59 protein-coding genes and 1 riboswitch (1 of these 60 cut by a window edge) are annotated in these 55,353 nt (G+C 66.0%); of the genes, 24 read left to right on the plus strand and 35 right to left on the minus strand.

Features of this window, described 5'->3' with window-relative positions; translation table 11 throughout:
- The first annotated feature begins 2 nt into the window (after positions 1–2).
- Complete coding sequence (locus KIT53_RS12740) at positions 3–1,577, plus strand: benzoate-CoA ligase family protein (protein ID WP_297752953.1); 1,575 nt, start codon at positions 3–5, stop codon at positions 1,575–1,577.
- Positions 1,578–1,630: 53 nt separating this feature from the next.
- Here the strand turns inward: KIT53_RS12740 and apbC are convergent, their stop codons facing one another.
- A complete protein-coding gene (gene apbC / locus KIT53_RS12745; RefSeq protein ID WP_297752955.1) occupies positions 1,631–2,722 on the minus strand; it encodes an iron-sulfur cluster carrier protein ApbC in 1,092 nt (363 codons plus the stop codon).
- 138 nt (positions 2,723–2,860) lie between these two features.
- Between apbC and metG the strand changes: the two genes are divergently transcribed.
- Together metG and KIT53_RS12755 are read left to right on the plus strand one after the other, a co-directional pair.
- Complete coding sequence (metG, locus tag KIT53_RS12750) at positions 2,861–4,915, plus strand: methionine--tRNA ligase (RefSeq protein WP_297752957.1); 2,055 nt, start codon at positions 2,861–2,863, stop codon at positions 4,913–4,915.
- 3 nt (positions 4,916–4,918) lie between these two features.
- Entirely contained in the window at positions 4,919–5,659 is a 741-nt protein-coding gene (locus tag KIT53_RS12755; RefSeq protein ID WP_297752959.1) for a YoaK family protein, read from the plus strand.
- 3 nt (positions 5,660–5,662) lie between these two features.
- Here KIT53_RS12755 and bamE read toward each other — a convergent pair whose 3' ends face one another.
- Positions 5,663–6,166 (minus strand): outer membrane protein assembly factor BamE, encoded by a 504-nt coding sequence (gene bamE, locus KIT53_RS12760; RefSeq protein ID WP_297752961.1) that lies wholly within the window; start codon positions 6,164–6,166, stop codon positions 5,663–5,665.
- A 100-nt stretch (positions 6,167–6,266) separates the two neighbouring features.
- On the opposite strand from bamE, the gene KIT53_RS12765 reads away from it, so the two are divergent.
- The 4 genes from KIT53_RS12765 to nadB all read left to right on the plus strand — a co-directional run bounded on the left by KIT53_RS12765 (position 6,267) and on the right by nadB (position 10,721).
- Positions 6,267–7,910: a SulP family inorganic anion transporter gene (locus KIT53_RS12765; RefSeq protein WP_297752963.1), complete on the plus strand. Its 1,644-nt coding sequence runs from the start codon at positions 6,267–6,269 to the stop codon at positions 7,908–7,910.
- A 69-nt stretch (positions 7,911–7,979) separates the two neighbouring features.
- Positions 7,980–8,192 carry a DUF3460 family protein gene (locus KIT53_RS12770; protein WP_297752965.1) on the plus strand — a complete coding sequence of 71 codons (213 nt, stop codon included), beginning with the start codon at positions 7,980–7,982 and terminating at the stop codon, positions 8,190–8,192.
- 29 nt (positions 8,193–8,221) lie between these two features.
- The gene (locus KIT53_RS12775) at positions 8,222–9,058 is read left to right on the plus strand and encodes a ScpA family protein (RefSeq protein ID WP_297753091.1); all 837 of its coding nucleotides are present in this window, start codon (positions 8,222–8,224) and stop codon (positions 9,056–9,058) included.
- Between the two features lie 55 nt (positions 9,059–9,113).
- A complete protein-coding gene (gene nadB / locus KIT53_RS12780; RefSeq protein ID WP_297752967.1) occupies positions 9,114–10,721 on the plus strand; it encodes an L-aspartate oxidase in 1,608 nt (535 codons plus the stop codon).
- Positions 10,722–10,767: 46 nt separating this feature from the next.
- Here nadB and nadA read toward each other — a convergent pair whose 3' ends face one another.
- Both nadA and nadC read right to left on the minus strand, forming a co-directional pair.
- Positions 10,768–11,880, minus strand: coding sequence for a quinolinate synthase NadA (nadA, locus tag KIT53_RS12785; RefSeq protein ID WP_297752969.1), 1,113 nt, complete (start codon positions 11,878–11,880; stop codon positions 10,768–10,770).
- Between the two features lie 34 nt (positions 11,881–11,914).
- The gene (gene nadC, locus KIT53_RS12790; protein WP_297752971.1) at positions 11,915–12,778 is read right to left on the minus strand and encodes a carboxylating nicotinate-nucleotide diphosphorylase; all 864 of its coding nucleotides are present in this window, start codon (positions 12,776–12,778) and stop codon (positions 11,915–11,917) included.
- Between the two features lie 76 nt (positions 12,779–12,854).
- Here nadC and panB point away from each other — a divergent pair, with 76 nt between their 5' ends.
- Complete coding sequence (gene panB, locus KIT53_RS12795) at positions 12,855–13,742, plus strand: 3-methyl-2-oxobutanoate hydroxymethyltransferase (protein ID WP_297752973.1); 888 nt, start codon at positions 12,855–12,857, stop codon at positions 13,740–13,742.
- Between the two features lie 70 nt (positions 13,743–13,812).
- Positions 13,813–14,664, plus strand: a complete 852-nt coding sequence (panC, locus tag KIT53_RS12800) for a pantoate--beta-alanine ligase (RefSeq protein ID WP_297752975.1) — start codon at positions 13,813–13,815, stop codon at positions 14,662–14,664.
- 125 nt (positions 14,665–14,789) lie between these two features.
- Here panC and KIT53_RS12805 read toward each other — a convergent pair whose 3' ends face one another.
- The 4 genes from KIT53_RS12805 to KIT53_RS12820 all read right to left on the minus strand — a co-directional run bounded on the left by KIT53_RS12805 (position 14,790) and on the right by KIT53_RS12820 (position 17,113).
- The gene (locus KIT53_RS12805; RefSeq protein WP_297752977.1) at positions 14,790–15,812 is read right to left on the minus strand and encodes an NAD(P)H-dependent glycerol-3-phosphate dehydrogenase; all 1,023 of its coding nucleotides are present in this window, start codon (positions 15,810–15,812) and stop codon (positions 14,790–14,792) included.
- Between the two features lie 25 nt (positions 15,813–15,837).
- Positions 15,838–16,296: a protein-export chaperone SecB gene (secB, locus tag KIT53_RS12810; RefSeq protein ID WP_297752979.1), complete on the minus strand. Its 459-nt coding sequence runs from the start codon at positions 16,294–16,296 to the stop codon at positions 15,838–15,840.
- A gap of 114 nt (positions 16,297–16,410) precedes the next feature.
- The gene (gene grxC / locus KIT53_RS12815; protein WP_297752981.1) at positions 16,411–16,668 is read right to left on the minus strand and encodes a glutaredoxin 3; all 258 of its coding nucleotides are present in this window, start codon (positions 16,666–16,668) and stop codon (positions 16,411–16,413) included.
- Positions 16,669–16,702: 34 nt separating this feature from the next.
- Complete coding sequence (locus KIT53_RS12820) at positions 16,703–17,113, minus strand: rhodanese-like domain-containing protein (protein ID WP_297752983.1); 411 nt, start codon at positions 17,111–17,113, stop codon at positions 16,703–16,705.
- 152 nt (positions 17,114–17,265) lie between these two features.
- On the opposite strand from KIT53_RS12820, the gene gpmA reads away from it, so the two are divergent.
- From gpmA to KIT53_RS12835, 3 genes are all read left to right on the plus strand, one after another.
- On the plus strand, positions 17,266–18,009 hold the full coding sequence (gpmA, locus tag KIT53_RS12825) for a 2,3-diphosphoglycerate-dependent phosphoglycerate mutase (protein ID WP_297752986.1): 744 nt from the start codon (positions 17,266–17,268) through the stop codon (positions 18,007–18,009).
- Positions 18,010–18,157: 148 nt separating this feature from the next.
- A complete protein-coding gene (locus KIT53_RS12830) occupies positions 18,158–19,633 on the plus strand; it encodes a S41 family peptidase (protein WP_297752988.1) in 1,476 nt (491 codons plus the stop codon).
- Positions 19,634–19,682: 49 nt separating this feature from the next.
- On the plus strand, positions 19,683–20,435 hold the full coding sequence (locus KIT53_RS12835) for a HesA/MoeB/ThiF family protein (RefSeq protein WP_297752990.1): 753 nt from the start codon (positions 19,683–19,685) through the stop codon (positions 20,433–20,435).
- A 7-nt stretch (positions 20,436–20,442) separates the two neighbouring features.
- Here the strand turns inward: KIT53_RS12835 and KIT53_RS12840 are convergent, their stop codons facing one another.
- The 22 genes from KIT53_RS12840 to KIT53_RS12945 all read right to left on the minus strand — a co-directional run bounded on the left by KIT53_RS12840 (position 20,443) and on the right by KIT53_RS12945 (position 39,773).
- The gene (locus KIT53_RS12840) at positions 20,443–20,901 is read right to left on the minus strand and encodes a thermonuclease family protein (RefSeq protein ID WP_297752992.1); all 459 of its coding nucleotides are present in this window, start codon (positions 20,899–20,901) and stop codon (positions 20,443–20,445) included.
- A 62-nt stretch (positions 20,902–20,963) separates the two neighbouring features.
- Positions 20,964–21,185 (minus strand): hypothetical protein, encoded by a 222-nt coding sequence (locus KIT53_RS12845; protein ID WP_297752994.1) that lies wholly within the window; start codon positions 21,183–21,185, stop codon positions 20,964–20,966.
- Positions 21,186–21,252: 67 nt separating this feature from the next.
- Positions 21,253–21,657 (minus strand): hypothetical protein, encoded by a 405-nt coding sequence (locus tag KIT53_RS12850; protein WP_297752996.1) that lies wholly within the window; start codon positions 21,655–21,657, stop codon positions 21,253–21,255.
- A gap of 82 nt (positions 21,658–21,739) precedes the next feature.
- A complete protein-coding gene (locus tag KIT53_RS12855) occupies positions 21,740–22,243 on the minus strand; it encodes a 6,7-dimethyl-8-ribityllumazine synthase (RefSeq protein WP_297752998.1) in 504 nt (167 codons plus the stop codon).
- Between the two features lie 85 nt (positions 22,244–22,328).
- A riboswitch (FMN riboswitch) is annotated at positions 22,329–22,517 on the minus strand.
- Between the two features lie 76 nt (positions 22,518–22,593).
- Complete coding sequence (locus tag KIT53_RS12860) at positions 22,594–23,427, minus strand: DUF429 domain-containing protein (RefSeq protein ID WP_297753000.1); 834 nt, start codon at positions 23,425–23,427, stop codon at positions 22,594–22,596.
- A 6-nt stretch (positions 23,428–23,433) separates the two neighbouring features.
- The gene (locus KIT53_RS12865) at positions 23,434–23,856 is read right to left on the minus strand and encodes a BLUF domain-containing protein (RefSeq protein ID WP_297753002.1); all 423 of its coding nucleotides are present in this window, start codon (positions 23,854–23,856) and stop codon (positions 23,434–23,436) included.
- 35 nt (positions 23,857–23,891) lie between these two features.
- Positions 23,892–24,596, minus strand: a complete 705-nt coding sequence (gene folE, locus KIT53_RS12870; RefSeq protein WP_297753004.1) for a GTP cyclohydrolase I — start codon at positions 24,594–24,596, stop codon at positions 23,892–23,894.
- 89 nt (positions 24,597–24,685) lie between these two features.
- Positions 24,686–26,002, minus strand: coding sequence for a cardiolipin synthase ClsB (gene clsB, locus KIT53_RS12875; RefSeq protein WP_297753006.1), 1,317 nt, complete (start codon positions 26,000–26,002; stop codon positions 24,686–24,688).
- Entirely contained in the window at positions 25,999–26,727 is a 729-nt protein-coding gene (locus KIT53_RS12880; RefSeq protein WP_297753031.1) for an endonuclease/exonuclease/phosphatase family protein, read from the minus strand. Before KIT53_RS12880 ends, clsB begins: the two co-directional genes overlap by 4 nt.
- A 17-nt stretch (positions 26,728–26,744) precedes the next feature.
- Positions 26,745–27,212, minus strand: a complete 468-nt coding sequence (gene nudB, locus KIT53_RS12885; RefSeq protein WP_297753033.1) for a dihydroneopterin triphosphate diphosphatase — start codon at positions 27,210–27,212, stop codon at positions 26,745–26,747.
- Positions 27,213–27,219: 7 nt separating this feature from the next.
- Positions 27,220–27,522 carry a YqjK family protein gene (locus tag KIT53_RS12890; protein ID WP_297753035.1) on the minus strand — a complete coding sequence of 101 codons (303 nt, stop codon included), beginning with the start codon at positions 27,520–27,522 and terminating at the stop codon, positions 27,220–27,222.
- Positions 27,519–27,905, minus strand: coding sequence for a phage holin family protein (locus KIT53_RS12895; RefSeq protein WP_297753038.1), 387 nt, complete (start codon positions 27,903–27,905; stop codon positions 27,519–27,521). Before KIT53_RS12895 ends, KIT53_RS12890 begins: the two co-directional genes overlap by 4 nt.
- A gap of 15 nt (positions 27,906–27,920) precedes the next feature.
- Positions 27,921–28,241: a DUF883 family protein gene (locus KIT53_RS12900; protein ID WP_297753040.1), complete on the minus strand. Its 321-nt coding sequence runs from the start codon at positions 28,239–28,241 to the stop codon at positions 27,921–27,923.
- Positions 28,242–28,371: 130 nt separating this feature from the next.
- Positions 28,372–30,177 carry an aspartate--tRNA ligase gene (aspS, locus tag KIT53_RS12905; RefSeq protein WP_297753042.1) on the minus strand — a complete coding sequence of 602 codons (1,806 nt, stop codon included), beginning with the start codon at positions 30,175–30,177 and terminating at the stop codon, positions 28,372–28,374.
- A gap of 49 nt (positions 30,178–30,226) precedes the next feature.
- Positions 30,227–30,910 (minus strand): DUF502 domain-containing protein, encoded by a 684-nt coding sequence (locus tag KIT53_RS12910; RefSeq protein WP_297753044.1) that lies wholly within the window; start codon positions 30,908–30,910, stop codon positions 30,227–30,229.
- An 18-nt stretch (positions 30,911–30,928) separates the two neighbouring features.
- The gene (locus tag KIT53_RS12915) at positions 30,929–31,267 is read right to left on the minus strand and encodes an FmdB family zinc ribbon protein (RefSeq protein WP_297753093.1); all 339 of its coding nucleotides are present in this window, start codon (positions 31,265–31,267) and stop codon (positions 30,929–30,931) included.
- Between the two features lie 138 nt (positions 31,268–31,405).
- On the minus strand, positions 31,406–32,971 hold the full coding sequence (gene ubiB, locus KIT53_RS12920; protein ID WP_297753046.1) for a ubiquinone biosynthesis regulatory protein kinase UbiB: 1,566 nt from the start codon (positions 32,969–32,971) through the stop codon (positions 31,406–31,408).
- Positions 32,968–33,585, minus strand: coding sequence for a hypothetical protein (locus KIT53_RS12925; RefSeq protein ID WP_297753048.1), 618 nt, complete (start codon positions 33,583–33,585; stop codon positions 32,968–32,970). The genes ubiB and KIT53_RS12925 overlap by 4 nt, the downstream gene beginning before the upstream one ends.
- 22 nt (positions 33,586–33,607) lie before the next feature.
- Positions 33,608–34,606 carry a TIM44-like domain-containing protein gene (locus KIT53_RS12930; protein ID WP_297753050.1) on the minus strand — a complete coding sequence of 333 codons (999 nt, stop codon included), beginning with the start codon at positions 34,604–34,606 and terminating at the stop codon, positions 33,608–33,610.
- A gap of 50 nt (positions 34,607–34,656) precedes the next feature.
- Positions 34,657–35,388 carry a bifunctional demethylmenaquinone methyltransferase/2-methoxy-6-polyprenyl-1,4-benzoquinol methylase UbiE gene (gene ubiE, locus KIT53_RS12935; protein ID WP_297753052.1) on the minus strand — a complete coding sequence of 244 codons (732 nt, stop codon included), beginning with the start codon at positions 35,386–35,388 and terminating at the stop codon, positions 34,657–34,659.
- Positions 35,389–35,408: 20 nt separating this feature from the next.
- The gene (locus tag KIT53_RS12940; protein WP_297753054.1) at positions 35,409–35,822 is read right to left on the minus strand and encodes a DUF971 domain-containing protein; all 414 of its coding nucleotides are present in this window, start codon (positions 35,820–35,822) and stop codon (positions 35,409–35,411) included.
- Positions 35,823–35,894: 72 nt separating this feature from the next.
- A complete protein-coding gene (locus tag KIT53_RS12945) occupies positions 35,895–39,773 on the minus strand; it encodes an FAD/FMN-binding oxidoreductase (RefSeq protein ID WP_297753056.1) in 3,879 nt (1,292 codons plus the stop codon).
- Between the two features lie 176 nt (positions 39,774–39,949).
- Here KIT53_RS12945 and ugpB point away from each other — a divergent pair, with 176 nt between their 5' ends.
- The 5 genes from ugpB (at position 39,950) to ugpQ (ending at position 44,875) form a co-directional block, all read left to right on the plus strand.
- Complete coding sequence (ugpB, locus tag KIT53_RS12950) at positions 39,950–41,269, plus strand: sn-glycerol-3-phosphate ABC transporter substrate-binding protein UgpB (protein ID WP_297753058.1); 1,320 nt, start codon at positions 39,950–39,952, stop codon at positions 41,267–41,269.
- 111 nt (positions 41,270–41,380) lie between these two features.
- Entirely contained in the window at positions 41,381–42,262 is an 882-nt protein-coding gene (gene ugpA / locus KIT53_RS12955) for a sn-glycerol-3-phosphate ABC transporter permease UgpA (RefSeq protein WP_297753060.1), read from the plus strand.
- A 1-nt stretch (position 42,263) separates the two neighbouring features.
- A complete protein-coding gene (ugpE, locus tag KIT53_RS12960) occupies positions 42,264–43,118 on the plus strand; it encodes a sn-glycerol-3-phosphate ABC transporter permease UgpE (protein WP_297753062.1) in 855 nt (284 codons plus the stop codon).
- A gap of 9 nt (positions 43,119–43,127) precedes the next feature.
- Entirely contained in the window at positions 43,128–44,132 is a 1,005-nt protein-coding gene (locus tag KIT53_RS12965) for a sn-glycerol-3-phosphate import ATP-binding protein UgpC (protein ID WP_297753064.1), read from the plus strand.
- Positions 44,129–44,875, plus strand: a complete 747-nt coding sequence (gene ugpQ / locus KIT53_RS12970; protein WP_297753066.1) for a glycerophosphodiester phosphodiesterase — start codon at positions 44,129–44,131, stop codon at positions 44,873–44,875. The genes KIT53_RS12965 and ugpQ overlap by 4 nt, the downstream gene beginning before the upstream one ends.
- Before the next feature lie 12 nt (positions 44,876–44,887).
- On the opposite strand, the gene KIT53_RS12975 is transcribed toward ugpQ, so the two are convergent.
- A complete protein-coding gene (locus KIT53_RS12975) occupies positions 44,888–45,154 on the minus strand; it encodes a hypothetical protein (protein WP_297753068.1) in 267 nt (88 codons plus the stop codon).
- Between the two features lie 48 nt (positions 45,155–45,202).
- Here KIT53_RS12975 and hemA point away from each other — a divergent pair, with 48 nt between their 5' ends.
- From hemA to KIT53_RS13000, 5 genes are all read left to right on the plus strand, one after another.
- Complete coding sequence (hemA, locus tag KIT53_RS12980; protein ID WP_297753070.1) at positions 45,203–46,501, plus strand: glutamyl-tRNA reductase; 1,299 nt, start codon at positions 45,203–45,205, stop codon at positions 46,499–46,501.
- Between the two features lie 68 nt (positions 46,502–46,569).
- A complete protein-coding gene (gene prfA, locus KIT53_RS12985) occupies positions 46,570–47,658 on the plus strand; it encodes a peptide chain release factor 1 (RefSeq protein WP_297753072.1) in 1,089 nt (362 codons plus the stop codon).
- Entirely contained in the window at positions 47,655–48,494 is an 840-nt protein-coding gene (prmC, locus tag KIT53_RS12990) for a peptide chain release factor N(5)-glutamine methyltransferase (protein WP_297753074.1), read from the plus strand. The genes prfA and prmC overlap by 4 nt, the downstream gene beginning before the upstream one ends.
- Before the next feature lie 51 nt (positions 48,495–48,545).
- Positions 48,546–48,869 carry a Grx4 family monothiol glutaredoxin gene (gene grxD, locus KIT53_RS12995; RefSeq protein ID WP_297753076.1) on the plus strand — a complete coding sequence of 108 codons (324 nt, stop codon included), beginning with the start codon at positions 48,546–48,548 and terminating at the stop codon, positions 48,867–48,869.
- 168 nt (positions 48,870–49,037) lie between these two features.
- Positions 49,038–50,042 carry an AAA family ATPase gene (locus tag KIT53_RS13000; RefSeq protein ID WP_297753078.1) on the plus strand — a complete coding sequence of 335 codons (1,005 nt, stop codon included), beginning with the start codon at positions 49,038–49,040 and terminating at the stop codon, positions 50,040–50,042.
- An 8-nt stretch (positions 50,043–50,050) separates the two neighbouring features.
- Here the strand turns inward: KIT53_RS13000 and KIT53_RS13005 are convergent, their stop codons facing one another.
- Together KIT53_RS13005 and KIT53_RS13010 are read right to left on the minus strand one after the other, a co-directional pair.
- Positions 50,051–50,653: a lytic transglycosylase domain-containing protein gene (locus tag KIT53_RS13005; RefSeq protein ID WP_297753095.1), complete on the minus strand. Its 603-nt coding sequence runs from the start codon at positions 50,651–50,653 to the stop codon at positions 50,051–50,053.
- Between the two features lie 29 nt (positions 50,654–50,682).
- The gene (locus KIT53_RS13010) at positions 50,683–52,428 is read right to left on the minus strand and encodes a proline--tRNA ligase (protein ID WP_297753080.1); all 1,746 of its coding nucleotides are present in this window, start codon (positions 52,426–52,428) and stop codon (positions 50,683–50,685) included.
- A gap of 167 nt (positions 52,429–52,595) precedes the next feature.
- Here KIT53_RS13010 and KIT53_RS13015 point away from each other — a divergent pair, with 167 nt between their 5' ends.
- Both KIT53_RS13015 and KIT53_RS13020 read left to right on the plus strand, forming a co-directional pair.
- Positions 52,596–53,240, plus strand: coding sequence for an RNA pyrophosphohydrolase (locus tag KIT53_RS13015; protein ID WP_297753096.1), 645 nt, complete (start codon positions 52,596–52,598; stop codon positions 53,238–53,240).
- Positions 53,237–53,740, plus strand: a complete 504-nt coding sequence (locus KIT53_RS13020; protein WP_297753081.1) for a CNP1-like family protein — start codon at positions 53,237–53,239, stop codon at positions 53,738–53,740. Before KIT53_RS13015 ends, KIT53_RS13020 begins: the two co-directional genes overlap by 4 nt.
- A gap of 8 nt (positions 53,741–53,748) precedes the next feature.
- Here the strand turns inward: KIT53_RS13020 and proB are convergent, their stop codons facing one another.
- Together proB and cgtA are read right to left on the minus strand one after the other, a co-directional pair.
- Complete coding sequence (gene proB, locus KIT53_RS13025) at positions 53,749–54,897, minus strand: glutamate 5-kinase (RefSeq protein WP_297753098.1); 1,149 nt, start codon at positions 54,895–54,897, stop codon at positions 53,749–53,751.
- Between the two features lie 30 nt (positions 54,898–54,927).
- Positions 54,928–55,353, minus strand: the end of a protein-coding gene (gene cgtA, locus KIT53_RS13030) for an Obg family GTPase CgtA (RefSeq protein ID WP_297753083.1). Its footprint extends 648 nt past the window's final position; only the last 426 of its 1,074 coding nucleotides appear in the window; its start codon lies off the right edge, out of view; its stop codon occupies positions 54,928–54,930.

Below are 55,353 nucleotides of genomic sequence, written 5' to 3' on the forward strand. Positions count from 1 at the left end.
TCATGACCACCCCCGTCACCGCGCCGCCCGAACGCTTCAACTTCGCGCGCCACCTGCTCGAACTCAACGCCGGCCGCGCGCAGAAGGTCGCCTTGATCGACGATGCCGGCACCCTCACCTACGGCCAACTGGCCGACCAGGTGCAGCGCTTCGCGGGCGCGCTGGCCGCGCTGGGCCTGCGGCGCGAAGAACGCGTGCTGCTGCTGATGCACGACAGCAGCGACTGGGTGGTGGCCTTCCTGGGCGCACTGCACGCCGGGGTGGTGCCGGTGGCGGTGAACACCCTGCTCACGGCGCAGGACTACGCCTACATGCTGGCCAACAGCCGGGCCCAGGCCGCGCTGGTGTCCGGCGCGCTGCTGCCCACGCTACAGACCGCGCTCGACAGCTTGCAAGGCCAGGGCGGCCACGAGGTCAGGCATCTGGTGGTGTCGCGTGCGAGCGGCGCCCTCCCCGAGGGTGCGCACGACTTCGCCGCCCTGCTGGCGCGCAGCCAGCCCGCGACCGCGGCCGACACCCATGGCGAGGAGCCGGCGTTCTGGCTCTATTCCAGCGGGTCCACCGGCGCCCCCAAAGGCACGGTGCACACCCAGGCCAACCTGTACTGGACGGCCGAGCTGTACGGCAAGGCGGTGCTGGGCCTGCGCGAGAGCGACGTGGTGTTCTCCGCCGCCAAGCTGTTCTTCGCCTACGGCCTGGGCAATGCGCTGAGCTTCCCGCTCAGCGTCGGCGCCAGCGTGGTGCTGATGGCCGAGCGGCCGACCCCGCAGGCCTGCTTCAAGCGCTTCGTGGAGCAGCGCCCCACCATCTTCTACGGGGCGCCCACCGGCTACGGCGGCATGCTGGCCAGCCCCGACCTGCCCGCGCGCAGCCAGGTGGCGCTGCGCCTGTGCTCCTCGGCCGGAGAGGCCCTGCCCCAGGACATCGGCGAGCGCTGGACCCGGCATTTCGGCGTCGACATCATCGACGGCATCGGCTCCACCGAGATGCTGCACATCTTCCTCTCCAACCGCCCGGGCGACGTCCGCTACGGCACCACCGGCAAGCCGGTGCCGGGCTACGAGATCGAGCTGCGTGGCGAGGACGGCCGGGCCGTGGCCGACGGCGAGATCGGAGACCTGTACATCCGAGGTCCCAGCGCCGCGCTGATGTACTGGAACAACCGGGGCAAGAGCCGCGACACCTTCCAGGGCGGCTGGACCAAGGCCGGCGACAAGTACACGCGCGACGCCGACGGCTACTGCACCTACGCCGGGCGCAACGACGACATGCTCAAGGTCAGCGGCATCTACGTCAGCCCCTTCGAGGTGGAGGCCACCCTGGTGCAGCACCCCGCGGTGCTGGAGGCGGCCGTGATCGGCAAGACCGACGCCGATGGCCTGACCAAGACCAAGGCCTTCGTGGTGCTCAAGGCAGGCGCGCAAGCGAGCGAGGCCGAGCTGCAGGCCTTCGTGAAGGAGCGGCTCGCTCCCTACAAGTACCCGCGCTTCATCGAGTTCCTGTCCGAACTGCCGAAAACGGCCACGGGCAAGATCCAGCGCTTCCGGCTGAGGGAGAGGGAGACCGGACCGGCCTGAAGAAGACGGCGCGGCGATCCGGCGCGGACAGGCCCGGGCTCGCTGGCGCTGCCTCAGGTGTCCTTCGATATCTTGATCGAGGGAAACTTGCTGGAAAAGTCCTTCGCCTTGGTGGCCACCTTGACCGCCACCTGCCGCGCCACGCTTTTGTAGATCTGCGCGATCTCGCCATCCGGCTCGGCCACCACCGTGGGACGGCCACCGTCGGCCTGCACGCGGATGCCCATGTTCAACGGCAGGGCGCCGAGGTAGTCCATGCCGTACTCGGCAGCCATCTTCTTGCCGCCGTCGGCGCCGAAGATGTGCTCCACATGGCCGCACTTCTCGCACACATGCACCGCCATGTTCTCCACGATGCCCAGGATGGGCACGCCCACCTTCTCGAACATCTTGATGCCCTTGCGCGCATCCAGCAGGGCGATGTCCTGCGGCGTGGTGACGATCACCGCGCCGGTCAGCGGCACGCGCTGCGACAGCGTAAGCTGGATGTCGCCGGTGCCAGGCGGCATGTCGACGATGAGGTAGTCCAGGTCCTTCCAGTTGGTCTGGCGCAGCAGTTGCTCCAGCGCCTGCGTGGCCATGGGGCCGCGCCAGATCATGGCCTGGTCGGCATCGACCAGGAACCCGATGGAGATGCACTGGATGCCGTGGTTCTCCAGCGGATCCATGGTCTTGCCGTCGCTGCTCTCGGGACGGCCCTGGATGCCCAGCATCATGGGCTGGCTGGGGCCGTAGATGTCGGCGTCGAGCACACCCACGCGCGCACCTTCGGCCGCCAGGGCCAGCGCGAGATTGGCCGCCGTGGTGCTCTTGCCCACCCCTCCCTTGCCCGAAGCCACGGCGATGATGTTCTTGACGCCGGGCAGCAACTGCACGCCGCGCTGGACCGCGTGCGGGATGATGTTCATCGTCACGTTGACCGAGACGTTCTCCACACCGGGCACGGAGCGCGCCGCGGCGATGAGCGCGCGCCGCAGCGCCGGCACCTGGCTCTTGGCCGGGTAGCCCATCTCGATGTCGAAGGCGACCTCGCCTTCGCTCACCTGCAGATTCTTCAGCGCCTTGGTGGACACGTAGTCCTTGCCCGTACCGGGATCGGTCACGGCTTGCAGCGCACTCAGCAGCGCCTGGGTATCAACGGCCATGTGGGGCTATCTCCTGTGGTTGGCTCTCTTCAAGGTGGCCCGCAGTCTACCGTTCCACTCCGGCTGCGGCCATACACACAGGCGGCATGAGGGCATAGGCCCGTAAAATCGCGGGTTCCCCGACCGAAAGCCCTTCCCATGAGCCAGCGACGCCTGTTCGTCACCACCGCCCTGCCTTACGCCAATGGCCACTTCCACATCGGCCACATCATGGAATACATCCAGGCCGATATCTGGGTGCGGTTCCAGCGCATGCAGGGCCACGAGGTGCACTTCGTCTGTGCGGACGACGCGCACGGCGCGCCGATCATGATCGCGGCGGACAAGGCGGGCAAGACACCGCAGCAGTTCGTGGCCGACATCGCCGCCGGCCGCAAGCCCTACCTGGACGGCTTCCACATCGGCTTCGACAACTGGCACAGCACCGACGCGCCCGAGAACCACGAGCTCGCCCGCCAGATCTACCGCGACCTCAAGGCCGCGGGCCTGATCGAGACACGCACCATCGAACAGTTCTTCGACCCCGAGAAGAACATGTTCCTGCCCGACCGATTCATCAAGGGCGAGTGCCCCAACTGCCACGCCAAGGACCAGTATGGCGACAACTGCGAGGTCTGCGGCAAGGTCTACAGCCCCACCGACCTGATCAGCCCGTATTCGGCCCTCTCGGGCGCCAAGCCGGTGCTGAAGAACTCGGAACATTTCTTCTTCAAGCTCTCCGACCCGCGCTGCCTGGCCTTTCTCAAGCAATGGACACAGAGCGGCGCGGTGCAGTCCGAGGTGCTCAACAAGATCAGCGAGTGGATCGCGCCCGACGAAGACGGCCGGACCAAGCTGGGCGACTGGGACATCAGCCGCGACGCGCCCTACTTCGGCATCGAGATTCCCGACGCGCCGGGCAAGTATTTCTACGTGTGGCTCGACGCACCGGTGGGCTACCTGGCCTCGCTCAAGAACTGGCTCGGCAAACAAGGCATCGACTACGACGCCTTCATGGCCGACCCGACGACGGAGCAGTACCACTTCATCGGCAAGGACATCATCACCTTCCACACGCTGTTCTGGCCTGCCATGCTGCACTTCAGCGGCCGCAAGACGCCGAATGCGGTGTTCGTGCACGGCTTCCTGACCGTGAACAACGGGGAGAAGATGAGCAAGAGCCGCGGCACCGGGCTCGACCCGCTCAAGTACCTGAGCCTGGGCATGAACCCCGAGTGGCTGCGCTACTACCTGGCCGCCAAACTCTCTCCCCGCAACGAAGACATCGACTTCAACCGCGACGACTTCATGCTGCGGGTGAACAGCGACCTGATCGGCAAGTTCGTCAACATCGCCAGCCGCGCCGCAGGCTTCATCGCCAAGCGCTTCCAGGGCCGGCTTGCCGCGGCCGCGACCGATGGCCAGGCCCTGCTCGCACCGCTGCAGGCCGCCGCACCGGCCATCGCCGAGCTGTACGCCACACGAGAGTACGGCAAGGCGCTGCGCGAGATCATGCTGCTGGCCGACCGCGTGAATGCCTACGTCGACCAGAACAAGCCCTGGGAGCTGGCCAAGCAGGACGGGCAGGATGAGCGCCTGCACGATGTGTGCAGCACCTGCATCGAAGCCTTCCGCCTGCTCACGCTCTACCTCAAGCCCGTCCTGCCGGCATTGGCCGCACAGGTCGAGTCCTTCCTGCAGGTGCAGCCACTGCAATGGGCAGACGCGGCGCGCCAGCTCGGCCAGGGCCACGCCATCCAGGCCTACCAGCACCTGATGCAACGCGTGGATCCCAAGCAGCTCGATGCGCTGTTCGAACCACCACCAGCGCCGGTGGAGGCCGCGCCGCTCCCTGGCGGTGAAGCCATCGCCGACACCATCACCATCGACGACTTCGCCAAGATCGACCTGCGCATCGCGCAGATCGTGGCCTGCGAGCCGGTGGAGGGATCCACCAAGCTGCTGCGGCTCACGCTGGACGTCGGCGAGGGACGCACGCGCAACGTGTTCAGCGGCATCGCCAGCGCCTACCAGCCGCAGGACCTGGTCGGCAAGCTGACCGTGGTCGTGGCCAACCTGGCGCCGCGCAAGATGAAGTTCGGCGTCAGCGAAGGCATGGTGCTCGCCGCCAGCCATGCGGACGAAAAGGCGCATCCGGGCATTCACGTGCTCGAACCCTGGCCGGGTGCGACGCCAGGCATGCGGGTGCGCTGAGCCGTGTTTGCACCGATCCGCGGCTTCACCGGTCTGCAGCGCACGCCGCAGACCGACCTCAAGCTGGGCTCGGTGCTGGCCTTCGTGGCCGGCGCGGCCAATGCCGGTGGCTTTCTCGCGGTGGGGCAGTACACCTCCCACATGACGGGCATCCTGTCCTCGGTGACCGACCATCTGGTGCTTGGGCATTTCACCCTGGCCATGGCCGCTGCCGGTTCGGTGCTGGCCTTCCTGCTGGGCGCCATGACGACCGCCTGGCTGGTCAACTGGGGCATGCGCCAGGAACTGCGCAGCGCCTACGGCCTGCCCTTGATCCTGGAAGCCGCCGCGCTGCTGGTGTTCGGCCTGTTCGGCGCCGCCATCGGCTTCATGACCCCGGTGTTCCTGCCGCTCACCGTGGTGCTGCTCTGCTTCATCATGGGCCTGCAGAACGCCGTGATCACCAAGATCTCGCGCGCCACCATCCGCACCACCCATGTGACCGGACTGGTCACGGACCTGGGCATTGAACTGGGCAAGTTGCTCTACGTGAACCGGCATCCTGGCGCCGAACCGGTCCTGGCCGATCGGCAGCGCCTGCGCGTACACGGTCAGCTCATCGCCTGCTTCTTCGTTGGCGGCCTGGCCGGCGCCCTGGGTTTCAAACACGTGGGCTTCGTCAGCACCGTCCCGCTGGCGGCGCTGCTGCTGCTGCTCGTGCTGCGCCCGGCACTGGACGACTGGCAGCGCCTGCGTGCGCCCTGATGCTTACTTGGGGTCCAGCTCAGGGTCGCGCACCGACCCGGTGGACACCACCCGCAGGTCGCTGTCGAACACCACGGTGAAGATCTTCGAGTCGCTCGCGTTGGGACCGTCGAGGTAACGCCAGTCGTAGTGCGTCTGCCGCTTCGCTTCGTAGGGGGTCACTTTCATGGGTTTGCCCAGCATGCGGCGCACCGCCTCCATCGGCATGCCCGGCGTCACCCGCGCGAAGTTCTGCGGTGTCAGCACCTGGCGCAGTGCGGCCATCTTGCCGTCGGGCCCGATGGTGATCATGTAATTGCGGTGGCCCGCGGGCTGGCGGTTGTACTCGTAGATCTGGGCCCCGTCCTCGCCCTCCCAGACCGCCTCGGGAGCGCCAAAGCGCTCGCGCACATCGGCTTCGGTGGACACGCCCTCCTCGAGTTCACCGATGTTCTGCTGGTCGCAGGCCGCCAGCAGCGCCAGACACCCCGCCAGCACCAGCCCCCGCCACACCGCCGTTCCTCGCATGCAGACCCCTTGTCGCCACACAAAAATTCAGTGTATACCCCGCCCCGGTACCCCTCGAACCGTCAGGCCCAGCAAGGGTTGCGAAAGGTAACATGCCACGATGCTGAAAGGACTGCCGCCCCTGGCCCCATTCCGGCCCCGGCTGTTGCGGGATCTGCGGGGCTACGACCGGGACAAGCTGGCGCGCGACCTGGGCGCGGGCACCACGGTGGGCATCGTGGCCCTTCCACTGGCCATGGCCTTTGCCATCGCCAGCGGCCTCAAGCCCGAAGCGGGCCTGTGGACCGCCATCATTGCGGGCTTCCTGATCGCCGCGCTGGGCGGCACCTCGGTGCAGATTGGGGGCCCGGCAGGCGCCTTCATCGTCATCGTCTACGGCATCGTGGAGCGCTACGGCGTCGCCAACCTGCTCATCGCCACCGCCAGCGCGGGCGTGCTGCTCTTCCTCATGGGCCTGTTCCGGCTGGGCTCGCTGGTGCGCTACGTGCCGGTGAGCGTGGTGCTGGGCTTCACCAACGGTATCGCCGTGCTGATCGCGCTGTCGCAGGTGCGCGACCTGCTCGGGCTGGCCATCCCCCACATGCCGGCCAGCTTCTTCGGCCAGATCGGCGCCATGGCCGAGCACATCGGCAGCTTCAACCCCTATGCCCTCGGGCTGGGCGCGCTGTGCGTGCTGGGGCTCTTCCTCTGGCCGCGGCTGTGGGCGGTGGATTCGCAGTTCCGCCGCCAGCTGCAAGCCCTGGACACCGTCAGCGCGCTGCGCGCCACCTCGCGCATCCCCGGTCCGGTGGTGGCGCTGGTCACGCTCACCCTGCTGGCCTGGGCATTGCACCTGCCGGTGGAGACCATCGGCTCACGTTTCGGCGGCATACCGCAAGGCGCCCCTGCGTTCCAACTGCCGGAGTTCTCCTGGGAGACCGCGCGCCTGCTCGTAACGCCCACGTTGACCATTGCCCTGCTCGGAGCGATCGAGTCCCTGCTGTGCGCACGCGTGGCCGACCAGTTGGGCGACCGCCCCAAGCACGACCCCAACCAGGAGCTGATGGCCCAGGGGATCGCCAACACCGTGGTGCCGTTCTTTGGCGGCATGCCGGCCACCGGCACCATCGCGCGCACCGTCACCAATATCCGCTCGGGTGCCGTCTCGCCCGTGGCGGGCATGGTGCATGCGCTCACCCTGGCGGCCGTGGTGCTGCTGGCCGCACCCCTGGCTTTCCACATCCCGCTGGCGGTGCTGGCCGGCGTGCTGCTGTTCGTGGCCTGGAACATGGGCGAGTGGCGCGAGTTCGCACGCCTGCGGCACTTCAGCAACCACTACCGGCTGATGCTGCTGTCCACCTTCTTCGTGACCATCGTCTTCGATCTCACCGTGGCGGTGGAACTGGGGCTGGTGCTGGCGGTGGTGCTGTTCGTGCGGCGCCAGAGCGCCATCTTCCGCGCCGAGGCCGTGGCCCGCACCCCGCAGCAGCTCACCTACCGCCTCTACGGCTCGCTGTTCTTCGGCGCGGTGGCCAAGATCGACCCGATCGTGGCCGAGGTGGAGCAACACCCCGGCCCCGTCAACGTCATGCTCGACGCCAGCCAGCTCATTTCCCTGGACACCACCGGGCTGGATGCGCTGGAGCAGTTGCACAAGGCGGTGCACAAACGGGGTGGCCAACTCGGCATGGTCGGCCTGCATGAGCAGCCGCGCTCCCTGATCGAGCGTTCCGGGTTCGCCACGCGCCTGACCACCTGCCAATGACCCCGGAGCCCGCCCGGTGGGCCGGCCCGGTAAAATCCCTCTTCCTTTCGCCCTGCCCGCCAGACCACCATGTCCTTCTTCCGCCGCCCCGACTACACGTCCGACACGACGCAGTTCATCGAACAGCTCAAGGCCACGCGACCCGGGCTGGAGGCATCGCAGCGCGAAGGCCGGGCGCGTCTGTGGGACAAGCAGATCGACCGGGAATTCCAGGCCAGGGCCGAGGCCGCGCGGGTGCCTCAGAAGCCCTACGTCTACCAGACCAGCGCCGACCAGGCCTGAACCCCCACGCCATGAGCGGCGAGCCCCATATGCTCGACGAGGCCCCGCAAGGCCTGGACGAGGTGCTGCCCACCGTGGTGGACCACGTGGCGCTCGCCCGCCTCTACGGCGAACCGCTGTTCGCGCTGCCGCGCGACCTGTACATCCCGCCCGACGCGCTGCAGATCTTCCTGGAGGCCTTCGAAGGACCGCTGGACCTGCTGCTCTACCTGATCCGCAAGCAGAACTTCAACATCCTCGACATTCCCATGGCGGCGGTGACACGCCAGTACCTGAGCTACGTCGACGAGATCCGCGCCAGCAACCTGGAACTGGCGGCAGAGTACCTGCTGATGGCCGCCATGCTGATCGAGATCAAGTCGCGCATGCTGCTGCCGCCGAAAAAGACGGCCGAGGGCGAGGAGCCGGAAGACCCGCGCGCCGAACTGGTGCGCCGCCTGCTGGAATACGAGCAGATGAAGCTGGCCGCGCAGCGCCTGGCCGACTGCCCGCAATACGGCCGCGACTTCCTGCGTGCCCAGGTCTATGTGGAGCAGGCGCTGGCGCCCCGTTTCCCTGACGTGAGCGCGCTGGACCTGCAGAGCGCCTGGCGCGACATCCTGCGCCGTGCCCGGCTGGTGCAGCACCACAAGATCAGCCGCGAGGAGCTTTCCGTCCGCGAGCACATGAGCATCGTGCTGCGGCGGCTCCAGGGCCAGAAGTTCGTCGAATTCGGCGACCTGTTCGACCCTGCCATGGGCGCGCCCGTGCTGGTCGTGACCTTCATCGCCATGCTGGAATTGGCCAAGGAAACCCTGATCGAGCTGACCCAGGCCGAAGCCTTCGCCCCCATCTACGTGCGGCTGGCCTACACCCCCAGCGCATGACCGCCACCGCGCCCCGCCGCCCCATGGGGCGGCTCCCGTACCACCTCCGCGCAGCATGACCGACTTGCACCGCTTTGACGTTCTCATCATTGGCAGCGGGCTGGCCGGCCTCACCGCCGCCCTGCACCTCGCCCCCACGCACCGGGTAGCCGTGGTGACCAAGCGCGCCCTCACCGATGGTTCGAGCAATTGGGCCCAGGGCGGCCTGGCCGCCGTGCTGGCCGAGGGCGACAGCTACGCCTCCCACGTCGATGACACGCTGGTCGCGGGCGCCGGCCTGTGCGATCTGGAAGCCACCCGCTTCACGGTGGAGAACGCGCCCGCGGCCATTGCCTGGCTGCGCGAGCTGGGCGTCCCCTTCTCGACCGAGGACGGCGAACTGCACCTCACGCGCGAGGGCGGCCACAGCCACCGGCGCATCGTGCACGCGGCCGACGCCACCGGTGCGGCCGTGCAGGCCACGCTGCTGGAGCGCGTGCTGGCCACGCCGCAGATCAAGATCTTCGAGCACCACATGCTGGTGGACCTGATCACCGACCGCAAGCTGCCCGACCACGACCCGGCTCCGCGCCAGGCCGAGCGCTGCTACGGCGCCTACGTGCTCGACACCGTGCGCGACGAGGTCGTCACCTTCAGCGCCACCCACACCGTGCTGGCCACCGGCGGCGCGGGCAAGGTCTATCTCTACACCACCAATCCCGACACCGCCACCGGCGACGGCATCGCCGCCGCCTGGCGCGCCGGCTGCCAAGTGGGCAACATGGAGTTCATCCAGTTCCACCCCACCTGTCTCTACCACCCTCACGCCAAGAGCTTCCTGATCTCCGAAGCGGTGCGTGGCGAAGGCGGGTTGCTCAAGCTGCCTCCTGCGCTGGGAGGTCACCGCTTCATGCCCGACCATGACCCGCGCGCCGAACTCGCGCCGCGCGACGTGGTGGCCCGCGCCATCGACTTCGAGATGAAGAAGCACGGTCTGGACTGCGTCCACCTGGACATCTCCCACCAGCCGGCCGAGTTCCTGCGTGAGCACTTCCCCAACATCCTGGCGCGCTGCGCGGAACTGGGCATCGACATCACCAAGGAGCCCATTCCCGTGGTGCCGGCGGCGCACTACACCTGCGGCGGCGTGGTGACCGACCTCACCGGCAGCACCGGCATCGCCGGCCTGTATGCGGTGGGCGAAACCACCTGCACCGGCCTGCACGGTGCCAACCGGCTGGCCAGCAACTCGCTGGTCGAATGCATGGTGTTCGCCCAAGGCGCCGTCGGCGCGATCCTCAACGCCGGCAGCGTGCCCATGCCCGCCATGCCCCTGTGGGACGACAGCCAGGTGACGGACGCCGACGAGCAGGTGGTGATCTCGCACAACTGGGACGAGCTGCGCCGCTTCATGTGGGACTACGTCGGCATTGTGCGCACCAACAAGCGGCTGGAGCGCGCCGCGCACCGCATCTCGCTGCTGCAGCGGGAAATCCACGAGTTCTACTCGCAATTCCACGTCACGCGCGACCTGCTGGAGTTGCGCAACCTCGTGCAGGTGGCCGACCTGATCGTGATGTCGGCCATGATGCGGCACGAAAGCCGCGGCCTGCACTTCAGCCGCGACTACCCTGACCTGCTGCCCGAAGCCAAGCCGACGATACTGGTGCCGCCGGCGAGGTAAGGGACGCCCTCGAGTAGTCCGCGCCAGCGCGGCGACAGCAGCGTTCTTACGCAGCGCCGATGTGGGGCACCAGGGCGCCGGGGTTCTGCCCTCCGCGCTGAGCCGCCGTGAACGCCAGCATGCGGTCGATCGGCAGACGGGCCCGCTCGATCAGCGCCGGATCCACGTGGATCTGGTTCAGGCCTTTCTCCAGCACCTGCGCCACACCGGCCAGGCCGTTCATGGCCATCCAGGGGCAGTGCGCGCAGCTCTTGCAGGTGGCGCTGTTGCCGGCGGTAGGCGCCTCGAAGAACACCTTGCCGGGGTTCTGCTGACGCAGCATGTGCATCATGCCGTTGTCGGTGGCGACGATGAACTCGGTGGCGTCCATCTCGCGCGCGGCCTTGAGGATGGCCGAGGTCGAGCCGACCGCGTCGGCCAACGCCACGACGTCGGCGGGACTCTCCGGATGAACCAGCACCTTGGCCTTGGGGTGCTCCTTGATGAGCGCTTCGAGTTCGAAGGCCTTGAACTCGTCGTGCACGATGCACGAGCCAGACCACATGACCATGTCGGCACCGGTTTCGCGCTGGATGTAGGCGCCCAGGTGCTTGTCCGGCGCCCAGAGGATCTTGTGCCCTTTGTCCTTGAGCGCGCGCACGATGTCCAGCGCGCAACTGGAGGTGACCAGCCAGTCGGAACGCGCCTTCACCGCCGCGCTGGTGTTCGCATACACCACCACCGTGCGGTCGGGGTGGGCGTCGCAGAAGGCACTGAATTCGTCGATCGGGCAGCCCAGGTCCAGCGAGCAGTTGGCGTCCAGGTCGGGCATGAGCACCGTCTTTTCCGGGCTCAGGATCTTGGCCGTCTCACCCATGAAGCGCACGCCGGAAACCACCAGGGTGGTGGCGGGATGGTCACGTCCGAAGCGCGCCATTTCGAGCGAATCGCTGACGATGCCGCCGGTCTCCACCGCGAGGTCCTGCAGGTCAGGGTGCACGTAGTAGTGCGACACCATCACCGCATTGCGTTGCTTGAGCAGTGCGCGGATGCGCTCCTTGAGTTCGGCCCGTTGCTTCGGACCGGGTTCCACCGGTACGCGCGCCCAGGCGTGCTGCGTCGGGCATGCAGGTTGTTCGTACTCGACGTCGATCACGTCGCTGGCTGCCGTGGGGTTCATCTTGTTTTGCCTCCGAAGAAAACGCACCTCGGGCTCAAATGGCCTCGAAGCGCATGGAGAAGTCGGTGGCCTTGACGTCCTTGGTCAGGCTCCCGATGGAAATGCGGTCGACCCCGGTTTCCGCAAGGGCCCGGACCGTCTGCAGGTTCACGCCGCCGGAGATCTCCAGCACCGCACGCCCGGCGTTGCGGTGCACCGCCTCGCGCAGGTCCGCTGGCGCCATGTTGTCCAGCAGCACCATGGTCGCCCCATGCGCGAGCGCTTCCTCCAGCTGGGCCAGCGTCTCCACCTCGATTTCCACGAAGCGGGCCGCAGGCGCGGTGTCGCGCACACGCTGCAGCACCTGGGCCACGCCACCCGCGGCGGCAATGTGGTTTTCCTTGATGAGCACGGCGTCGTACAGACCGATGCGGTGGTTGACACCGCCACCGGTCTTCACGGCGTACTTCTGGGCCAGCCGCAGGCCCGGCAGGGTCTTGCGCGTGTCCACGATCTGAGCGCGGGTGCCGGCCACGGCATCGACAAAGCTCGCGGTGCGCGTGGCCACGGCAGAGAGCAACTGCAGGAAATTGAGCGCGGTACGTTCGGCCGTGAGCAGCGGCTGGGCCAGGCCCTCGATGCTGAGCACCACCTGGTCGGCAGCACAGCGGGTACCTTCGGCCACATGCCATTGCAGGCGCGCCCGCGGGTCCAGGGCCAGCACCGCCGCCTCCACCCACGGCGATCCGCAGATGACCGCGGATTCGCGCGCCAGGATGCGCGCGCGCGCTGGCCGCGCCGCATTCACCAGCGCCGCCGTCAGATCGCCACCGCCGACGTCTTCGGCGAGCGCCCGGGCCACATCGGCCCGGGCCAGTTCGCGGATGTCTTCGGAGCTGAATTCAGAGAAATGTTTCATGGGCCGCAAGCATACCGGGATGGTCTATAGTCCCCCCCATTCTGACCGACCCCCCGCCATTGCGCGGACCACGCACATGAGCACCCCCACTTCCCCCACGCCCATGGCCACGCCCTACGGCACGCTGCCTGCGGCATCCCCCCTGCCGCAACGCAAGCCGGTGAGCCTGCCGCGCCTGGCGGAACTGCGCGAACGCGGCGAGAAAATCACCATGCTCACAGCCTACGACGCCACCTTCGCCGCGGTGGCCGATGCGGCCGGCGTGGAGTGCATCCTGGTTGGCGATTCGCTGGGCATGGTCTGCCAGGGTCTGGCCAGCACCGCAGGCGTGACACTGGAAACCATGGCCTACCACGTGGAAAGCGTGGCACGCGGCCTGCGCCGCGTGCAAGGCACCGCCTGGCTGCTGGGGGATCTGCCCTTTGGCAGCTACCACGAGTCCAAAGAGCAGGCGATGCGCAACGCGGCCAAGCTGGTGCACGCGGGCGCGCACATGATCAAGCTCGAGGGCGGCGGCTGGACCGCCGAGACCGTGCGCTTCCTGGTCGAACGCGGCATACCCGTCTGTGCCCACCTGGGCCTCACGCCCCAGACCGTGCATGCGCTGGGCGGCTACCGGGTGCAGGGCCGCGACGAAACCGCCGCGCTCACGCTCAAGCGCCAAGCCCTCGAGCTGCAGGACGCGGGCGCCACGATGCTGGTGCTGGAGATGGTGCCAGCGGCGCTCGCCACGGAGATCACCCAGCAACTCAGGCACTGCCACACCATCGGCATTGGCGCGGGCAAGGGCACCGCCGGGCAGGTCCTCGTGATGCACGACATGCTGGGCATCAACCTCGGCAAGAACCCCAAGTTCGTGCGCAACTTCATGGAAGGTGCCAACAGCGTGCGCGATGCCATGGCCGCCTACGTGGCTGCCGTCAAGAACGGCAGTTTCCCGGACGACGCCCTGCACGCCTGGTAAACCGGAGGTTCCGCGCCAGGCGGTTGTCGTTCGGTGCGGCGTCCTCGCTCCATGCCCATCACCCCACATCATGAAACTCGTTCACACCATCGAGGCGTTGCGCGCCGCGCTGCGGGCCTACGACGCACCCACCCTCGTGCCCACCATGGGCAACCTGCATGAAGGCCACCTGAACCTGATCCGCGCCGCCCGGCCGCTGGGCGACGTCACCGTGGCCAGCATCTTCGTCAACCGGTTGCAGTTCGCACCGCACGAGGATTTCGACACCTACCCACGCACCTTGCAGGCCGACTGCGACAAGCTCGCGGCAGAAGGCTGCGACGTGGTGTTCGCGCCGTCGGAAAAAGAGATGTATCCCGAACCCCAGGGATTCAAGGTCCAGCCTCCGCCGGAGATCGCCGACATCCTGGAGGGACATTTCCGCCCCGGCTTCTTCACTGGCGTGTGTACCGTGGTGATGAAGCTCTTCCAGTGTGTGCTCAGCGAAGCCAAGGGGCCGCGCCACGCGGTCTTCGGACAGAAGGACTACCAGCAACAGATGGTGATCCGGCGCATGGTGCAGCAGTTCGCGTTGCCCATCAACGTCGTGAGCGTGCCCACGCAGCGCGCCGAGGACGGTCTCGCGCTGAGCTCACGCAATGGCTACCTGAGCGAAGCCGAGCGCACCGAAGCGGTCCAGCTTTCGCTGGCGCTGCGCGCGCTGGGACGCGATGCCCTGGCGGCCGCGGATGGCCTGTCTCGCCACCTCCCCGGACTGGAGGCGCGCGCCTTGCAAGCGCTGGCCGCACGCGGGTGGCAGCCCGACTACCTCACCGTGCGCCGCCGCACCGACCTCCAGCCGCCTCAGGCAGGTGACGCACTGGTCGTGCTCGGCGCGGCCCGCCTCGGCAAGACGCGCCTCATCGACAACTTCGAAATCTAGCTGCGCAAACCTCCGCGCCGCATTTCGCACGCCTTCCCGGACATTGTCTCCAGAGCCAATGCCGGACCTGCGGCGTTCTCTCTGGCTGGAACGGGTGGTTCGCAGACTCCAGAGGGCTTCCCGGCCTACTGCGCTTCCTGCTTGGGATCCCGCCCCATCAGAGCGGCCACGGCCTGTGCGGGCTTCAACCTGCCCTCCAGAAGTGCCACAACGGCCTCGCTGATGGGCATGTCCACGCCCAGCAAGCGCGCCCGCTGCACCACGGTCTGCGCGCTGTAGACCCCTTCCGCCACGTGGCCCAGCGACGCCAGCGCCTCCTGCAAACCCAGGCCTTGCGCCAGCAGCTGGCCGACCTTGCGGTTGCGAGACAGGTCGCCGGTCGCCGTCAGCACCAGATCCCCCAGACCGGAGAGCCCCATGAAGGTCTCGGTGCGGGCACCCAGCGCCACACCCAGGCGGGTCATCTCGGCCAGGCCGCGCGTGATGAGCGCGGCGCGCGCATTCAGGCCCAGCGCCAGGCCATCGCACAGGCCGGTGGCGATGGCCAGCACGTTTTTCACCGCTCCGCCCACCTCCACGCCCACGATGTCCTCGTTGGCGTAGACGCGCAGGCTGGAACTGTGAAACGCCGCCACCAGCACATCGCGCACACAGGCGAACTCGCTCGCCGCCACCAGGGCCGTCGGCTGGCCGCGGGCCACTTCCTGCGCGAAGCTCGGCCCGCTGAGCACCCCGGCCTTGAGCCGAGGCGCCACCTGCTGCTGGATCTCGTGTCCCATCAGGCCAGACCCCCAGGCGGGGTCCTGCGGGGCCTCCAGGCCCTTGCACAGCCAGGCCACTGGGGACGTATGTTCCGCCAGTTGCGTCAGCAGGCCGCGCAAGCCGGCCATCGGCGTCCCCAATACGACGAGGTCGGCGGACCACAAGGTCGCCCCCAACCCATCCAGTGGACCATCCAGGACGTCAAGCGCGGGCGTCAGCACCACGCCCGGCAGGTAGCGCTGGTTCTCGCGCCGCTCACGCATGTCGCGCGCCTGCTGCGGGTCGCGCGCCCACAGGCTGACCTGGCGAAATGCCCCGTCCTGCGCGGCGGCGCTGACCGCCAGGGCTGTGCCCCAGGCGCCCGCGCCAAGCACGATGATGTTCATCGGGCCTGCGGTCCGTCCGCTGTGCTTACTGCGTAACGATGCGCGGTGCGTCCTGCTCCGCCTGGGCCTGTTGCTGTTCGTACATGGCCTGGAAATTGATCTCGGCCAGATGCACGGGCGGGAAGCCGGCGCGCTGCACGATGTCGGCCACGTTGCCGCGAAGGTAGGGGTAGACGATCTGCGGGCAGGCGATGCCCATGATCGGACCCATCTGCTCCTGCGGCAGGTTGCGGATCTCGAAAATGCCGGCCTGCTTGGCCTCGACCAGGAACACCGTCTTGTCCTTGATCTTGGTGGTCACGGTGGCGGTCACACTGACCTCGAACACACCATCGGCCACGGGGCTGGCTTCCACACCCAGCTGAATGTCCACCGAGGGCTGCTCCTGCTCCAGCAGGATGGCCGGCGAATTGGGCTGCTCCAGCGAAGCCTCCTTGAGGTAGACGCGCTGGATCTGAAAGGTCGGTTCCTGGTTTTCTGCCATGGTGTGTCTCGGAAAAAGGGCAAACGCAAACCCGCCGGGGATGGCTTCTCCCACAGCGGGCGAAAAGCGGATTATGTCAGCCCGGCCCAGGCCGGGCCTTCACTGGCGGGAGGGTCAGGCCTGCAGCAGCGGCATCAAGCCGCCCTGGCCATCGAGCGCATGCAGATCGTCGCAGCCCCCCACGTGGGTGTCGCCGATGAAGATCTGGGGCACGCTGGTCCGGCCGGTCAGCCGCGTCATCTGCGAACGCAGCTCGGGCTGTCCATCGACATAGATCTCCTCCATGTCCACCACGCCCCTGCGTTCGAGCAAGGACTTGGCCCGGCTGCAATACGGGCAATAGGCGCTGGTGAACATCTTGACTTTGGCCATGGAAGGATCCTGCAAACCGGGAAGCGGCAGATGATCAGTCTTTTTCGACCGGCAGGTTGGCCGCCCGCCAGGCACCCATGCCACCCGAGAGGGATTGCGCGTCCGCATAGCCGAGTTTGCGGGCGATGGCCACGGCACGGTTGGCCCGTGCGCCGCTGGCGCACACCATGACGATGGGCATCGCCTTGTTCTTGACGACACCCGGGAGCTTGGCTTCCAGTTCGCCCAGCGGCAGGTTCTTCGCGCCTTTGACGTGCCCGGCGGCGAACTCGCCCGGCTCGCAGACGTCCACCACCACCGCCTTGTCGTGGTTCATGCGTTGCACCGCCTGCGCAGCATTGAGCGTGCCGGCGCGACCACCAGCAGCCACCGCCGGCCACACCAGCATGGCGCCGGCGGTGAATGCCACGGCGATAAGAATCCAGTTTTCGATGAAGAAACTCACTGAGACACCTTTCGAGTAAGCGAGGGATTTTAGAATGCTTGCCTGCGCCTTGCCCTGCCAGTCCCCGCGCAAACTTTCCGGACACCGTCCGGCCGCCCCCGGGCGTCGTCCGCCCGTCCTTGACCACCCTCCTTCAATTCCGCACCCGTCCCATGTACAAACTCGTGCTGATCCGCCACGGTGAATCCACCTGGAACCTTGAAAACCGCTTCACTGGCTGGACGGACGTCGATCTCACGCCGGTCGGTCTGAACCAAGCCGTCGCCGCCGGTCGCCTGCTCAAGGCCGAGGGATATGACTTCGACCTCGCCTACACCAGCGTCCTCAAGCGCGCCACCCGCACCCTCTGGCACGTGCTGGACGAGATGGACCGCACCTGGCTGCCGGTCGTGCACAGCTGGCGCCTCAACGAGCGCCATTACGGTGCGCTCCAGGGGTTGAACAAAGCCGACATGGCCCGCCAGTACGGCGATGAACAGGTGCTGGTCTGGCGCCGCAGCTACGACACACCGCCACCCGCTCTCGAGCCGGGCGACCCCCGTTGCGAACGAGGCGATCGCCGCTACGACCGTCTCAAGCCGGAGGAGGTGCCGCTGACCGAGTGCCTCAAGGACACCGTGGCACGCGTCCTCCCGTTCTGGAACGAGGCCATGGCGCCCGCCATCCTCGGAGGCAAGCGCGTGGTGGTGGCGGCCCATGGCAACAGCATTCGGGCCTTGGTCAAGTACCTGGACGGCATTTCCGACTCGGACATCGTCGGTCTGAACATCCCCAACGGCATTCCGCTGGTCTACGAGCTCGGCCCCGACCTCAAGCCTTTGAAACGCTACTACCTGGGCGACGCCGAGGCGGCTGCGCGGGCGGCGGCCTCTGTGGCAGCCCAGGGCAAGGCCTGAGCGGGTGATCTGTCACGCCGGGGCCGGCGGCGCGATGCGTGGCCGGGGAACCGAAGCACGCCCGTCTCCTCCAAGGTGTATATTGGCCCGGCAGGGCCATGCCGGGCCCGCATGGGCGTCTTTCTGAGGTATTTCGATGGGAAAACAGGTGAGTCACAAGCTGAAGATTGCTGGCTGGGTGGCCATTGGCGCGGTGGCCGGCGCGTTGACCACGGTCCAGTTGCAGGCGGTCGCGCGCGGCACGCTCGCACCCCTGCCCCTGGAGGAACTGCAGCAACTCGCGGCGGTGTTCGGCATGGTCAAGACCGACTATGTCGAGCCAGTTGACGAGAAGAAGCTGATTTCCGACGCGATTTCGGGCATGGTCGCCAGCCTGGACCCGCACTCGCAATACTTCGACAAGAAGTCATTCAAGGAATTCCGCGAGGGCACCAGTGGGCGCTTCGTCGGCGTGGGCATCGAGATCACCATGGAGGATGGCTTGGTCAAGGTGGTCTCCCCGATCGAGGACTCACCCGCCTTCCGGGCCGGGCTCAAGACCGGCGACCTGATCACCAAGATCGACGACACCCTGGTCAAGGGCCTGACGATCAACGAGGCCGTCAAGCTCATGCGCGGCGAGCCCCGCACCAAGGTTCTGCTGACCATCTTCCGCAAGGACGAGGACCGCACCTTCCCCGTAACCATCACGCGCGAGGAGATCAAGACCCAGAGCGTGAAGTCCCGAGTGATCGAGCCAGGGTACGCCTGGGTGCGCGTCTCCCAGTTCCAGGAACGCACCATTGAGGATTTCGCCCGCAAGGTGGAAGACCTCTACAAGGCCGAACCGCAACTCAAGGGCCTGGTGCTGGATCTGCGCAACGACCCGGGCGGTCTGCTGGATGCAGCGGTGGCACTCTCCGCAGCCTTCCTGCCCGAGAACGTGACCGTGGTGTCCACCAACGGCCAGCTCGAGGACAGCAAGTTCGTCTACAAGGCCATTCCGCAGCACTACCTGCGCCGCGGCGGCACCGACCCCGTCAAGCGGTTGACCGAAAACACCAAGGGCGCGCTCAAACGCGTGCCGCTCGTGGTTCTGGTCAACGAGGGCTCCGCCTCGGCCAGCGAAATCGTGGCGGGCGCGCTGCAGGACCACAAGCGCGCCACCATCCTGGGCAGCCAGACGTTTGGCAAAGGCTCCGTTCAGACCGTGCGCCCGCTGGGCCCTGATACCGGCCTGAAGCTGACCACTGCGCGCTACTACACGCCTTCGGGCAACTCCATCCAGGCCAAAGGCATCGTGCCCGACGTGATGGTCGACGAAACGCCCGATGGCAACGTCTTCTCAGCCTTGCGCACCCGCGAAGCGGACCTGCAGAAACACCTGATGAACGGCAAGGAGAACGAAAACGCCCCCATGACGGACGCACGCCGCGCCGAAGAACAGCAGCGCGAGGAAGCACGCGAGGCGGCCCGCAAGCGCGTGGAGGAAGAAGCGCGCAAGAACCCCGGACAGCGCCTCGTCCCCGAGTTCGGTTCCGACAAGGATTTCCAGTTGCAGCAGGCACTCAACCAGCTCAAGGGCCAGCCCGTGCTGGTCAGCAAGTCGCTCGTTGTCCGCCCCGAAGAGAAGAAGGAAAACTGATCCTTCCGCTGCGGCCCGGCCCCCGGGCCCTGCTTTGAGCACGCCCGCCTTGGACGACGCCCAGCTCCTGCGCTATTCGCGCCACATCCTGCTCGACGAACTGGGTGTCGAAGGGCAGGAGAAGCTGCTGGCCTCGCATGCGCTGGTGATTGGCGCCGGTGGCCTGGGGTCACCCGTTGCGCTGTATCTGGGCAGCGCCGGCGTTGGCCGCATCACCGTGGTGGACCACGATGTGGTGGATGAGACGAACCTTCAGCGGCAGATCGCCCACAACCTCGCCCGAGTGGGCCAGCCCAAGGCTGAATCGGTGCGCGAGGCGATCACCGCCCTCAACCCCGATGTGCAGGTCACGCCGCTGGTACGGCGCGCCGACGATGCGTTGCTCGATGCGCTGGTACCGACCGCCGACGTGGTCCTGGACTGCACCGACCATTTCGCCATTCGGCACGCCATCAACCGCGCCTGCGTGAGGCACGGCCGGCCGCTGGTATCGGGCGCTGCCATCCGCATGGATGGGCAGCTCAGCGTCTACGACACGCGCGACCCTGCGCGGCCTTGCTACGCCTGCGTATTTCCGGAGGACGCCGGTCTGGAAGAGGCCCTGTGCGCCACCATGGGCGTTTTCGCGCCGCTGGTGGGCATCCTCGGCAGCATGCAGGCTGCCGAAGCCCTCAAGCTGCTTACCGGCCTGGGCTCACGCCTGAGTGGCCAGTTGCTGATGCTCGACGGGCGTGACATGGCCTTCCAGCAGATCGAGCTGCCGCGCAATCCCCATTGCGCGGTGTGCGCCTCCCGTCCCTGACCTGCGATCAGGGCCACGCGCAGGGCCCGTGGCGTCGGCGGAAATCGCGCGGCTGCTCGGCGGAGGTGTCGGCCACCACGCCCAGGCGGGCCCGGCGCGCGGCCTCTTCTTCGCGTCCATACGGCCCCGGACTGCGTCCCCAGCGGTACGACCAAGCCACCCCTTGCGACACCAGCCAGCCACCGATGTCATCCCCCTGGTGCCTCAGGCGCGCCAGGCCGCGTCCGTAGTCGTCATGGCGCCGCACGCGCACCTCGACCACCTGGTGCAGTACGCGGGCCGCCAGGACATCGCGAGCGGCCAGGCCACCCTCCTGGCAGATCTCCGGCGCGTCGATGCCGTCGATGCGCAGCTTGCGGTAGCGACCGCCCTCCAGGGGCTGGACCCAGAGGGTGTCGCCATCGAACACCCGGCTCACGCGCGCGGCGTACACGGCCTCGTCAGGCGCCTGGGCCACAGCCGGCACGAGCCAGCCGCATCCCAGCAACGCGAGCCCAGCGGTACGCAGCCAAGAGCAGCGCAAGGCGGTCAGCCTTTGCGGCCTCCCATGAGCAGCAGCACGCCGCCCACCACGATGGCGCCGACGCCGGCCCACACCGGTACGTTGATGGTTTCCTTTTCCTTCACCGTCACCTCAACCGGTCCGAGCTTCAGCGCCTGCGTGTCCTTGGTGTAGCTGAAGCTGCCATAGACCAGGCCGATGACGCCGGCCGCGATGAGGATGACGCCAACCAGCTTGGCAGTGTTCATGAAAAAGCCCCTTGTGTGATGTCGGCGCTTCGACGCGGCGCCACAGCCGATGATGCACCAAAACGGTTCAGCGGCGCGCGGCCAGGCGCTGGCGCAGCGCCTCGTGATCGGCCAGATTCAGACGACGCAGACGCTCCAGCGCCGCCTCCACCTCGGCGACCAGCGCGGCGGTGTCGGAGACCTTGATCGCCTCGATGCGCGACCGGATGTCCTGCAGCCGTTGCCGCGCGGCGCGACCGGCCTTCGTGCGCGGCGGCGTCTGCTCGGCGAGATCGAGCAGCAGCTCGGTGATCAGCCCGAGCTGGCGACCATAGGATGCCACCTCGAAGGCCTTGCGCTCGACCTCGCCATCGCCCGCGCCAGCCGGGATGGCGTCGAAGAACCACTGGGTCTGGGGTTCGATGCGCTGGGCAACGTCGCCGCTGAAAGGCAGCTGGACCTGCGGAGCCCAGAAAAACAGCCAGGGGAACATGGGCCTCTCCTGATGAAGTACCGGCACAGCTTACGCAGAATCGACCCGCCGCAGAACCCCCATCGGTGGGAGCGCGCCGACCTCAGGCCTGCAGAAGGCCGTCCAGCCGCCGCAACCCCGCCACGGTCTGTAGGCAGGCCTGGGCCGCCTCGGTGCCCTTCACCGCGAAGTGGCGCAGGAAATACTTGCGGTGTTCGGCATGCTCATGGAAGTGATGGGGTGTGAGCACCGCAGAGATCATCGGCACACCGGTGTCGAGTTGCACCTGCATGAGCGCCTGCACCACGGTCTGCGCCACGAAGTCGTGGCGGTAGATGCCGCCGTCGACCACCAGCGCGCTGCCGACCACCGCGGCGTAGCGGCCCGAGCGCGCCAGCCGCTGCGCATGCAACGGGATCTCGAAGGCGCCAGGCACATCGAAAACATCAATGGCACCCGCGTCGAAGCCGGCGCCCGCCATTTCGGCAAAGAAGGCGTCGCGCGCCTGGTGGACGATGTCGGCATGCCAGGAGGCTTCGACGAATGCAAAGCGCAACTCGCCCGGCAGGGAAGGAAGAAGGGAGGAAGGGTTTTCGGTCTGATTCATGGTGAACCTCTGCAGAGGGGGCCAAAAAATCAGGGCGCACAAGCACGCGTCCAGCCGCAGGCGCGCACGCCTGAGGGACACGGGCTCGCGCTCTCTTTCATCCGGACTCTGGGCCTGTTGCCAGGCACCTTACCGTCGGTCCCGGGATCTCACCGGGTCTGCTGACCCCACGATCCGGACAAACCGGCCGCGGGCGCTCGCGGCACTCGTGCGGTCGTGTCCACACGCCGCCATCACCGCCGGTGGGGAATCTCACCCCGCCCTGAGAACGCTGTGTCCGGCCACAGACCGGACGCCGCCATTCTAGGCGTGACCCCATGACCGCGCGGCATACGGGGCCATGCACGAGATCAGGCCGTCACGATCCAGCCTTCAAGAGGGTCGAAGGTGGGCAATCCCCAGCGGGGGTGACCCGCCTCGTGTTGGCGAAGTGCCCACGCGGCCTGCAGCAGGCAAAGCACGGCGTCCAGGCTGTCGCCGCTGGCATCGTCGGCCAGCGTATCGCGCTGACCATGGCTGAGCTTGAGCCGCAGGCCACTCGCCGCCAGCAAGGGCGCATCGCCGTTCTCCAGCGCATGGATGAGCGCGCGGCGGGCAATCAGCCGGTCCGGCGTCTGGCGAGCCCGGTCGTCGCTCTTGTACGACGTGCCACCCAGTACGCTGCGCGCGAGCAGGCCGGGGTAGGCTTCCAGCGCTATCCGAGCGCCGTCACCCGGAGACAGGCCAGGCAGGGTGACGCCCGCGGCCAGAAGGCCAGGCACGCCCGCATGCAGCATGAAGGCGACCGGCGGATTGACCCACTTCATGCTGGGGCTGGAGCCTGCGGGTCCGTCGGTGGCGCGGTGGGCAAACTTGCTGCCAACGGGCCGCGCATCGCAGAATGCCGCGAAGGTGTCCCGGATCGTTTCACGCGAGAGGCGGGTGTAGTGCGCGATGCAGTCGCCCCATGTGGTCGGCCAACCCAGGGCCGTGACCAGTTCGCGCGGCAGACCGAAGGGCAGATCGAAGCCGCCCACCCATCGCCCCGGCTCGGCAAGACGGGCGGTCCAGGCCGGCAGCGACTCGAAGCGCTCCAGGGCTTCCAGCATCACGCGACCACGGTCCACGCGGCCCACGGCCAGGGTGATGGGTTTGCGACGGCCCGGTGCGCTGGTGAAGTCGCAGCCCAGCAGGGTCCAGAACACGGCGGGTCAGGCGCGCCCGATGATGCTGGCGGTGGCCATCAGTTCTTCGAGCAGGGCAAGCGACACCTTGCCGGACACCGCATAGGGGTCGAATTCCGGGCGCTCCGAGTACTTCAGCACGATGGAGGTGTTGATCTTGGAGAGATTGACCTGACCCATGGTCCAGCCACCGAACCGGCGCTCGGTGATCTCTTCGTAGTGAAGCAGTTCCACGGCCGTGTGACGCGGATCGGCGACGATGTGGTTGTAGAGCGTATTCACCGCTCCACGCCCTCCCTCGATGGCCTGCAGGAACACGCCGCCGCCGTAGCAGAGCACTCCGGTGATGCCATTGCCCATGTTGTGCGTGCGAGACGCCTCCAGAATGGATTCGATGGCCTTGGCGTCCTTTTCGACCGCGCGGCTGACATAGAGCAGGCGTACCAGCATGGAAGGTCTTCTCGCGAGTGATTAAGGGAGAAATCTCAGCGGGGGATCAGCGAGAGGAATTCTCGCCGAAGGTTGGGGTCCTTGAGAAAGACGCCCCGCATGACCGAATTGATCATCTTGCTGTCCATGTCCTTCACGCCACGCCAGGCCATGCAGTAGTGGCTGGCCTCCATCACGATGGCCAGGCCGTCCGGCTGGGTCTTTTCCTGGATGAGGTCGGCGAGTTGCACCACCGCCTCCTCCTGGATCTGCGGACGCCCCATGATCCACTCGGCCAGGCGGGCGTACTTGGACAGTCCGATCACGTTGGTGTGCTCGTTGGGCATCACACCGATCCAGATGCGTCCGATGACGGGGCAGAAGTGGTGGCTGCAGGCACTTCGCACCGTGATCGGTCCGACGATCATGAGCTCGTTGAGGTGCTCGGCATTGGGGAACTCGGTGACCGTGGGAGCCGTGACATAGCGCCCGTTGAAAACCTCCTTGAGGTACATCTTGGCCACGCGGCGCGCCGTGTCTGCGGTGTTGTGGTCATTCTCCGTGTCGATGACCATGGCGTCGAGCACGCCCTGCATCTTGACCGTCACCTCATCCAGCAGTTGGTCGAGTTCGCCGGGCTGGATGAATTCGGCAATGTTGTCATTGGAGTGAAAGCGTCGGCGGGCGGCCAGAACGCGTTCGCGGATCTTGACGGAAACGGGCACGCCGATGTCGTCGTCTGGGGGGGCGGCGGTGGTCATGTCGGATTCGGCTTTCCTGAGCATGGCGGATGCTAACACCTGCCCCGCAGGCCTGCGGCACCAGGGGAAAAGCCAGGCCGAACGCCTGCTCAGTAGCGGTGACCAGTGACAAACAGCGTGGTGCGCATGATGCCGAAGGCCACCCTGTCGAGCAGGCGCTGGTACCAGGGACGGCCGAGCAGCGACTGGGCATCCACCTGTTGCCCGGCGCGCTGGAGAATGTCGTCCAGGCAGTTGTGCAGCATGTCTGAGAAACGCTGGTCGGTGGTCATCACATTGGCTTCCCGCGCCAGCAACAAGGACAGGGGATCGAGATTGGTCGAGCCCACGGTGGACCAGCGGCGGTCCACGACAGCCACCTTGGCATGCAGCGCGCTGGGTGCGTATTCGTGGATCTCGATACCCGCGGCCAGAAGGCGCCGATAGACAGGGCGCGCCGCGCGGTACTGCAGGAAGTGCTCGTACCTGCCCTGCAGCAGCAGCCGCACCCGCACGCCACGCGCAGCCGCCAGCATCAGGGCCTTGCGCAGCTTGCGACCGGGGATGAAATAGGCGTTGGCGATGACAATCTCGTCCCTGGCTGTGCCGATGGCCTTGAGGTAGGCGCGTTCGATGTCGTGGCGGTGGCTCACGTTGTCGCGCAGCAGCAGCGTGGCCCGTGCATCGTCCACCCCCAGCGGCCACGGGGGCGCATCGCCTTCATCCAGGTCCGATCCACGGCCCATGGCCGCTTCGGCACGCGCTTCGATGTTGTGCAGCAACCGGGAGAAATCACCGACCGGACGGGACTCGCGCAAGGCCTCCCAGGCAGCCTTGAACTCCCGCTGTCGGGCCTTGCGCGCAGCGCGCAAGCGCCACCAGAGCTGTTCCATGGTGTCCACCATGTCTTGCACCAGAGGGCCAGCCACGCGCAGCGAGAAGTCCAGCCGGGGAGCGGACAGATGGCCCAGCGCCACGTCTTCCTGGTCATCGATGAAATTGATGCCGCCACAGAAGCCCACCACGCCATCCACCACACAGAGCTTGCGGTGCAGGCGGCGCCAGCGGCTGGGCAGCAGCAGGCCCAGACGGCCCAGGGGGGCATATATCTGCAGGGTCACGCCGGCCCGGGCAAAACGTTCCTGCCATTCCGCCGGCACGGAGGGCGTCCCCACGCCGTCCACCACCAGCCGCACCACCACGCCCCGGCGTGCGGCCCGCTCCATGGCCTCGGCCACCGTGAGAGCCGAACCGGCGAACTCGAAGATGTAGGTTTCGACGTGGATGACCTGGCGTGCCGCATCCATGGCCTCCACCAATGCGGGGAAGAACGCCGCCCCCCCCTGCAGCAGCAGCAGTTGATGCCCCCGCCTCAGGATCCCGACCGTGGTGCGCGAGGCCTTGACCATGCGGGCAGGCGCGCTCATAGCTCCAGTTCGGCAATCAGGGGCAGGTGGTCCGACATGCGCGTCCAGGCCTTGCCGTGCGGCACATGGGCCGACACTCTGCGCAGGCCGCGCACGAAAATGCGGTCCAGGTGCAGCAGCGGCAGGCGCGAGGGATAGGTCGGCAACCGGATGTCCTCGAAGGTGCGCAGCCCCAGATGGGCCATGGGCTTGAGCAGTTGAGCGCCCCAGTCATTGAAGTCGCCAGCCACGATCAGGGGCGCGCCTTCGGGCACCTCCACCTCGATGTACTGGCCCAGCCGCTGCACCTGCCGCTCCCGGCTGGCCTGGATCAGCCCCAGGTGCACCACCACCACGTGCACCTCGGACCCATCGACGAACAAGCGCACGTGCAGCAGGCCCCGCTGCTCGAACCGGTGGTCCGACACATCGGAGTGCTTGCTGTCGATGACCGGCCAGCGCGAGAGCAAGGCATTGCCGTGCTCGCCGTGCCGGGTGATGGCATTCGTGCGGTAAACCGACTCGTAGCCTTCGGGCGAGAGGTAACCCGCCTGGTCCAGGTCCGGCCAGCGGGTGAACTGCTTCTCCAGCTTGCGGTGATGCCGGCGCACCTCCTGCAAGCAGACGATGTCGGCGTCGAACTGCTCGACCGCATGCGCCAGGTTGTGTATTTCCAACCGGCGTGCGGGCCCCAGGCCCTGCACACCTTTGTGGATGTTGTACGTGGCGACACGCAGGATGCTCATGGGCACAAATGATGCCATCAACGCGCCTGGTCGACGGCTGCACGGGCGAAGAGTCGCGGCAGCCAGGAGATGGCCTCTGCGTTGGAGGGCGAAAAACACCGATCGACCGCATCGATCCAGGGCAGCCAGATCTGGTCGCGGTGTTCACGCGGATTCAGGGTCACCGCAACGGCATGAGGGATGCACAGACCGAACACGTGTTCGGTGTTGTGGACAACCCCTGGCGCGTAGCGGTGGCGCCACTGCGGGTAGATTTCATAGACGTTTTCCAGACCCCAATCCGTCAGCAGGTGGCCGGCGGCACGGGCATCGAGGCCAGTTTCCTCGTGCACTTCGCGCACGGCGGTCGCCTCAAAGCTCTCGGATTCGTGGTCCTTGGAGCCGGTGACCGACTGCCAGAAGCCGGGCGCGTCGGCGCGCTCGATGAGCAGCACCTCCAGCGCCGGTGTATGGATCACCACCAGCACCGATCGGGGAATCTTCACGGTCGCTTCAGCGGGGAGGTTGCCCACCCGCCGCCGCGGCCCGCATGCGCTGCCACAGCTTCCAGGCCGACCAAGCCCGCAGACCCAGGTTGATCGCGCGGCGCGGACGCCATACGGCCAAGGCTGCGGAGCCCGCCACGGCCGCCAGCGGATGCGCGCGCAGCCAATACCACGCGTCCTGCAGGCGATCCGCCCAGGACAGGGCCGGCTGCACCACCTGCAGCTCGGCCGACATCCGGTCACGCAGATGCGTCGAGCGCTGCAGCAGGCGTTCGCGCCGCCGGGCCAGCAGGCGCGCGCGCTGGTTCATGCGTCTCCCCCGCCAGCACGCAGGGCCTCTCGGTCCTGCTTGAGTTCCTCGACACTGGCAGAGAAAAGGCGCGTCCCCGAGCGAACGCGCTCACGCGCCAACCAGGCGGCCAGCCCTCCGAGACCCAGAAAGAGGCCCGTGAAGATGGCCAAGGACAGCAGGCGATGGGTGTCCCAGAGCATCACCGTGATCAGGATGGCCAGCAGCACCACGCCAATGCTGAGAAAAGCCACCGCGACGGCGCCGTACACGAGCAAGGCACCGACGCGCAACACCTCCTCCTGTGCCTCGATGCTGAGCAGTTCCAGGCGAACCTGGAGCAGCTCAAGCACAGTGGATGCGAGGCCTCGCAAAGAGGCCGAAAAGCGCGGGGGGCCTGCCATGGAAGCGACGTCGGATCAGCGGCGACCGATCAACAGCCCGATCACCAGGCCAACACCGGCGGCCGCACCGATAGCGGACCATGGGTGCTCGTGAACGTAGTCGTCGGTGGCGCGGGCCACTTCGCGGGTTTTTTCCCGGATCGCGGCTTCGGCATCGGCCAGACGGTGGCGGGCCTCGCGCAGGTTTTCATTGATCCGGTCACGCAGTTCGGCCACCTTGCCCTCGGTCTGGTTGGCGGTGGCCTGCATGAGTTCTTCGGCGTCTGCAATCACGCGCTGAAGGTCGGCCACCAGCTTGTCCTTGTCGGCGAGGGTGTCTTGACGGGTCTTTGGCATGGGGGACTCCTTTCAAAAGTCCATCGTAACAAAGACGGGCAATTGATGAAAAATACCGCCAGATAACCGCACAAAACGGTTTGAAACAAAAAAGGGCGCCTTCGGCGCCCTCGGAGAACAGGCCTTGGCCTCAGGCCGCCTTGCCCGCCACCGCCGGGTTGCGCAGGCGGATATGCAGCTCGCGCAGCTGCTTCTCGTCCACCGGGCCGGGCGCCTGGGTCAGCAGATCCTGGGCGCGCTGCGTCTTGGGGAAGGCAATCACGTCGCGGATCGATTCGGCCCCGGTCATGAGGGTGATCAACCGATCCAGGCCAAATGCCAAGCCTCCGTGCGGGGGGGCGCCGTACTGCAGGGCATCGAGCAGGTAGCCAAACTTGGCACGCGCGTCTTCGGGCGAAATCTTCAGCGCAGAGAACACCTTGCTCTGCACGTCGGCGCGGTGGATACGCACCGAGCCGCCGCCCAGTTCCCAGCCGTTGAGCACCATGTCGTAGGCTTTGGCCAGGCATTGGCCCGGGTCGGTCACCATGAGCTCCTCGTGGCCATCCTTGGGGCTGGTGAAGGGGTGGTGCACCGCCACCCAACGGTCCTCCTCCTCGTCGTGCTCGAACATGGGGAAGTCCACCACCCACAACGGCGCCCAGCGGTTCTCGAACAGGCCCGCCGCCTTGCCGAATTCGCTGCGGCCGACCTTGAGACGCAAGGCCCCTATGGCATCGTTGACGATCTTGGTCTTGTCTGCGCCAAAGAACAGCAGGTCACCGTCTTGAGCTCCCGTGCGCTTGAGGATTTCAGCGATCGCGGCGTCGTGCAGGTTCTTCACGATGGGCGACTGCAGGCCATCGCGCCCCTTGGCCACCTCGTTGACCTTGATCCAGGCCAGGCCCTTGGCGCCGTAGATCTTGACGAACTCGGTGTACTGGTCGATCTCGCCGCGGCTGATGGCACTGCCACCCGGCACACGCAGCGCCACGACACGGCCACCGGGGGTGGTGGCCGGTACCGAGAACACCTTGAAGTCCACGTCCCGCATGGCATCGGTGAGTTCGGTGAACTCCAGCTTGACGCGCAGGTCGGGCTTGTCGGACCCGAAGCGGTAGGCGGCTTCCTGGTAGGTCATGAGCGGGAACTGCCCCAGGTCCACACCCAGTTGCGTCTGGAAGACCTCGGTGATCATGCGCTCGAAGATCGCGCGGATCTCCTCTTCGTTCAGGAACGACGTCTCGCAGTCGATCTGGGTGAACTCCGGCTGGCGGTCGGCGCGCAGGTCCTCGTCGCGGAAGCACTTGGTGATCTGGTAGTAGCGGTCGTAGCCCGCCACCATCAGCATCTGCTTGTAAAGCTGGGGCGACTGCGGCAGCGCGTAGAACTGGCCATCGTGCACGCGGCTGGGCACCAGGTAGTCGCGCGCGCCTTCGGGCGTGCTCTTGCCCAGCATGGGGGTCTCGATGTCGACAAAGCCTTCCTTGTCCAGGAAGTTGCGCACCTGAATGGCGGTCTTGTAGCGCAGCATCATGTTGTGCTGCATGGCGGGGCGCCGCAGATCCAGCACCCGGTGGGTCAGGCGCGTGGTCTCCGAGAGGTTCTCATCGTCCAGTTGGAACGGTGGGGTGACCGAGGGGTTGAGCACCTGCAGTTCCTGGCACAACACCTCGATCTGGCCGCTCTTGAGCTTGTCGTTGGTGGTTCCCTCCGGACGGGCACGCACGAGGCCCGTGACCTGCACGCAAAACTCGTTGCGCACGTCCTCGGCGGTCTTGAACATCTCGGCGCGATCGGGATCGCAGACCACCTGCACATAGCCTTCGCGGTCACGCAGGTCGATGAAGATCACCCCGCCATGGTCGCGCCGGCGATTCACCCAGCCGCAGAGCTTGACGGTTTCACCCAGCAGGGCTTCGGTCACCAGACCGCAATAGTGGGAACGCATGGCCATTTTGGTTTCGACTTTCAACAGATTGGCAGGCCGGGCCCGCCGGGAAGCATCAGGATGTGGAAGGCCGCTGGTCCTCGCCGGCGGCCCCCTTGAAACTGGGGTTCTTCGGCCCGCCCGGCACGATCACCCCCATGGAGACGACGTAGGTGAGCGCTTCGTCCACGCTCATCTGCAGTTCCACGCAGGCACTCCTGCGCAGCATCACGAAATAGCCACCCGTGGGATTGGGCGTGGTGGGAACGTAGACACTCACGAATTCGTCCTGCTCGCTGATCCCCCCCGGCTGCGCCTGCAGGTGCTGAAGCACGTCGCCAGCGGGCGCGCCCGTGAGAAAGGCAATGGTCCACATGCCATCGTGCGGCCACTGCACCAGCAATGCCTTGCGAAAGGCATTGCCCTTGTCGGAGAACAGCGTGTCCGAGACCTGCTTGACGCCGGAGTAGATGGAGCGCACCACCGGGATGCGGTGCAGCAAGGCATGCCACCAGTGCACCAGCTTGTTGCCGATGATGTTGGAAGCGAGCGCGCCGATGGTCAGCACCACCACCAGCGCGAACACCACGCCCAGCCCAGGGATGTGCACACCCAGCCACTGGTCGGGCTGCCAGCTGCGCGGCAGGATGGTGAGCGTGCTGTCGAGCGTGCTCACCACCCACTCCAGCACCCAGATCGTGATGATCAGGGGCACCAGCACCAGCAGGCCCGAAAGCAGCCACTTGCGAAATGAGGGCATGGGACGCGGCCGCTGGGTTCAGTTGCCGGTCGAAGAGGGTGCCGGAGCGCTGGCGGCTGGCGGAGCCGCAGGGGATGCAGCAGGAGCGGCAGCCGGAGCCGCCGCCGCGTCCGTCGAGGGTTTGGCCGCTTCCGGCGCGGGTGTCGGGCTGCCTGCGGCAGAAGCCGCTTTCTGGCCCTCGCGAAAATCCGTGACATACCAGCCAGACCCCTTGAGCTGGAAGCCGGCGGCGGTCACCTGCTTGCGAAAGCTGGGCTGCCCGCAGGCCGGACAGACGCTCAGCGGGGCGTCGGAGATTTTCTGCAACACGTCCTTGGCATGGCCACAGGACTCGCACTTGTAGGCATAGATGGGCATGACGTGAACCGGTTGAAGGTGGGTGTCTGGAAAGGACATGCGAGGCGCCTGCCGGCGCCAGCCGTCCCGGCGCAGGGCCGGGAACAAAACCCGTCATTATAAATTGAGGCCCACCCGGCGACACGCCGGGCGTCGGCCTCACCAGATCTGCACGCGCAGCAGGAACTGCATGGCCAGCAAACCGAGCACGAAGCCAATGCCTCCGTAGATCAGGCCCTGCAGCAGCCGGTTGGTGCGCCGCTGTTCAGCCATCAACTGGTGTATCTCATCGCGCAGGTCCTGAGGCCGGTGCTGGAGGTAGTCATGCAGCAGGCGAGGCAGCGCCGGCAGCAACTTGGCGTACTGTGGCGCTTCCGCCTTCAGGCGCTCCAGCAGCTTGGCGGGCCCCACCTGATCGACCATCCAGCGTTCGAGGAAGGGCTTGGCGGTGGCCCAGAGGTCGAGGTCGGGGTCCAGTTCGCGGCCCAGGCCTTCGATGTTGAGCAGCGTTTTCTGCAGCAGCACGAGCTGGGGCTGGATTTCCACGTGGAAACGGCGCGAGGTCTGGAACAGGCGCATCAGCACCAGGCCCAGCGAAATCTCCTTGAGCGGACGGTCGAAGTAAGGTTCACAGACAGCGCGGATGGCGGACTCGAGCTCGTCCACCCGGGTCTCCCGAGGCACCCAGCCGGACTCGATGTGCAGCTCGGCCACCCGCTTGTAGTCGCGCCGAAAGAAGGCCGTGAAGTTCTGCGCCAGGTACTCCTTGTCGAACTCGGTCAGCGTGCCAACGATCCCGAAATCCAGCGAGATGTAGCGCCCGAACGTGTCAGGCGCGGTGCTGACCTGGATGTTGCCCGGGTGCATGTCCGCATGGAAAAAACCGTCGCGAAAAACCTGGGTGAAGAAAATGGTGACGCCATCGCGCGCCAGCTTGGGGATATTCACGCCCTGGCGGCGCAACTCGTCGACACGGTTGATGGGCACGCCATGCATGCGCTCCATCACCATCACGTCGGTGTGGCAATAGTCCCAGATCACCTCGGGGATGAGCACAAGGTCCAGTCCTTGCATGTTGCGCCGCAACTGCGCGGCATTGGCGGCCTCGCGCAAGAGGTCGAGTTCGTCGTGCAGGTACTTGTCGAACTCGGCCACCACCTCGCGGGGCTTGAGGCGCTTGCCGTCGGCGGACAGGCGCTCGACCCAGCCCGCCATCATGCGCATGAGGCTCAGATCCTTGTCGATCACGGCCCGCATGGCGGGTCGCAATACCTTCACCGCCACCTCTCGCCCTTCATGGACGCCATGGCGCAGCGTGGCGAAATGCACCTGGGCGATGGAGGCACTGGCCACGGGCACCTGCTCAAAACTGGAAAACAGCTCCGAGATGGGCTTGCCAAAGGACCGCTCGATGGTGGCTACCGCCACCTCGCTCGGGAACGGCGGTACCCGGTCCTGAAGGCGAGCCAGCTCATCGGCGATGTCGGCCGGCAGCAGATCGCGGCGCGTCGAGAGCACCTGGCCAAACTTGACGAAGATAGGACCGAGGCGCTCCAGCGCCTCCCGCAAGCGCTCGCCGCGCGGCGCATTCAGATTGCGCCCCATGGATACGATGCGCGTGAGCAGGCGCAAACCGGGGCGCTGGAAGCTCGAGAGCACGAGCTCGTCGAGCCCATAGCGCAACACCACCCAGACGATGAAGGCGCCGCGGAACAAGCGGGTCATGCGGAGGAACCGTCGGTACGTTCGGTGCCAGCGGGTGCGTCAGGACGCTCCGACGGCCGTGACGGGAATCCACTGGGCCTGCGGGCTGCAAAAGACTTCACCGCCTGAGCCCCGGCACGGGCGAAGCGGGCGATGGCGTGGGCCGGCGCATCGCCCAGCAGGCGCGACAGGTCTTCTTCGACGTCCCACCGCACGTTGTCCACCAGCCAGGCGACCTCGGCGGCGAGTTGCACATCCCCCTGGATATCCACCCCCGGGCGATCTCCCGCCAGCACGGTCTGCGCCAGGGCCAGCGGCGAGCCCTGGGTCAGGGTGACACTGAGTTCGGGAAGTGTTTGCGAGGCGCAACGCTCCAGCAGGCCTGCGGCGGTCGGTGCCAGTGTCAGGTGAATGTCGCCCCAGCGCAACCGCACCGGCTTGCCCTTCTGGCGACGCAGTCGCTCCTGAGCAGCGGGCTCCTGCATGAGCACATGGTTGAGGAACAGCACCAGCCGGTTCTGCAATTCATCGACCACCCACTCGGGAGGCCGCACGGCGCTCAGCAGAGACTGCAGAAAACTCGGGTTCGACGCGGTGCCGGAGCCAGATGGAGGAACGGGTGGTTCAGGGTTCATGACCACCCGATTCTGACACCTCTTACTGGAGCGCCTGCACCCCAGCGACCAGCCAGCCCCCGGGGCCGTTCTTGGGCCGCGTGATGTTCCAGACCTCGCGGAAAGGATTGGGGCCAGCGGACACGTCCTCGCGGATCAGCCCTGAGAATTCCACGCTGGCCATGTACTCGCTGTCCTGCTCTTCGATGCCCAGGAGCTGGGCATCCAGCATGACGACCTCGGTCTTGTTGTGCGCACCCGCGCTCGACCGCTCGCGCTCGGCCAACTGGCTGCGGATCTGCTCAAGCATGTCATCGGTCATCATCGCGCGCAGGCTGGGAATATCTGAGCGATCCCAGGCGTCCTGCAGGTTGACGAAATTGCTCTTCGATGCCTGCAGGAACCCTTCCACGTCAAAGCCCTTGGGCACACCCCAGGATTGGCTGCCCTGCAGGGCGGAACCGATCATCGAGCCGCCGGCGTGCACGTTGCGGTTGTCCAGGTCTGCCGGGCCGCTGCGCTCCCAGGGACGGGCCGAGGCGTCATTGCCCACGTTCTGGGGCTGGTAGCTGCGCGGCATGGCCGGGTCAAACTGGGAATGGCCGCTCTGGGTTGCCCCCTGGTAGGCCAAGCCTTGCGACGCCGGGGCGCGACGACGCATGACCATGCCGATCACCACCATCACGACCACCGCCAGCAGCGCGATCAGCAAGAACTGGGCAAATGCCTCGCCGAAGCCGAGTGCCGAAGCCAGCCAGGCCAGGCCCAGGCCGGCGGCCAGGCCGCCGAGCATGGCACCCCAGGGGCGTTTGGGTGCCGCGGCGGCGGCCGGATTGTTGGCCGCCGGACGGGCGGCCGCATTGTTTTGCGCCGGCGCCTGAGGCGCAGCCTGCGACTGCTGGGCAGGCGGTGTCGCGCTGCGCTGGGTCACATTGCCCGACTGCTTGCCGATGGACAGCCCACCGCCCATGCGCTTGGCCCATACGTCCTGCGTTGCCAGCGCCATCGCGCACACCAACACCATCGACCACAACTTGTTCATGCGTTTGCCCCCTTCAAATTACGAACAGCGATCCAGAAAACATCATCCACTCAACACCTGATCCCCACGTGCAACGCCACCACGCCTGCCGTGAGGTTGTGCACATCCACGTGACCAAAACCCGCCTGGCGCATCATCTGCCGCAACGTCTCCTGGTCCGGGTGCATGCGGATGGACTCCGCAAGGTAGCGGTAACTGGCTTCGTCGTTGGCGACCAGCGCCCCCAGCTTGGGCAGGACGTTGAACGAATACCAGTCATAAGCCTTTTCCAGAGGCTTGGCCACCCGGGAAAACTCCAGCACCAGCAGCTTGCCGCCTGGCTTGAGCGTGCGATACATCTCGCGCAACGCAAGTTCCTTGTGCGTCATGTTGCGCAGGCCAAACGCCACCGAGACCAAGTCAAAGGAAGCGTCCGGGAAAGGCAGCCGCTCGGCGTCGCACACCAGGGTCGGCAGGATCACCCCCTCGTCAAGCAGGCGCGTACGGCCCTCGCGCAGCATGGCTTCGTTGATGTCGGTATGCACCACACGCCCCGTGGGCCCGACCTTGCGGGCGAAGGCCAGCGACAGGTCGCCCGTCCCTCCTGCGATGTCCAGGACCTGGTCGCCCGGCCTGGGGTTGGCAACCGTGATGGTGTAGCGCTTCCAGAGGCGGTGCAGGCCAGCCGACATGAGATCGTTCATCACGTCGTAGCGGGGGGCTACCGAGTCGAACACGGAGCGCACGCGCTGGGCCTTCTCCCTCTCGTCGACGGACTTGAAACCGAAATGGGTCGAGGCCATGGTGGTGCTTCCCTTCCTTCCTAATGGTGTGCGCAGGCACCTGCGCCCTTGTCCGGCATGGGCGCATCGCGGTCCAGGCCGGCCGCGGCCAGCCGCTCGGCGTATTCCGCCCACAACGCGGCCTGCCGGGATCCAAGGTGGTGCAGATAGTCCCAGGAGAAGATGCCCGAGGTGTGTCCGTCGCTGAAATGGGGCTGCACCGCGTAGTTGCCTACCGGTGCAATATCCAGGATGTCCACGTGCCGCTTGCCTGTCTGCAGCACCTCCTGGCCGGGACCATGGCCCTGCACCTCCGCCGAGGGTGAATACACCCTCAGAAGCTCGAACGGAATGCGGAACTCGCTGCCGTCCGAGAAACCGATCTCCAGCAAACGAGACTGCTGGTGCAGCGTGATGGAAAGGGGTGTGGGGGTGTCTTTGTCGAGTCCGGCCATGGCAGTGTCTCCGCAAGCATTGAGCGTATCAGGTCTGCGGGGCCCCACGGGCCCAGCGCTTGCCGCGCCACCTCAGACCAGCACGCGTTCGATGCCGCCCTGGTTGGCCCGGGCCACGTACTCTGGCAGCCACTGCTCGCCCAGGATCTGGCGCGCCATTTCCACCACGATGTAGTCGGCCTCAAGCAGGCCGTTCTGCAAGTCATCGGTGTAGCGCGAGAGGCCCTGCAGGCAGCTCGGGCACGACGTGAGGATCTTCACGTTGTCCTTCGCACCCACCGTCCCTGCGCTGCGCAGAGCTGCCTCACCCTGGCGAATTTCTTCTTCCTTGCGGAAACGGATCTGGGTCGATACATCGGGACGGGTCACGCCCAGCGTGCCGGACTCGCCGCAGCAGCGCTTGCTCTCGATGACGTTGGGGCCGACAAGCGCCTTGACCGTCTTCATGGGCTCCTGCAGCTTCATGGGCGTGTGGCAGGGGTCGTGGTAGAGGTAACCTCCCTGGCCTTCGGACAGGCGGATGCCCTTCTCCAGCAGGAACTCGTGGATGTCAACGATGCGGCAACCGGGGAAGATCTTGTCGAATTCGTAGCCCTGGAGCTGGTCGTAGCAGGTACCGCAGCTCACCACCACAGTCTTGATGTCGAGGTAGTTGAGCGTATTGGCCACGCGGTGGAAGAGCACCCGGTTATCGGTGATGATCTTCTCCGCCTTGTCGAACTGGCCGCTGCCCCGCTGCGGGTAGCCACAGCACAGATAGCCCGGCGGCAGCACGGTCTGTACGCCGGCATGCCAGAGCATGGCCTGCGTGGCCAGGCCGACCTGGCTGAACAGGCGCTCCGAACCACACCCCGGGAAGTAGAACACCGCCTCGGTCTCGGCCGTGGTCGCCACCGGGTTGCGGATGATGGGCACGTAGTCCTTGTCTTCGATGTCCAGCAACGCACGCGCCGTCTTCTTGGGCAAGCCCCCCGGCATCTTCTTGTTGATGAAGTGGATCACCTGCTCTTTCACCGGAGCCACGCCCAGCGTGGCGGGCGGCGCACTGGTTTGCTTGCGCGCCAGCCGCTTGAACAGGTCGTTCGCCAGGCGCTGCGCCTTGAAGCCGACGCCCACCATGGCCGCGCGCATGAGCTTGATGGTTTCGGGATGGGTGGCGTTCAGGAAGAACATGGCGGCGGCATTGCCGGGGCGCACGCTTTTCTGCCCCATCTTGCGCAACAGATTGCGCATGTTCATGGTCACGTCGCCGAAATCAATCTTGACCGGGCACGGCGAGAGGCACTTGTGGCAAACCGTACAGTGGTCGGCCACGTCTTCGAACTCCTCCCAGTGCTTGATGCTCACGCCACGCCGCGTCTGCTCTTCGTAGAGGAAGGCCTCGACCAGCAGCGAGGTGGCGAGGATCTTGTTGCGCGGCGAGTAGAGCAGGTTGGCGCGCGGCACGTGCGTGGCGCACACCGGTTTGCACTTGCCGCAACGCAGACAGTCCTTGACGCTGTCGGCGATGGCGCCGATGTCGCTCTGCTGCATGATCAGCGACTCGTGCCCCATCAGGCCGAAACTGGGCGTGTAGGCGTTCGACAGGTCGGCGCTGCGCAGGTTGGCATCCCCCGGCAGGTCTTCGCGCAGCAGCTTGCCCTTGTTGAAGCGCCCTTCGGGATCCACCCGGCGCTTGTATTCGGCAAAGGGCCGGAGTTCCTCGTCGGTCAGAAACTCCAGCTTGGTGATGCCGATGCCATGCTCGCCGGAGATCACCCCATCGAGACGGCGTGCCAGCACCATGATGCGCGCCACCGCTTCATGCGCGGTCTGCAGCATCTCGTAGTCGTCGCTGTTGACCGGGATATTGGTGTGGACGTTGCCGTCGCCGGCATGCATGTGCAGCGCCACCCACACGCGCCCTTTGAGCACGCGCTGATGGATGGCATTGCACTCGGCCAGCAGCGGCCCGAAGGCCGCACCGGCAAATATCTGCTGCAGTGGTGCACGGATCTGCGTCTTCCAGCTCGCCCGCAGACTGTGGTCCTGCAGCTGCGGAAACAGGGCGTCCACATCGCCAAGCCAGTTGGCCCATTGGGCGCGCACGCTGCGCACCAGGGCCAATGCCTGCTGCACGCGGTCCTCCAGCAGTTCGGCGCTGGGTATGTCGCTGGCGTCGTCGCTGCGGCCCAGTGGCAGGTTGCCGCGGGTGAAGAAGCCCTCCAAGGCCTCGCACAGCTTGAGCTTGTTGCGCAGGGACAGTTCGATGTTGATGCGCTCGATGCCCTCGGTGTACTCACCCATGCGCGGCAGCGGAATCACCACGTCTTCGTTGATCTTGAAGGCGTTGGTGTGCTTGCTGATGGCGGCGGTGCGCTTGCGGTCCAGCCAGAACTTCTTGCGGGCTTCGGGGCTGATGGCGATGAAGCCCTCGCCGCTGCGCGAGTTGGCCAGGCGAATCACTTCACTGGCCGCGCGCGCCACCGCATCAGCGTCGTCCCCAACGATGTCGCCGATCAGCACCATCTTGGGCAGCGAGCCGCGCTTGCTCTTGGTGGCATAGCCCACCGCCTTGAGATACCGGTCATCCAGGTGCTCCAGCCCGGCCAGGATGGCCCCACCATCGCGCTTCATCTCGCCGAACATGAAGTCCTTGATGTCGACGATGGAGGGCACGCAGTCCTTCGGGTTGCCAAAAAACTCCAGGCACACCGTACGCACATGCTGTGGCATGCGGTGCACCAGCCACCGCGCGCTCGTGATCAGGCCGTCACAGCCTTCCTTCTGGATGCCAGGCAGGCCGCTGAGGAACTTGTCGGTGACATCCTTGCCCAGACCTTCCTTGCGGAAGGTCCGGCCCGGGATGGCCAGCTGTTCGGTGCGCACCGGCGTCTTGCCGTTGGCTTCGAAGTACTTCAACTCGAAAGTAGCCACCTCTGCATCGTGGATCTTGCCCAGGTTGTGGTCCAGCCTGGTCACCTCCAGCCACTGTGCTTCGGGCGTGACCATGCGCCAGCTCACCAGATTGTCCAGGGCCGTGCCCCAGAGCACCGCCTTCTTGCCACCGGCGTTCATGGCGATGTTGCCGCCAATGCAGGAAGCCTCGGCACTGGTGGGATCGACCGCGAAAACGTGGCCGGCCCGCTCGGCGGCGTCCGCCACACGCTGGGTGACCACGCCGGCTTCGGTCCAGATGGTGGGCAGTGGCTGGTCGTGGCCTGGCACGCGCACCCACTCGAGCTCGGTCATGGCCTCCAGCTTCTCGGTGTTGATCACCGCGCTCTTCCAGGTCAGAGGAATGGCACCACCGGTGTAGCCGGTGCCGCCCCCACGGGGGATGATGGTCAAACCCAGTTCGAAGCAGCCTTTGACGAGCAAAGCCATCTCCGCCTCGGTATCGGGCGTCAGCACGACGAAGGGGTACTCGATGCGCCAGTCGGTGGCATCCGTTACGTGAGAAACGCGCGAAAGCCCGTCGAACTTGATGTTGTCCCGCGCGGTGAGCCGGCGCAGAACCTTGTTGGCCCGCTGGCGCAAGGCCGCCACATCCTCGAAGGACTGGGCGAACCGATTGACGGCCTCGCGGGCCGACGTCAGCAGTTCTGCCACCAGGGCATCACGAGCGCTGTCGTCGTCCGGCGTGCGCCGCTTCTGCACCTCGGCCAGGCGGTGGTGCAAGGCGTCCACCAGTTGCTGGCGCCGCTTCGGGCTGTCGAGCAGATCGTCCTGCAGGTAAGGGTTGCGCTGCACCACCCAGATATCACCCAGCACCTCGTACAGCATGCGCGCGGAGCGGCCGGTGCGGCGCTCGCCGCGCAGGCTGTCCAGCAGCGCCCAGGCGCGCTCGCCCAGCAACCGCAGGACGATTTCACGATCCGAGAAGGAGGTGTAGTTGTAGGGGATCTCGCGCAGACGCGGCGCATCGTCGGTGGTGTTGGCGAGCAGCGAAAGCGGAGTGGGTGCGTTCATTGGTATCGGAGTCGCCAGCATGACAGCGACGAACCCAGGATGGTACCGCAGCGCAACATACACCCACCCCCCTCATGGAAACCCCTGTTGTCACGTCCAGGAAACGCCGTTGCAATGGTTTCGTCACACGAGGTCAATACGCTACCCCCGTTTCTGAATCCCCTAAGGAGTTGTGCATGCATACCCGTCTCATTCCCCTGTCCGGCGTCGTATTCGCCGCTGCCTTGCTCGGCTCGCCAGCCCACGCGCAGACCGAGATCCAATGGTGGCATTCGATGGGTGGCGCCCTGGGCGAATGGGTGAACGACCTGGCCAAGGATTTCAACGCCAGCCAGAAGGACTACAAGATCGTGCCCACGTTCAAGGGCAGCTACGACGAGTCCATGACCGCGGCCATCGCTGCCTTCCGGGCCGGCAACGCCCCCCACATCCTGCAGGTGTTCGAGGTCGGTACCGCCACCATGATGGCCAGCAAGGGCGCCATTGTTCCCGTCGGCGAGGTGATGAAGAAGGCCGGCGTGCGCTTCGACCCCAACGCCTATGTGCCGGCGGTGGCGGGCTACTACACCGCGCCCAATGGCCAGATGCTCAGCTTCCCGTTCAACAGCTCGACCACCGTTTTCCACTACAGCAAGGACGCTTTCAAGGCCGCCGGCCTGGACCCTGAGAAGCCCCCGACCACCTGGCCCGAGGTGGCCCTGGCCGCCGGCAAACTCAAGGCCTCTGGCCACAAGTGCCCGTTCACCACCAGTTGGGTGAGCTGGACCCAGTTGGAGAGCTTCTCCGCCTGGCACAACACCGAGTTCGCCACATTGGGCAATGGCATGCGCGGCATGAACGCGCGGCTGACCTTCAACAGCCCGCTGCATGTGCGGCATATTGAAAACTTGGCCAACATGGCCAAAACCGGCCTGTTCGTCTACAAGGGTCGCGGCAATGCGGCCGATGCGACCTTCGTCTCCGGCGAGTGCGCGATGATCACCGGCTCCTCGGCGCTGTACGGCAACGTCAAGCGCAACGCCAAATTCGCCAGCGGCATCGGCACCCTGCCCTACTACCCGGACGTGCCCGGCGCACCGCAGAACACGGTGATCGGCGGCGCCAGCCTGTGGGTGATGTCGGGCAAGAAGGACGCTGAGTACAAGGGCGTGGCGCAGTTCTTCGCCCACCTCTCCAAACCCGAGGAGGCCGCCAAGAGCCACCAGCGCACAGGCTATCTGCCCCTGACCAAGGCGTCCTATGAACTGACCGAGAAGTCCGGCTTCTACAAGCAGAATCCCGGCACCGACGTGTCGGTGGAGCAGATGATCCGCAAGACCACCGACAAGTCGCGCGGCATCCGCCTGGGCAACTTCGTGCAGATCCGCACCATCAACGACGAGGAGCTCGAACAGGTGTGGGCCGGCCGCAAGACCGCCAAGCAGGCGCTGGACGATGCCGTGCGGCGCGGCAACGAGCAACTGGCCCGTTTCGAAGCTGCCAACAAGGGCCGGTAAATGAGGCTCGCCAGGGCGCGCCATGCGTCCTGCACGCCCCGCACCGACGCGACTCGGGCGGGGCGATTTCTGTTGTAGCCTTCGCTTCGCACTCCCTACCTGCCAGCCCTCATGGAAAAACGCGTCCGATTCCGATCGACCTGGCTGCCCTGGGCCCTGGTCGCCCCGCAGATGGCGGTGGTGCTCGTCTTCTTTTTCTGGCCGGCCGCGCAGGCCCTCTACCAGAGCCTGCTGCAGCAGGACGCTTTCGGCCTCTCAAACGAATTTGTCGGCCTGGAGAACTTCGAACGGCTCTTCGCCGACCCCAGCTACCTCGCATCATTCCGCATCACGGCGGTCTTCTCCGCACTGGTTGCGGGCTTTGGCCTGGTCATCGCCTTGCTGCTGGCGGTGATGGCCAACCGCGTTCTGCGCGGGGCGTCGGTCTACAAGACGCTGTTGATCTGGCCGTATGCGGTAGCGCCGGTGGTGGCCGGTGTGCTGTGGCTGTTCATGTTCGCCTCGCCCTACGGGGTGGTTGCCTATGGCCTGCGCTGGATCGGCCTGGACTGGAACCATCTGCTCAACCCCAACCATGCGATGGCACTGGTGGTCATGGCCGCGGTGTGGAAGCAGATCTCCTACAACTTTCTGTTTTTCCTCGCCGGTCTGCAATCCATCCCGCAATCCCTGATCGAGGCCGCCACCATCGACGGCGCCTCGCCTTGGCACCGTTTCTGGACCATCGTCTTTCCCCTGCTCTCACCCACGACCTTCTTCCTGCTGGTCATCAACATCGTCTACGCCTTCTTCGACACCTTCGCCATCGTGGACGCCACCACGCACGGAGGCCCTGGCAAGGAGACGGCCATCCTGGTCTACAAGGTCTACTACGACGGCTTCAAAGCGCTGGACATGGGTGGATCCGCCGCGCAATCGGTCATCCTCATGGGCATCGTCATCTCGCTGACGGTGTTGCAGTTCCGCTTTGTCGAGAAGAAGGTCCAATACTGACATGATCGAACGGCGGCCCGTACTGACTTTCGTCTCGCACCTGATCCTGTTGCTCGGGGTGCTGGTGGTGGCCTTTCCGGTCTACATCACTTTCGTGGGCTCCACCCAGTCGGCGGAACAGGTGGCGACCAGCAACCCGCTCTCGCTGCTGCCCGGCAGCCATTTCTTCGAGAGCTACCGGCTGGCACTGTTCGGTGGCAAGACCACCGGCGGCTCCACCATCGCACCGGTGGCCCCCATGTTGTGGGTCAGCTTCGTGAGTGCCATGGTCATCGCCATCGGCAAGATCATCATCTCCCTCCTGTCGGCCTTCGCCATCGTCTACTTCCGCTTCCCCGCTCGCGGCCTGGTGTTCTGGATGATCTTCGTCACCTTGATGCTGCCGGTGGAGGTGCGCATAGGGCCGACCTACGAGGTGGTGTCCGATCTGGGCATGCTCAACTCCTACGCGGGCCTCACGATCCCGCTGATCGCATCGGCCACGGCCACTTTCCTGTTCCGCCAGTTTTTCCTGACCGTGCCCGACGAACTCGTGGAGGCCGCACGCATGGACGGCGCGGGCCCGATGCGCTTTTTCTGGGATGTGCTGCTGCCGCTGTCGCGCACCAGCATCGCGGCGTTGTTCGTCATCCAGTTCATCTACGGCTGGAACCAGTACCTCTGGCCTCTGCTGGTGACCACCAGCGAAGACATGTACCCCGTGGTTCTCGGCATCAAGCGCGCCATCTTCGGCGAGGTCTACGTCGAATGGAACGTGGTCATGGCCACCGCCATCCTGGCCATGTTGCCCCCGGCCGTGGTGGTCCTCCTGATGCAGAAGTGGTTCGTCAAGGGCCTGGTCGACACCGAGAAATAAGCACACGCCATGGCTTCACTGCAACTCAAGAACGTCATCAAGCAATACCGCCAGGGCAAGCAGTCCCTGCAGGTGATCCACGGCGTGAGCGCCGACATCGCCGACGGCGAATTCATCGTCATCGTGGGACCCTCGGGTTGCGGCAAGAGCACGCTGCTGCGCATGGTCGCCGGCCTGGAGGAGATCACCGCTGGGGAGATCCTCATCGGCGCACGCGTGGTCAACCAGCTTGAGCCGGCCGAGCGCGACATCGCCATGGTGTTCCAGAACTACGCGCTCTACCCCCACATGAGCGTGTTCGACAACATGGCCTATGGCCTGAAGATCGCCAAGGTACCCAAGGACGACATCAAGACCCGTGTCGACAAGGCGGCCAGAATCCTGGAACTGGGCCACCTGCTGGAACGCAAGCCGCGTCAGCTCTCCGGCGGCCAACGCCAGCGTGTGGCCATGGGCCGCGCCATCGTGCGCGAGCCACAGGTCTTCCTGTTCGACGAACCCCTCTCCAACCTCGACGCCAAGCTGCGCGCCCAGACCCGCCTCGAAATCCAGAAACTGCATCGGGAACTCGGCATCACCTCCCTCTTTGTCACCCATGACCAGGTGGAGGCGATGACGCTGGCGCAACGCATGATCGTGATGAATGCGGGCCACATGGAACAGTTCGGTACGCCCGAGGAGGTCTATTCCCGCCCCGCCACCACCTTCGTGGCCAGCTTCATCGGCTCGCCGCCCATGAACCTGCTCAAGCAAGCCCCGGGCGGGCAGACCGGGCGCATCCTGGGCATACGCCCGGAGCACCTCGACATCGGCACCGAGGGCTGGGCTGTGCGTGTGGAAACGGTGGAACTGCTGGGCGCGGAACGCCTGGTGCATGCGCGCCTGGGTGAAGAGCCCTTGATCATCCGCACCCACGAAGACCAGGGAGCCCCGGAAATCGGCAGCACCATCCATGTGCGGCCACGTGAAGACCGGCTGCACAGCTTCGACGCCGAGACGGGTCGCCGCGCATGAACGCGGCCCCCTGGCCCTATCCACGCTGGATTGCGCACCGAGGCGCCGGCAAGCTGGCGCCAGAAAACACACTGGCCGCCTTCCGCCTGGGCGCATCCCACGGCTACCGCATGTACGAATGCGATGCCAAGCTCAGTGCCGATGGTGTGGTGTTCCTCCTGCACGACACCACCCTTGAACGCTCCAGCAACGGCCGGGGCGTGGCCGGCAACCTGGCCTGGAGCGCGCTGAGCCAGCTTGACGCCGGCAGTTGGCACTCCCGTACGTTCGCCGGCGAACCTCTGGCCACGCTGGAGAGCATCGCGCGTCACTGCCAGGCCCATGGGCACTGGCTGAACATCGAGATCAAGCCCACCCCCGGCATGGACGCGCAAACGGGACGCGCCGTCGCCCGCGAGGCCACCCGACTGTGGGCCCGCGACGCCGCGCACCTGCCGTTGCTCACGTCCTTCCAACCCGACGCTTTGGCAGGGGCACGCGAGGCGGCACCGGAACTGCCGCGCGGTCTCCTGCTCGATACGCTCTGGGAGGGTTGGCAAGACGCCGCCACCCGGTTGGGCTGCGTGGCGCTGGTCTGCAACCATGCTCTATGGGACGCCACTTCCGTGGCCCAGGCCCGCGGCGCAGGCCTGCGGATGCTGGCCTACACCGTCAACGACGAGTGGGCCGCAGACCGCCTGATCCGCCTGGGTCTGGATGGGATCATCACCGATCGTGTGGACCTGTTCGCGCCCGCCCTCTGACCCGGACGGCCATCAGCGCCGGTGCAGCCACCAGGCCAGAGAGCCCTGGACCAGCACCAGGGCCGCATAGGTGGCCATCTTGCCGTCTCGCCCGAAATAGACCAGGCCTGCCAGCAGCACCACGACCCCGGCAACCACCAGCATGAAAGCCTCCAGCCGGGCGCCCGATCTGGCCCTCCCCGCGCGGCGCAGGCGAGGCACCAGCCACAGCACCAGAGCCACCGCCACGGCGGGCGCAATGAACCCCAGAATGTGGCCGAGGAAGCCGGGGAACGTCATTGCGCAAAGACCGTGGCGAGCATAAGGGTTCAATTTTATAATCGGGCAATGTCTGTCTGGGCGCTCGGCATCAACCACAACACGGCTCCGCTCGATCTGAGAGGCCGGTTTGCCTTCGCGCTGGACCAGATCCAGCCCGCGCTGCAGGGCTACCGCCAAAGCCTGGCGCGGCAACCTGAGGCTACCCTGTTGTCCACCTGCAACCGCACCGAGCTCTATGGCGCGGGCGACCAGTCGGCGCTGGACCCGACCATCGAATGGCTGGCCCGGACCGGCGGAGTCAGCAGCGAGATCCTGCGCGACCACGCCTACGTGCTGCGAGACGACCATGCCGCGCGCCACGCCTTCCGCGTGGCCAGCGGCCTGGACAGCATGGTGCTGGGCGAGCCGCAGATTCTGGGCCAGATGAAGGACGCGGTGCGCGTTGCCAGCGATGCTGGCGCTCTGGGCAGCACCTTGCACCAGCTGTTCCAGCGGTCTTTCGCGGTAGCCAAGGAAGTCCGCAGCTCCACGGAAATCGGCGCGCATTCCATCAGCATGACGGCGGCTGCAGTCCGGTTGGCTTCGCAGCTCTTCGAAGACCTCCATGACATCCGGGTGCTGTTCGTGGGGGCAGGCGAAATGATCGAACTGGCGGCCACCCATTTCGCCGCACGCCAGCCCAAAGGCATGGCCATCGCCAACCGCACGCTCGAGCGCGGCGAAAAGCTGGCGGGCCGCTTGGGTGCCGAAGTCATGCGCCTGGCCGACGTGCCAGGCCGTTTGCACGAATTTGACGCCGTGATCAGTTGCACGGCCAGCACCTTGCCCATCATCGGCCTGGGCGCCGTCGAGCGCGCGGTGAAGAAGCGGCGCCACCGCCCGATGTTCATGGTCGACCTCGCCGTGCCGCGCGACATCGAGCCTGAAGTGAAAGCGCTCGACGACGTCTATCTCTACACGGTGGACGACCTCGCGGCCGTGGTGCAGACCGGCAAAGACAACCGGCAAGCCGCGGTGGCGCAGGCCGAAGCCATCATTGATGCCGGCGTGCTCAGCTTCATGCACTGGATGGAGCAGCGCGACCCCACGCGCGGCGTGGTGCCACTGATCCAGCAGATCAACGCCCAGGCCGACGAGTGGCGTGCCACCGAGCTGGCCCGTGCCCGGCGCTTGCTGGCCCGGGGCGAACCCGTGGAAGCGGTGCTCGAAGCCCTTTCGCGCGGCCTCACGCAGAAGATGCTGCACGGCACGCTGGCGGAACTGCATGCGGGCGATAGCCACGCGCGCGCCGCTACCGCCCAGATGGTCTCGCGCCTTTTCCTGCGCGACGATCCCCCGAAACCCCCGCGCAACGCGCAGCCCTAGCCCGGTCTGCGCATGGCGGATGCGCAAAACCGCACCCGCCTGCGGCGTACCGGCGCCCTCGCCTACCCATGAAAGCCTTCGTCCGCGATACCCTGTTGCGCCAGCGCGCCCGCCTGCATGAGCTTGATGCGCTGCTGTCTGCGCCAGACGTGGTGGATGACATCGACCGCTTCCGCTCACTCAGCCGCGAGCACGCCGAAGCCTCCAGCGTGGTGGAGGTGTTCGACCGGTACCTGCAGCGCGAAGCCGACCTGACCACCGCCCGCGACTTGTTGGCCGACCCCGACATGGCGGACATGGCCCAGGAGGAGATCGCCACGGCCGAAACCGACCTCGCGCGGCTCGACAGCGAACTGCAGCAGTTGCTGCTGCCCCGCGACCCCGACGACGAGCGCAACGCCTTTCTCGAAATTCGCGCCGGCACCGGCGGAGACGAATCGGCCCTGTTCGCGGGTGACCTGGCGCGCCTCTACACCCGCTACGCCGAGCGGCAGCGCTGGCAGGTCGACGTCGTCAGCGAATCGCCCAGCGAACTCGGTGGCTACAAGGAAGTGGTGTTGCGCATCGCAGGCCCCGGCGCCTATGGCCGACTGCGGTTCGAGTCCGGTGGCCACCGCGTGCAGCGCGTGCCCGCCACGGAAACCCAGGGCCGCATCCATACCAGCGCGGCAACGGTGGCGGTCATGCCCGAGCCGGACGAGGCCCAGGCCATCCAGCTCAACCCCAGCGAGCTGCGCATCGACACCTTTCGCGCCAGCGGCGCCGGTGGGCAGCACATCAACAAGACCGACTCCGCGGTGCGCGTGACCCACCTGCCCACGGGCATCACCGCCGAATGCCAGGATGGCCGCTCCCAACACAGCAACAAGGCCAAGGCCCTGCAAGTGCTGACAGCGCGGCTGCAAGAGAAGGAGCGCAGCGAGCGTGCCGCCGCGGAGGCCGCCACGCGCAAGGGCCTGATCGGCAGCGGCGACCGCAGCGACCGCATCCGCACCTACAACTTTCCCCAGGGGCGGCTGACCGACCACCGCATCAACCTGACGCTGTACAAGCTGCAGCAGGTAATGGATGGCGACCTGGATGAAGTGGTGCATGCGCTGCAGGTTGTCCGGGGGGCCGAACTGCTGGCCGAACTGGAACAGCGCAACGCCGCATGAAAACCTTGGGCCAGACCCTGGCGGAGCTGCGCGGCAGCGGCCTGGAGCGGCTGGACGCGCAGATGCTGCTGCTGCTCGCCCTGCCGCACGACCCGCACGACCGCGCCTGGTTGTTGGCTCACGAAGGCGACCCCCTGCCCGAGGCGGCCAGCGAGCGCCTGCCGAGCCTCGTCCGCCGCCGCCTCCAGGGCGAGCCCATGGCCTATCTGCGTGGCGACCAGGAGTTCTTTGGCCTTCGGCTGCAGGTCGACACCCGCGTCCTCGTGCCGCGCGCCGACACAGAAACTCTGGTGGAGTGGGCGCTCGACACCGCCGATGCCCTGGGTAAACGCCCCGACGTACTCGACCTGGGTACGGGCAGCGGGGCGATCGCGCTGGCCCTGAAGTCGGCGCGGCCCGCCTGGCAGGTCGCAGCGAGCGATGCCAGCGAGGCCGCGCTCGCTGTGGCCCAGGCCAACGCACGCCGGCTCGGCCTGGCGGTCACCTGGTACATCGGGCACTGGCTGGCGGCCGTCCCGCCAGGCCAGTGCTTCGACCTGATCGTCAGCAACCCCCCCTATATCGCGCAGGACGACCCCCATCTGGCCACCCTGAGCCACGAACCGGCCTCGGCTCTGGCCTCAGGCACGGACGGCCTGGACGACATACGTGCCCTGGTGGCCGCGACCCCGCAGGCGCTGCGCCCTGGCGGCTGGCTGCTGCTGGAGCACGGACACGACCAGGCTGCCGCCGTGCGAGCCCTCTTGCACAAGCAGGGGTTTGCACAGATCGGCAGCCGCACCGACCTCGCGGGCATCGAGCGCTGTAGCGGCGGCCGATGGCCGCAAAGGCGATAATGACGCCCATTCCACGGGGCTACCCGCCCCATCGCAGAAGGAACCCCACCCATGAGCGACGCACAGACCCGCATCGACCAACTGGTCAAATCGCACGACATCGTGCTGTTCATGAAAGGCAGCGCGAGCTTTCCCATGTGCGGCTTCTCTGGCCGCGCGATTCAGATCCTGAAAGCCTGTGGCGTCGACACACGTGCGCTGACCACCGTCAACGTGCTAGAGGACGACGCCATTCGCCAAGGCATCAAGGAATACAGCAACTGGCCCACCATTCCGCAGCTCTACGTCAAAGGCGAATTCATCGGCGGTTCGGACATCATGATGGAAATGTACCAATCCGGCGAACTCCAACAGGTCATCAGCGGCCAGGCCTGAGTCCCGCCTGCGGCTCTTCCAGCAAGCCACCTTCGGGTGGCTTGCGTGTTTTTGTCCACACCCTGGGGCGATCCCGGAAACAGCGTGTCATGAGGTGGGCATTTCGGCATTGAGATCAGGCACGTCTTGTGCTTGAATGAAATCGTCGCCGAACCTTAGGAGAACCGCATGAGCTCCCGCAGCCTGGTCGCTTCCCCCACCCTCGGTCTGCCTATCGCCCAGATGCGCAGCGTATTCAGCGCCGAGGACGTCGAACGCAAACTGGCCAACCTGCAGGCCAGCGGCAATGAGCGCGAGTATGAAAGCCTGCGCAATACCTGGCAGCGCATGCTTGAAAGGGGCCCGCAACGCTTCGCCGTCAAGCCCTCTGGCGTACCCGACATGGCCCCGCTCTACGAGTTGCTGCCCAACTTTGGGGAGGTCCTCGACGACGTGAAGCGCCATGTCGCGCTGAGCCAGGACAGCAGCGACAGCCTGGAAGTCACCCCCATCCTGCTGCTCGGGCCCCCCGGCGTAGGCAAGACCCACTTCGCCCGCCAGCTCGCCGAGTTGCTGGGCACGAGCATGAGCCTGGTGCCGATGAGCTCCATGACCGCCGGCTGGCTGCTCTCGGGTTCGTCATCCCAGTGGAAGGGCGCCAAACCCGGCAAGGTGTTTGAAGCGCTGGTGGATGGGCAGTACGCCAACCCCGTCATCGTGGTCGACGAGATCGACAAGGCCAGTGCCGACGCGCAATACGACCCTCTGGGTGCTCTCTATGGGCTGCTGGAACACGATACCGCCCAGAGCTTCGTGGACGAGTTTGCCGAGGTGCCGATCGACGCCAGCCAAGTGATCTGGGTCACCACCGCCAACCATGAACGCGGTATTCCCGATCCGATTCTCAACCGCATGAACGTGTTCGAAATCTCGCCCCCCTCCCCAGAGGCTGCGCGCAAGATCGCCGGACACCTCTACCGGAATATCCGCAGGGAACACGACTGGGGCCAGCGTTTCGATCCGGTCCCCGCCGACGACGTGCTGGATGCCCTGGCACAACTCGCTCCACGCGAGATGCGGCGCGCCCTGGTCACAGCCTTCGGCAACGCCCGGCTGGACAACCGCTACACCCTGGAGGCCGATGACCTCCCCCGTGGCGGCGCTGGCCGCAGCCGCATCGGGTTTCTGCAATAAGGCGGGACTCACCCGGCGTCCGGGTGCGTCCAGTTCTTCGCGGCAGCGTACACGGCATTGGGGTACTCAGCCCGGCCGCGGCTGCCGTTGTAACGCCCCAGTGCCATAAAGGTGTCGCCGCGTTCGCGGTCCAGGTAGTGCCGCAAGATGACGCAGCCAAACCGCAGATTGGTCTGCATGTTGAACAGCCGGCCCACATCGCCGTCTCCGATGAGGCGCGCCCAGAACGGCATGATCTGCATGTAGCCGCGCGCGCCCACTCGCGAAATAGCGAACTTGCGGAATGCGCTCTCGACCTGGATCAGGCCCAGCACCAGGGTCGTGTCCAACCCGGCCCGCCGGGACTCGTACCACACTGTCTGGAGAAACTCGATGCGTGTCTGGAAGTCGGTCTTGCGCCGGTACAGGCGGTCGCTCATGGCCCCCAGCCAGCGCAGATAGGCCAGGCGCTTGCCGGTGTCGTTGAAATCGGGTACCGGTGGCGCACTGTTGGCAATGGCCGCGCTCAATGCGCTGCGCACCGAGTCGGCCAGCGGCTCTTCGATCTGCCCTCCAGCGGCGGCAGGCTCAGGCCAGGCACCGAGAGCGCCCAGCGAGAGCACCCCAAGCATGCTGTCCCGGCGCGACCAACCGGCCAGGCTCATGCCGACAGCTTGCTCTTCAGGAATGCGAGCAAGTCCTGCGTGTTGACTTGGGTGACCGAACTGTCTCGGCGGTGCTGGTACTCCACGTGCCCGGCCTTGAGTCCACGGTCACCTATCGTGACACGGTGAGGTACGCCGATGAGTTCCCAGTCGGCGAACATGGCTCCAGGACGCTCCCCACGGTCGTCGAGTATCACGTCCACGCCTGCGCCCAGCAGATCGCGGTGCAGTTGCTCAGCCACCTGCTTCACCTCGGTGCTGCGGTCCATGCCGATGGGACACAGCACGACCGTGAATGGCGCCAGGGCATCGGGCCAGATGATGCCGCGTTCGTCATGGTTCTGCTCGATGGCCGCCGCAGGCAGGCGCGTGATGCCAATGCCGTAGCAGCCCATCTCGAAGAACGCCGGTTTGCCGTCCTCACCCAGGAAAGTGGCGTTCATCGCCTTGCTGTACTTGGTCCCCAGGTAGAAGACATGGCCGACCTCGATACCACGCTCGATCGCCAATGCGCCCTTGCCATCCGGCGAGGCATCGCCTTCAACCACATTGCGCAGATCGGCCACAAGGTCCGGTTCGGGCAGGTCTCGCCCCCAGTTCACGCCGGTCATGTGGAAGTCTGGCTCGTTGGCACCGCAGATCCAGTCGGCCAGCACCGCGACCTCACGGTCAACCACCAGACGCACCGGCTGCTTCAGACCGATCGGCCCCAGATAGCCCGGCCGGCAGCCGAAGTGGGCTTCAATCTCCGGCACCGTCGCAAAACGAAAGCCATTGTTCAGGCCGGGCACCTTGCCCACCTTGACCTCGTTCATGTCGTGGTCGCCGCGCAGCAGCAGTAGCCAGACCTGGCTTCGGGCCACCTCGCCCGCCTCGTTGAGCTCGTCGGTGGCCAGCACCAGGGACTTCACCGTGGTCGCCAGCGGCACACCCAACAAGGCGGCCACATCCGCACAGGTGCTCTTGCCCGGCGTGGGGGTCTTGGCCATGGCGTTGGCCGCTGCCGGCCGAGGCCCAGCGGGCGCAAGCGCTTCGGCCTTTTCCATGTTGGCCGCGTAATCGCTGTCCGGGCAGTACACGATGGCGTCCTCGCCCGTGGCCGCGATGACCTGGAATTCCTCGGACAGATCCCCTCCAATGGCGCCGCTGTCGGCGGCCACCGCGCGGTAGCGCAGACCAAAGCGATCGAAAATGCGCCGGTAAGCCGCCGCCATCACCTGGTAGCTGGTCTGTGCGGCGTCGCCATCGCGGTCAAAGCTGTAGGCGTCTTTCATGATGAACTCGCGCCCACGCATGAGCCCAAAACGCGGCCGGCGCTCGTCCCGGAACTTGGTCTGGATCTGGTAGAGGTTCTTGGGCAACTGCTTGTAGCTGCGCAGTTCCTGACGCGCGATGTCGGTGACCACTTCCTCACTCGTCGGCTGAACCACGAAGTGACGGTCATGTCGGTCCTGGATGCGCAGCAACTCAGGTCCCATCTTGTCAAACCGACCCGTTTCCTGCCAAAGCTCGGCGGGCTGGATGACCGGCATCGTGAGCTCGACCGCGCCCGCGCGGTTCATCTCCTCTCGCACGATGGCCTCCACCTTCTGGATCACACGCAGCCCCATGGGCATGTAGTTGTAGATACCAGCACCCAGCTTCTTGATCATGCCGGCGCGCGTCATGAGCTGATGGCTGACGACTTCGGCGTCGGCGGGGGCTTCTTTGAGAGTGGAAATCAGGAACTGCGAAGCTTTCATGGGCGCACGGAACGGCAGAGCCGTCGTTCATCAACGGGAAGGGCGCACCGCACAGTCTCCCTGGAAGACCGCTGGCACGCCCTGGAGGCACGTCAGGTGTGTGGTCACTTCGCAAGTCGCACAGTGCGATGCATAATGAACACAGTTCAAAAAATTTGGGGTTGATTATGCTTGACAGAGAAGGCTTCAGGCCCAATGTCGGCATCATTCTGCTCAACCAGCGAAACCAGGTGTTCTGGGGCAAGCGCATCCGCTCCCACTCCTGGCAGTTCCCGCAAGGTGGCATCGACAGGGGCGAAACCCCGGAACAGGCGATGTACCGCGAACTGCACGAAGAAGTGGGGCTCATGCCGGAGCATGTGGCCATCGTTGCCCGTACGCGGGACTGGTTGCGCTATGAAGTGCCAGACCGCTTCATCCGCCGAGACGCGCGCGGACACTACAAAGGTCAAAAGCAGATCTGGTTCTTGCTGCGCCTGGTGGCGCAAGACTGGAATTTGAATCTGCGCGCCACTAGCCACCCGGAATTCGATGCCTGGCGCTGGCACGACTATTGGGTGCCACTGGACGTGGTCGTGGAGTTCAAGCGCGGCGTCTACGAAATGGCGCTGACCGAGCTGTCTCGCTACCTGCCCAAAACCGACAGCCGCAACCGTTACCTGAGGGCAGGGACGCGACACCGCGGGCAGGAAGACAACGCCGGTGCCCCCACCACGTCCAATCCATCACTCCGGTTGGAACTCCCTCCAGGAGCCAGCTTCGATCCTGACCCGCAGGCCCAGGCCGTGCCAGTCCATCACGAACGCAAATGAAAAGAAACCTCGGGCTGATGCTGGCCCTGACCGGCTTTGGAATGGCGGTGTTCGCCGCCACCACGGACGAAGAGCCCGCCTGGCAGGAAGCCCTGGTTGAAGCCCCTGCAAGCTTCAGTACCGAGCGCCTGCAGACGTTCAAAGTCTCCCAAGGCTCCTCCCTGGTCTACGGCATCGACCCCGAGACACTTTCGCTCGGGCCAGACTGGGTGGTGCGCTATGTGCTCGTGGCGCGCAGTGCCAGTGGCGCGCTCAACGTTTTCTACGATGGCATCCGCTGCCAAACGGCGGAAGTCAAGACGTATGCGCGCTGGGACAACAACCGGGCGGCGTGGCGCACGACAGAGAACGCCGAATGGAAGGCGCTCTCCTACAGCGGCGCCACCCGTCCTGCCATGGTGTTGGCCCTGGAAGGTCTGTGCAACGGCAAGTCGGCCAATGGCGACACCCGAAAAATGCTTGCCACGCTCAAGTCGGACCAACCGTACTTGCAGCGCTGACTCACTTTTCAGGCTCTGGACGACAGCACCAAGTTGTCGCGGTGGATCATTTCCGGCTCGGCGGCGTAACCCAGCAGGCGTTCGAAGTCACCCGACGAGCGCCGGCATATAAGCCGGGCCTCCGAACTGGCGTAGTTTGCCAACCCACGCGCTACCTCCTGGCCGCGTGCGTCATGAACCGCGATCACGTCGCCACGCGAAAAGTCGCCGGATACGGCTGTCATGCCGATCGGCAACAGGCTCTTGCCCTCGCTCACGATCTTGACCACAGCGCCATCGTCCACCACCACCGCCCCCCGCAGTTGCAGGTGGTCCGAAATCCAGCGTTTGCGCGCCTGATTCTTGGCGGTCTGCGCAACGAGGCAGGTGCCGATCGCCTCCCCCGCGGTCAGACGCAGGAGCACCCTAGGCTCCCGCCCCCAAGCGATCACGGTGGAGGCACCCGAGCCAGCCGCACGTTTGGCCGCAAGGATCTTGGTGATCATGCCGCCCTTGCCAATGCCGCTGCCGGCGCCCCCTGCCATGGCTTCGAGCCGGGGGTCTCCCGCCCGACCGACATGCACGAAGGTCGCCTGCGGATCGCGCCGGGGGTCGGCGGTGTAGAGGCCCTTCTGGTCGGTCAGGATGATCAGCACATCGGCCTCGACCAGGTTCGCCACGAGCGCACCGAGCGTGTCGTTATCGCCGAACTTGATCTCATCATTGACCACCGTGTCGTTCTCATTGATCACCGGCACGACCCGCAACTGCAGCAGCGTCAGCAACGTGGAGCGGGCGTTCAGATAACGCTCACGGTCGGCCAAGTCCGCATGGGTGAGGAGGACCTGTGCGCTGCCGACACCGCAGCCGCGCAACTTGCTCTCGTACATCTGCACCAGGCCCATCTGGCCAACGGCGGCGGCCGCCTGCAATTCGTTCACTTCACGAGGGCGCACGCTCCACCCCAGGCGCTTCATGCCTTCAGCGATGGCCCCGCTGCTGACCATGATCACCTCGCGCCCCTGCTGCACGAGTGCCGCCAGTTGGGCACTCCAATGACCAATGGCCTCTTCGTCAAGACCCCTGCCTTCATTGGTCACCAGGCTGGAACCGACCTTGACCACGATGCGGCGGGCCGACTGAAGCACCGCCGTTGGCGCCAGGCTTTCTGCGTTCATCGATGCTTCAGACTGCATGGAAAAGCGGCCTCAGTGTTCGTCGGCCCGATGGACAAAGCGAGGATCGATATCGACCGGCGCCTGCGCATCCCGATGGACCTGCGCGATATGTTGGTACACCTTCTGCACGAGCAATTCACAGCCCTCTCGGGTCAACGCGGATATCTCGAACACAGGACCCTTGTACTTGAGACGCTTGACGAGGTCGCGAATGCGCTTCTCGCGCTCGTCCGCCGGCAGCATGTCCACCTTGTTGAGCACCAGCCAACGCGGTTTCTCATACAGAGCCTGGTCGAACTTCTTGAGCTCGGCCACAATGGCCTTGACCTGCGCCACGGGATCCACGCCTTCGTCGAACGGCGCCACATCGACCAGATGGAGCAGCAAACGCGTGCGCTGCAGATGCCGCAGGAACTGGTGCCCTAGGCCCGCGCCTTCGGATGCGCCCTCGATCAA

Source organism: Hydrogenophaga sp., assembly GCF_026125785.1.
Taxonomy (GTDB): domain Bacteria; phylum Pseudomonadota; class Gammaproteobacteria; order Burkholderiales; family Burkholderiaceae_C; genus Hydrogenophaga.

Coding starts and splice junctions, on each gene's coding strand:
- grxD (WP_297753076.1), top strand. CDS start 48,546: ATGAGCGACGCACAGACCCGCATCGACCAACTGGTCAAATCGCACGAC.
- grxC (WP_297752981.1), bottom strand. CDS start 16,668: ATGGCCAAAGTCAAGATGTTCACCAGCGCCTATTGCCCGTATTGCAGC.
- KIT53_RS12915 (WP_297753093.1), bottom strand. CDS start 31,267: ATGCCCATCTATGCCTACAAGTGCGAGTCCTGTGGCCATGCCAAGGAC.
- folE (WP_297753004.1), bottom strand. CDS start 24,596: ATGACCACCGCCGCCCCCCCAGACGACGACATCGGCGTGCCCGTTTCC.
- metG (WP_297752957.1), top strand. CDS start 2,861: ATGAGCCAGCGACGCCTGTTCGTCACCACCGCCCTGCCTTACGCCAAT.
- KIT53_RS12880 (WP_297753031.1), bottom strand. CDS start 26,727: ATGAGCATCCTGCGTGTCGCCACGTACAACATCCACAAAGGTGTGCAG.
- KIT53_RS12910 (WP_297753044.1), bottom strand. CDS start 30,910: ATGCCCTCATTTCGCAAGTGGCTGCTTTCGGGCCTGCTGGTGCTGGTG.
- KIT53_RS12975 (WP_297753068.1), bottom strand. CDS start 45,154: ATGACGTTCCCCGGCTTCCTCGGCCACATTCTGGGGTTCATTGCGCCC.
- ugpE (WP_297753062.1), top strand. CDS start 42,264: ATGATCGAACGGCGGCCCGTACTGACTTTCGTCTCGCACCTGATCCTG.
- KIT53_RS12855 (WP_297752998.1), bottom strand. CDS start 22,243: ATGAATCAGACCGAAAACCCTTCCTCCCTTCTTCCTTCCCTGCCGGGC.
- KIT53_RS13015 (WP_297753096.1), top strand. CDS start 52,596: ATGCTTGACAGAGAAGGCTTCAGGCCCAATGTCGGCATCATTCTGCTC.
- nadC (WP_297752971.1), bottom strand. CDS start 12,778: ATGAAACATTTCTCTGAATTCAGCTCCGAAGACATCCGCGAACTGGCC.
- aspS (WP_297753042.1), bottom strand. CDS start 30,177: ATGGCCATGCGTTCCCACTATTGCGGTCTGGTGACCGAAGCCCTGCTG.
- gpmA (WP_297752986.1), top strand. CDS start 17,266: ATGTACAAACTCGTGCTGATCCGCCACGGTGAATCCACCTGGAACCTT.
- ugpB (WP_297753058.1), top strand. CDS start 39,950: ATGCATACCCGTCTCATTCCCCTGTCCGGCGTCGTATTCGCCGCTGCC.
- KIT53_RS12945 (WP_297753056.1), bottom strand. CDS start 39,773: ATGAACGCACCCACTCCGCTTTCGCTGCTCGCCAACACCACCGACGAT.
- panC (WP_297752975.1), top strand. CDS start 13,813: ATGAAACTCGTTCACACCATCGAGGCGTTGCGCGCCGCGCTGCGGGCC.
- ugpQ (WP_297753066.1), top strand. CDS start 44,129: ATGAACGCGGCCCCCTGGCCCTATCCACGCTGGATTGCGCACCGAGGC.
- KIT53_RS12740 (WP_297752953.1), top strand. CDS start 3: ATGACCACCCCCGTCACCGCGCCGCCCGAACGCTTCAACTTCGCGCGC.
- KIT53_RS13000 (WP_297753078.1), top strand. CDS start 49,038: ATGAGCTCCCGCAGCCTGGTCGCTTCCCCCACCCTCGGTCTGCCTATC.
- KIT53_RS12845 (WP_297752994.1), bottom strand. CDS start 21,185: ATGAACACTGCCAAGCTGGTTGGCGTCATCCTCATCGCGGCCGGCGTC.
- KIT53_RS12865 (WP_297753002.1), bottom strand. CDS start 23,856: ATGCTGGTACGCCTGCTCTATGTCAGCCGCGCGGTCGAAAAGGACGCC.
- KIT53_RS12775 (WP_297753091.1), top strand. CDS start 8,222: ATGCTCGACGAGGCCCCGCAAGGCCTGGACGAGGTGCTGCCCACCGTG.
- nadA (WP_297752969.1), bottom strand. CDS start 11,880: ATGAACCCCACGGCAGCCAGCGACGTGATCGACGTCGAGTACGAACAA.
- KIT53_RS12805 (WP_297752977.1), bottom strand. CDS start 15,812: ATGAACATCATCGTGCTTGGCGCGGGCGCCTGGGGCACAGCCCTGGCG.
- KIT53_RS13005 (WP_297753095.1), bottom strand. CDS start 50,653: ATGCTTGGGGTGCTCTCGCTGGGCGCTCTCGGTGCCTGGCCTGAGCCT.
- KIT53_RS12925 (WP_297753048.1), bottom strand. CDS start 33,585: ATGAACCCTGAACCACCCGTTCCTCCATCTGGCTCCGGCACCGCGTCG.
- ubiB (WP_297753046.1), bottom strand. CDS start 32,971: ATGACCCGCTTGTTCCGCGGCGCCTTCATCGTCTGGGTGGTGTTGCGC.
- KIT53_RS12765 (WP_297752963.1), top strand. CDS start 6,267: ATGCTGAAAGGACTGCCGCCCCTGGCCCCATTCCGGCCCCGGCTGTTG.
- apbC (WP_297752955.1), bottom strand. CDS start 2,722: ATGGCCGTTGATACCCAGGCGCTGCTGAGTGCGCTGCAAGCCGTGACC.
- KIT53_RS12965 (WP_297753064.1), top strand. CDS start 43,128: ATGGCTTCACTGCAACTCAAGAACGTCATCAAGCAATACCGCCAGGGC.
- proB (WP_297753098.1), bottom strand. CDS start 54,897: ATGAACGCAGAAAGCCTGGCGCCAACGGCGGTGCTTCAGTCGGCCCGC.
- ugpA (WP_297753060.1), top strand. CDS start 41,381: ATGGAAAAACGCGTCCGATTCCGATCGACCTGGCTGCCCTGGGCCCTG.
- KIT53_RS12890 (WP_297753035.1), bottom strand. CDS start 27,522: ATGAACCAGCGCGCGCGCCTGCTGGCCCGGCGGCGCGAACGCCTGCTG.
- clsB (WP_297753006.1), bottom strand. CDS start 26,002: ATGAGCGCGCCTGCCCGCATGGTCAAGGCCTCGCGCACCACGGTCGGG.
- KIT53_RS12850 (WP_297752996.1), bottom strand. CDS start 21,657: ATGTTCCCCTGGCTGTTTTTCTGGGCTCCGCAGGTCCAGCTGCCTTTC.
- KIT53_RS12900 (WP_297753040.1), bottom strand. CDS start 28,241: ATGCCAAAGACCCGTCAAGACACCCTCGCCGACAAGGACAAGCTGGTG.
- KIT53_RS12940 (WP_297753054.1), bottom strand. CDS start 35,822: ATGGCCGGACTCGACAAAGACACCCCCACACCCCTTTCCATCACGCTG.
- KIT53_RS13010 (WP_297753080.1), bottom strand. CDS start 52,428: ATGAAAGCTTCGCAGTTCCTGATTTCCACTCTCAAAGAAGCCCCCGCC.
- prmC (WP_297753074.1), top strand. CDS start 47,655: ATGAAAACCTTGGGCCAGACCCTGGCGGAGCTGCGCGGCAGCGGCCTG.
- bamE (WP_297752961.1), bottom strand. CDS start 6,166: ATGCGAGGAACGGCGGTGTGGCGGGGGCTGGTGCTGGCGGGGTGTCTG.
- secB (WP_297752979.1), bottom strand. CDS start 16,296: ATGGCAGAAAACCAGGAACCGACCTTTCAGATCCAGCGCGTCTACCTC.
- KIT53_RS13020 (WP_297753081.1), top strand. CDS start 53,237: ATGAAAAGAAACCTCGGGCTGATGCTGGCCCTGACCGGCTTTGGAATG.
- ubiE (WP_297753052.1), bottom strand. CDS start 35,388: ATGGCCTCGACCCATTTCGGTTTCAAGTCCGTCGACGAGAGGGAGAAG.
- prfA (WP_297753072.1), top strand. CDS start 46,570: ATGAAAGCCTTCGTCCGCGATACCCTGTTGCGCCAGCGCGCCCGCCTG.
- nadB (WP_297752967.1), top strand. CDS start 9,114: ATGACCGACTTGCACCGCTTTGACGTTCTCATCATTGGCAGCGGGCTG.
- panB (WP_297752973.1), top strand. CDS start 12,855: ATGAGCACCCCCACTTCCCCCACGCCCATGGCCACGCCCTACGGCACG.
- KIT53_RS12895 (WP_297753038.1), bottom strand. CDS start 27,905: ATGGCAGGCCCCCCGCGCTTTTCGGCCTCTTTGCGAGGCCTCGCATCC.
- KIT53_RS12770 (WP_297752965.1), top strand. CDS start 7,980: ATGTCCTTCTTCCGCCGCCCCGACTACACGTCCGACACGACGCAGTTC.
- KIT53_RS12930 (WP_297753050.1), bottom strand. CDS start 34,606: ATGAACAAGTTGTGGTCGATGGTGTTGGTGTGCGCGATGGCGCTGGCA.
- hemA (WP_297753070.1), top strand. CDS start 45,203: ATGTCTGTCTGGGCGCTCGGCATCAACCACAACACGGCTCCGCTCGAT.